Source organism: Hydrogenophaga sp. (genome assembly GCF_048549895.1).
GTDB lineage: Bacteria > Pseudomonadota > Gammaproteobacteria > Burkholderiales > Burkholderiaceae_C > Hydrogenophaga.
The window spans coordinates 1-57671 of sequence record NZ_JBLYYB010000078.1; the positions used below are offsets into that span (position 1 = coordinate 1).

The 57671-nt window shown below is 67.1% G+C and carries 51 protein-coding genes (1 of these 51 running past the window's edge); 17 read left to right on the forward strand and 34 right to left on the reverse strand.

Going from position 1 to position 57671, the window contains the following annotated elements; genetic code table 11:
* From ACN4F8_RS08055 to ACN4F8_RS08175, 25 genes are all read right to left on the reverse strand, one after another.
* Window positions 1-450: hypothetical protein (locus tag ACN4F8_RS08055; RefSeq protein WP_419473087.1), on the reverse strand; the 450-nt coding region annotated here is incomplete at its 3' end.
* Between the two features lie 42 nt (window positions 451-492).
* Entirely contained in the window at window positions 493-2712 is a 2220-nt protein-coding gene (locus tag ACN4F8_RS08060; protein ID WP_419473088.1) for a hypothetical protein, read from the reverse strand.
* Window positions 2713-2750: 38 nt separating this feature from the next.
* Entirely contained in the window at window positions 2751-3713 is a 963-nt protein-coding gene (locus tag ACN4F8_RS08065) for a hypothetical protein (RefSeq protein ID WP_419473089.1), read from the reverse strand.
* 3 nt (window positions 3714-3716) lie between these two features.
* A complete protein-coding gene (locus ACN4F8_RS08070; RefSeq protein ID WP_419473090.1) occupies window positions 3717-6404 on the reverse strand; it encodes a phage tail protein in 2688 nt (895 codons plus the stop codon).
* Window positions 6404-8689 (reverse strand): putative baseplate assembly protein, encoded by a 2286-nt coding sequence (locus ACN4F8_RS08075; protein WP_419473091.1) that lies wholly within the window; start codon window positions 8687-8689, stop codon window positions 6404-6406. Before ACN4F8_RS08075 ends, ACN4F8_RS08070 begins: the two co-directional genes overlap by 1 nt.
* Window positions 8690-9079, reverse strand: a complete 390-nt coding sequence (locus ACN4F8_RS08080) for a GPW/gp25 family protein (RefSeq protein ID WP_419473092.1) — start codon at window positions 9077-9079, stop codon at window positions 8690-8692.
* Window positions 9079-10722 carry a hypothetical protein gene (locus ACN4F8_RS08085; protein WP_419473093.1) on the reverse strand — a complete coding sequence of 548 codons (1644 nt, stop codon included), beginning with the start codon at window positions 10720-10722 and terminating at the stop codon, window positions 9079-9081. Before ACN4F8_RS08085 ends, ACN4F8_RS08080 begins: the two co-directional genes overlap by 1 nt.
* A gap of 4 nt (window positions 10723-10726) precedes the next feature.
* On the reverse strand, window positions 10727-11413 hold the full coding sequence (locus ACN4F8_RS08090; RefSeq protein WP_419473094.1) for a phage baseplate assembly protein V: 687 nt from the start codon (window positions 11411-11413) through the stop codon (window positions 10727-10729).
* Window positions 11410-12501 carry a phage late control D family protein gene (locus ACN4F8_RS08095; RefSeq protein WP_419473095.1) on the reverse strand — a complete coding sequence of 364 codons (1092 nt, stop codon included), beginning with the start codon at window positions 12499-12501 and terminating at the stop codon, window positions 11410-11412. Before ACN4F8_RS08095 ends, ACN4F8_RS08090 begins: the two co-directional genes overlap by 4 nt.
* A gap of 11 nt (window positions 12502-12512) precedes the next feature.
* A complete protein-coding gene (locus ACN4F8_RS08100; protein WP_419473096.1) occupies window positions 12513-12683 on the reverse strand; it encodes a hypothetical protein in 171 nt (56 codons plus the stop codon).
* Window positions 12684-12704: 21 nt separating this feature from the next.
* The gene (locus ACN4F8_RS08105) at window positions 12705-13676 is read right to left on the reverse strand and encodes a hypothetical protein (RefSeq protein WP_419473097.1); all 972 of its coding nucleotides are present in this window, start codon (window positions 13674-13676) and stop codon (window positions 12705-12707) included.
* 2 nt (window positions 13677-13678) lie between these two features.
* Entirely contained in the window at window positions 13679-14233 is a 555-nt protein-coding gene (locus ACN4F8_RS08110) for a phage tail protein (protein WP_419473098.1), read from the reverse strand.
* The gene (locus ACN4F8_RS08115) at window positions 14233-15858 is read right to left on the reverse strand and encodes a phage tail protein (RefSeq protein ID WP_419473099.1); all 1626 of its coding nucleotides are present in this window, start codon (window positions 15856-15858) and stop codon (window positions 14233-14235) included. Before ACN4F8_RS08115 ends, ACN4F8_RS08110 begins: the two co-directional genes overlap by 1 nt.
* A gap of 145 nt (window positions 15859-16003) precedes the next feature.
* On the reverse strand, window positions 16004-16447 hold the full coding sequence (locus ACN4F8_RS08120) for a phage tail protein (protein WP_419473100.1): 444 nt from the start codon (window positions 16445-16447) through the stop codon (window positions 16004-16006).
* A 35-nt stretch (window positions 16448-16482) separates the two neighbouring features.
* The gene (locus ACN4F8_RS08125; protein WP_419473101.1) at window positions 16483-18246 is read right to left on the reverse strand and encodes a phage tail sheath family protein; all 1764 of its coding nucleotides are present in this window, start codon (window positions 18244-18246) and stop codon (window positions 16483-16485) included.
* Between the two features lie 45 nt (window positions 18247-18291).
* Window positions 18292-19110, reverse strand: coding sequence for a hypothetical protein (locus ACN4F8_RS08130; protein ID WP_419473102.1), 819 nt, complete (start codon window positions 19108-19110; stop codon window positions 18292-18294).
* Window positions 19107-19694: a DUF4255 domain-containing protein gene (locus tag ACN4F8_RS08135; protein WP_419473103.1), complete on the reverse strand. Its 588-nt coding sequence runs from the start codon at window positions 19692-19694 to the stop codon at window positions 19107-19109. Before ACN4F8_RS08135 ends, ACN4F8_RS08130 begins: the two co-directional genes overlap by 4 nt.
* 271 nt (window positions 19695-19965) lie before the next feature.
* The gene (locus ACN4F8_RS08140; RefSeq protein ID WP_419473104.1) at window positions 19966-20949 is read right to left on the reverse strand and encodes a Bug family tripartite tricarboxylate transporter substrate binding protein; all 984 of its coding nucleotides are present in this window, start codon (window positions 20947-20949) and stop codon (window positions 19966-19968) included.
* Complete coding sequence (locus ACN4F8_RS08145) at window positions 20946-22202, reverse strand: FAD-dependent monooxygenase (RefSeq protein WP_419473105.1); 1257 nt, start codon at window positions 22200-22202, stop codon at window positions 20946-20948. The genes ACN4F8_RS08140 and ACN4F8_RS08145 overlap by 4 nt, the downstream gene beginning before the upstream one ends.
* A 34-nt stretch (window positions 22203-22236) precedes the next feature.
* Entirely contained in the window at window positions 22237-23289 is a 1053-nt protein-coding gene (locus tag ACN4F8_RS08150) for a VWA domain-containing protein (RefSeq protein ID WP_419473216.1), read from the reverse strand.
* Window positions 23290-23297: 8 nt separating this feature from the next.
* Window positions 23298-24383, reverse strand: coding sequence for a DUF58 domain-containing protein (locus ACN4F8_RS08155; protein WP_419473106.1), 1086 nt, complete (start codon window positions 24381-24383; stop codon window positions 23298-23300).
* 16 nt (window positions 24384-24399) lie between these two features.
* Window positions 24400-25401 (reverse strand): AAA family ATPase, encoded by a 1002-nt coding sequence (locus ACN4F8_RS08160; RefSeq protein ID WP_419473107.1) that lies wholly within the window; start codon window positions 25399-25401, stop codon window positions 24400-24402.
* A 27-nt stretch (window positions 25402-25428) separates the two neighbouring features.
* The gene (locus ACN4F8_RS08165; protein ID WP_419473108.1) at window positions 25429-26352 is read right to left on the reverse strand and encodes a S1C family serine protease; all 924 of its coding nucleotides are present in this window, start codon (window positions 26350-26352) and stop codon (window positions 25429-25431) included.
* A gap of 52 nt (window positions 26353-26404) precedes the next feature.
* Entirely contained in the window at window positions 26405-29305 is a 2901-nt protein-coding gene (locus ACN4F8_RS08170; protein WP_419473109.1) for an aconitate hydratase, read from the reverse strand.
* Window positions 29306-29409: 104 nt separating this feature from the next.
* Window positions 29410-29913, reverse strand: coding sequence for a hypothetical protein (locus ACN4F8_RS08175; RefSeq protein WP_419473110.1), 504 nt, complete (start codon window positions 29911-29913; stop codon window positions 29410-29412).
* Between the two features lie 26 nt (window positions 29914-29939).
* Here ACN4F8_RS08175 and ACN4F8_RS08180 point away from each other — a divergent pair, with 26 nt between their 5' ends.
* Window positions 29940-30779 (forward strand): helix-turn-helix domain-containing protein, encoded by an 840-nt coding sequence (locus ACN4F8_RS08180; protein ID WP_419473111.1) that lies wholly within the window; start codon window positions 29940-29942, stop codon window positions 30777-30779.
* Here ACN4F8_RS08180 and ACN4F8_RS08185 read toward each other — a convergent pair whose 3' ends face one another.
* The 9 genes from ACN4F8_RS08185 to ACN4F8_RS08225 all read right to left on the reverse strand — a co-directional run bounded on the left by ACN4F8_RS08185 (window position 30780) and on the right by ACN4F8_RS08225 (window position 41821).
* On the reverse strand, window positions 30780-31166 hold the full coding sequence (locus ACN4F8_RS08185; protein WP_419473112.1) for a Na+/H+ antiporter subunit G: 387 nt from the start codon (window positions 31164-31166) through the stop codon (window positions 30780-30782).
* Window positions 31163-31441: a K+/H+ antiporter subunit F gene (locus tag ACN4F8_RS08190; RefSeq protein WP_322316294.1), complete on the reverse strand. Its 279-nt coding sequence runs from the start codon at window positions 31439-31441 to the stop codon at window positions 31163-31165. Before ACN4F8_RS08190 ends, ACN4F8_RS08185 begins: the two co-directional genes overlap by 4 nt.
* A complete protein-coding gene (locus ACN4F8_RS08195; protein WP_419473113.1) occupies window positions 31438-31929 on the reverse strand; it encodes a Na+/H+ antiporter subunit E in 492 nt (163 codons plus the stop codon). The genes ACN4F8_RS08190 and ACN4F8_RS08195 overlap by 4 nt, the downstream gene beginning before the upstream one ends.
* Complete coding sequence (locus ACN4F8_RS08200) at window positions 31926-33629, reverse strand: monovalent cation/H+ antiporter subunit D (protein WP_419473114.1); 1704 nt, start codon at window positions 33627-33629, stop codon at window positions 31926-31928. The genes ACN4F8_RS08195 and ACN4F8_RS08200 overlap by 4 nt, the downstream gene beginning before the upstream one ends.
* Window positions 33626-33982, reverse strand: coding sequence for a Na+/H+ antiporter subunit C (locus tag ACN4F8_RS08205; protein ID WP_419473115.1), 357 nt, complete (start codon window positions 33980-33982; stop codon window positions 33626-33628). Before ACN4F8_RS08205 ends, ACN4F8_RS08200 begins: the two co-directional genes overlap by 4 nt.
* Window positions 33982-36927, reverse strand: coding sequence for a monovalent cation/H+ antiporter subunit A (locus ACN4F8_RS08210; RefSeq protein ID WP_419473217.1), 2946 nt, complete (start codon window positions 36925-36927; stop codon window positions 33982-33984). The genes ACN4F8_RS08205 and ACN4F8_RS08210 overlap by 1 nt, the downstream gene beginning before the upstream one ends.
* Window positions 36928-37033: 106 nt before the next feature.
* On the reverse strand, window positions 37034-39637 hold the full coding sequence (acnB, locus tag ACN4F8_RS08215; protein ID WP_419473116.1) for a bifunctional aconitate hydratase 2/2-methylisocitrate dehydratase: 2604 nt from the start codon (window positions 39635-39637) through the stop codon (window positions 37034-37036).
* A gap of 65 nt (window positions 39638-39702) precedes the next feature.
* A complete protein-coding gene (locus tag ACN4F8_RS08220) occupies window positions 39703-40704 on the reverse strand; it encodes an HpcH/HpaI aldolase/citrate lyase family protein (RefSeq protein ID WP_419473117.1) in 1002 nt (333 codons plus the stop codon).
* Between the two features lie 130 nt (window positions 40705-40834).
* Window positions 40835-41821, reverse strand: coding sequence for a malate dehydrogenase (locus ACN4F8_RS08225; RefSeq protein WP_419473118.1), 987 nt, complete (start codon window positions 41819-41821; stop codon window positions 40835-40837).
* Between the two features lie 216 nt (window positions 41822-42037).
* On the opposite strand from ACN4F8_RS08225, the gene ACN4F8_RS08230 reads away from it, so the two are divergent.
* From ACN4F8_RS08230 to trpB, 16 genes are all read left to right on the forward strand, one after another.
* Window positions 42038-42847, forward strand: a complete 810-nt coding sequence (locus ACN4F8_RS08230) for a GntR family transcriptional regulator (RefSeq protein WP_419473119.1) — start codon at window positions 42038-42040, stop codon at window positions 42845-42847.
* A gap of 162 nt (window positions 42848-43009) precedes the next feature.
* Complete coding sequence (sdhC, locus tag ACN4F8_RS08235; RefSeq protein ID WP_419473120.1) at window positions 43010-43441, forward strand: succinate dehydrogenase, cytochrome b556 subunit; 432 nt, start codon at window positions 43010-43012, stop codon at window positions 43439-43441.
* A gap of 30 nt (window positions 43442-43471) precedes the next feature.
* Window positions 43472-43837, forward strand: a complete 366-nt coding sequence (gene sdhD, locus ACN4F8_RS08240; protein WP_069047114.1) for a succinate dehydrogenase, hydrophobic membrane anchor protein — start codon at window positions 43472-43474, stop codon at window positions 43835-43837.
* A 4-nt stretch (window positions 43838-43841) separates the two neighbouring features.
* Entirely contained in the window at window positions 43842-45647 is a 1806-nt protein-coding gene (gene sdhA, locus ACN4F8_RS08245) for a succinate dehydrogenase flavoprotein subunit (protein WP_419473121.1), read from the forward strand.
* A gap of 24 nt (window positions 45648-45671) precedes the next feature.
* Entirely contained in the window at window positions 45672-46376 is a 705-nt protein-coding gene (locus ACN4F8_RS08250; protein WP_419473122.1) for a succinate dehydrogenase iron-sulfur subunit, read from the forward strand.
* Between the two features lie 19 nt (window positions 46377-46395).
* Entirely contained in the window at window positions 46396-46704 is a 309-nt protein-coding gene (locus ACN4F8_RS08255; protein ID WP_419473123.1) for a succinate dehydrogenase assembly factor 2, read from the forward strand.
* Window positions 46701-48011, forward strand: coding sequence for a citrate synthase (locus tag ACN4F8_RS08260; protein ID WP_419473124.1), 1311 nt, complete (start codon window positions 46701-46703; stop codon window positions 48009-48011). Before ACN4F8_RS08255 ends, ACN4F8_RS08260 begins: the two co-directional genes overlap by 4 nt.
* 126 nt (window positions 48012-48137) lie before the next feature.
* Complete coding sequence (leuC, locus tag ACN4F8_RS08265; protein ID WP_419473125.1) at window positions 48138-49559, forward strand: 3-isopropylmalate dehydratase large subunit; 1422 nt, start codon at window positions 48138-48140, stop codon at window positions 49557-49559.
* 12 nt (window positions 49560-49571) lie between these two features.
* Window positions 49572-49703, forward strand: coding sequence for an entericidin A/B family lipoprotein (locus ACN4F8_RS08270; RefSeq protein WP_069047120.1), 132 nt, complete (start codon window positions 49572-49574; stop codon window positions 49701-49703).
* On the forward strand, window positions 49700-50350 hold the full coding sequence (gene leuD / locus ACN4F8_RS08275; RefSeq protein WP_419473126.1) for a 3-isopropylmalate dehydratase small subunit: 651 nt from the start codon (window positions 49700-49702) through the stop codon (window positions 50348-50350). The genes ACN4F8_RS08270 and leuD overlap by 4 nt, the downstream gene beginning before the upstream one ends.
* Before the next feature lie 53 nt (window positions 50351-50403).
* Complete coding sequence (leuB, locus tag ACN4F8_RS08280; RefSeq protein ID WP_419473127.1) at window positions 50404-51492, forward strand: 3-isopropylmalate dehydrogenase; 1089 nt, start codon at window positions 50404-50406, stop codon at window positions 51490-51492.
* A 77-nt stretch (window positions 51493-51569) separates the two neighbouring features.
* Window positions 51570-52697 carry an aspartate-semialdehyde dehydrogenase gene (gene asd, locus ACN4F8_RS08285; protein ID WP_419473128.1) on the forward strand — a complete coding sequence of 376 codons (1128 nt, stop codon included), beginning with the start codon at window positions 51570-51572 and terminating at the stop codon, window positions 52695-52697.
* Window positions 52698-53643: 946 nt separating this feature from the next.
* Entirely contained in the window at window positions 53644-55617 is a 1974-nt protein-coding gene (locus tag ACN4F8_RS08290) for a FimV/HubP family polar landmark protein (RefSeq protein WP_419473129.1), read from the forward strand.
* Window positions 55618-55676: 59 nt separating this feature from the next.
* A complete protein-coding gene (truA, locus tag ACN4F8_RS08295; protein ID WP_419473218.1) occupies window positions 55677-56474 on the forward strand; it encodes a tRNA pseudouridine(38-40) synthase TruA in 798 nt (265 codons plus the stop codon).
* Window positions 56471-57148 (forward strand): phosphoribosylanthranilate isomerase, encoded by a 678-nt coding sequence (locus ACN4F8_RS08300; RefSeq protein ID WP_419473130.1) that lies wholly within the window; start codon window positions 56471-56473, stop codon window positions 57146-57148. Before truA ends, ACN4F8_RS08300 begins: the two co-directional genes overlap by 4 nt.
* A 43-nt stretch (window positions 57149-57191) precedes the next feature.
* Window positions 57192-57671: the 5' portion of a tryptophan synthase subunit beta gene (gene trpB, locus ACN4F8_RS08305; protein ID WP_419473131.1), read on the forward strand. 804 nt of this gene lie beyond the right edge of the window; only the first 480 of its 1284 coding nucleotides appear in the window; the start codon lies at window positions 57192-57194; its stop codon lies off the right edge, out of view.

Here is a 57671-nt window from a genome sequence, read left to right on the forward strand (position 1 = left end):
GCCATCGGGCACCTTGCGCGCCTCGACCACACCGCGACCATCGGGCTCCAGCGCCTCGCCCACGCCACCGGCCTGCACCTGCAGCCAGGCGGCTGGCGCCACCACCGGCAGGTCATCGAGCCGGCATTCGGTGCGGCGCACCAGCACCACGTCTTCACCGTCCACCGCCAGTCCCTGGCCGGGCTCGATGAGCAGGCGCGCACCGCCCGAGCCGGGCAAGGCAAACACCTCCAGGCCGCGCACCACACCGGCGGTGAGCGCCCGCGCGCGGTGATGCAAATGCCCGGCCTGCCAGGTCTGGCGGCCTTGCAGCGTCGCGTCGGTGAGGGTGCGCCCGGCAAACAGGTTGGGCCGGCGGCGCCAGTCGGTCGCTGCTGTGCTGGCGTCTTCCGGCGACAGGGCCACCACGCGCTCGCCCTGCAGCGGTTGGTCAATGCGTTCGATGGTCACGTCGGGTCTCCCGGGTGAAGTTGGGACGGTTGGCCGGCTGGATCAGGCCTTCTTGCTGGAGGGCGTGGCTTTTTTCGTTGTGGTCTTGCGCGCAACGGCCTTGCCCGGCGCCACGGCGCGCGTCGGACGCGTGATGCGATCGGTCTTGGGCCGCCACTCGTCCACCGACTTCACCAGCGTGCGCAGCGCATCGGCATCCAGTGGTCGGCGCAGTTCGGTCTGCAGGTACTTGTTGAGCACGTCGCTGGCGATCGGCTCCAGCAGGCTGTTGGCCACGGCGGTCACCAACGCCGGGTCCTTGAGCGAGCCGTCGCGCTGCACGTGTTCGAGCAGCAGGCCCAGCGCGGCAGCGGTGAGCGCCGGCGAGGCCTCGTACCGTTTGCTCGCGAGCAAGGTCACAGCCACGTCCTTGGCCTTGGCCGAACTGTTCCTCTCGATCTCCATCCAGGGCTCGATGAGACCCAGGCTGTCCATGCGTTTCGTGACCCCCTCGCCCTGTGCGCCCGGGTCCACCGGCTGCACGTTCCACTCGGCATTGCTGGCGATGCGCAGCAGTTCGTCGGCCGGGATCGCGGTCTTGCTCTCGCGCTGGATCAGCGCCCACAGCGCCTCGTTTTTCTCGGGCTCACCCAGCACGGCGGCCACACCCAGCACCTGCGTCTTGTCCAGCGACGGTTTGCCGGTGAGTTGTTCGTTGGTGGCGATGGCGTCGGTGAGCAGGCCCAGGGCGGCGGCGGTGAGCACCGGCGACTCCAGGTAGCGCTTGCCCGCGAGCAGGCCGATGACGGTGCTGGCCGCCGCCGGTGTGGCCACTTTCAGCACCGCGTCGTAACGCGGCGTGAGCCCGAGTTTGGTGATGCGGGTGTTGAGGTTGAGTTCGATCACACGCTCGTCGTTGCCTGCGATCTCGCGGTAGCTGCCAGCCAGATCGTCGCGGTAGGCCAGGTGGCGCCGGCGCACGAACCACAGGTTGTTCAGGCGGGCCAGGCGCTGCCATTCGGCCTCAAGCGGACCCAGGGCCTTGCTTTGCAGCGCTTCGCGCGGCAGGCGCAGCTTCTGCAGGATCTCGAACGGTCGGCGCTGCGCGATCAAATTGGGCGCAGCCGGTTTGACCACACGCATCGACAGCAAGGCGCCCTGCCCCACCCGTGCGGCCACCGAGCGCCACTGCGCGCGCGGCACCGGCGCGAGAATCATCACGGCGGTGGAGTCCAGCGACTCGGCGGGCGCGGTGAGGTCGATGGGTTGCAGCGCCAGCGCTTCTTCGATCAGCGCAGGCAACTCGTCCTCGGGGATGATGGTGAAGTCCACATCGACCTCGGCCGGGAAGTAGTTTTGCGTGAAATCCTCCGGGTTGATCACTCCCGCCGGCAGGGGGCCGGCTGGCGGCAGCGCCGGGAAATGGGTGATGGCCGGAAAACCGCGCGTGCTGCCGGGCGGCGCCACATCGGCCAGGTGGGCCTGGTGCTGCATCAGGTGGGCCAGGCGCAGGCCGCGTGGTGCAAAACCCAGACCGGGCAAATCCCCCCGGTCGGCGCCGAGTTCTCGCCGCACCATGGCTTCGTCGATCCACACCACGGTGTTGTTCTGCAGCGCGATCATGGCCAGCGGCAGCACGTTGGCCGACACGCCGGCCGCACTGCCCTGGGTGAAGATCGCGCGCGCCGCGCGGCCACGCCGAGCGTCCAGCGCATCGGCGCCACCGTCGTCCTGCCAGGGCACCAGCACCACGGCGGTGGCCTCGATCACGTCACCGTCTTCCACCGTGCGCTGGCCGGTGATGGAGGTCGGGTAGGCGCCGATGGGGTTGGCGGTGAATTCCACCGGGCGCAGCGCCAGCACGAACAGACCGGTGCGGCTGCGCAGCGGGGGCTGCGGCAGGCGCGACAGACCGAAGCGGGCCGAGAGTTGCTCGGCCACCGGCAGGTTGGCCAGTTGCACGTCGATGTTGCGCGGCAAAAGCACGAGTTCGCCCGAGGGTGTGACGCCGTGCCCGCTGGAGACCACCAGCGTCTGGGGCTGGCCGCCTTCCTGCACAAACAAGCCCGTGGCCACCCCGCTGCCGGCGGCCTGGCCCAGGTCGGCCTCGCGCGTCAAAAAATACTGCTGGTCGCGGATCAGGTCGCGCGCGGCGAGAAAGCGGCCGTCGAAATAACGCGGCCGGCCGCGCCGGTGGTCTTCGATCAACACGCCCGCGTCGCGCAGGGTCTGCACCTGGCTGGAGGCGATCGTCTCGCGGGTGGTGCCGGTGTTGAGGTTCATGGCGTGCTCCAGTGAAGGGATGGGAAAACATGAATGGCTCAGAGTCCGGTCCAGCGCGCGAGCACGCCCAGGCCTGGCAGGAAGCGGCGGCTGTGGTTGTCCACCAGCACGGCGCTGCCCTGGCGCTGGGTGGGGTCCAGCGGATTGACCGGGATCAGCACGCGCGCAATGAACACCGCGCTGGCGTCCACCGTGGGCGGGTGTTCGGGGCCGCGCGGCAGCTCGCCGGCCGTGCGGTGGTAGCCGTGCAGCACGGCGTCTTGCAGCGCAGCGCGGCGCTCGTCGGCGTCGGCCGATGGGTTGTCCATGGCGGCCTCTCGCGCCAGCGCTTCGGCCGCCGTTTCCTGGTCCACCGGCAAGGTGAACGCGCCCGCGCGCAGAGGCAGGCCCAGGCCGGTGTCGGAGAGGTTCTGGCGCGGTACCAGGTGCAGCTCGTAGGCATCGCGCAAGCGCGACACGCTCACGGCGTTCAACGCATCAAACGGGCCGCTGGCGAACGCCGGCGTGAGGCCGCGCGGGCAGGCCACGAAACGCAGGAACACGTCGGCCACCACGGCGCGCACGGGCAACGCCACACCGGCCTGCGCGCGCGCCGAGATGAAGCGGCCCGGCGATGTGTAGTCGGCCTGCTGCAGGCTGGTCCGCGCGGCCTCGGCGTCCCACCAGGGTTGCAGGCGCAGGCAGGCCGGGCGCGGCAGTTCGATGAGGCGACCCAGCCGGTCCACCGCGAGGCCGGCGTTGACCTGGATTTCTTCCGGTGCCGCATCAAGGCCCGTCTCGACCGCAGGCCGGTGTTGCACCAGCAGCCCGGCCAGTGTGCCGCTGCCAGCCACGGCACCGAGCGCCCGCGCGAGCTGGCTGCGGTGGTAGGTCTGCTCGTCCAGAAAGTCCTGTGCGTCCAGCAGCATGCCGGTGGCGTACACCGGGCGCTCGCCCAGCGGCTGGCGCGTGAGCGGATCGGCGGTGCTGAAGGTGGTGGCCGTGTTGGCTGTGGAGGTCATGGGTCACTCCTTGCGGGATCGGGGCTTTCTGTTGCGGGGCACAGAGAGAGGCTCTGCAGGCACCACCGGCGGTGGCGCGGCTTCGCCACGCAGGCGCGGGTCCAGCGTGGTCGGGCCGAGCACGAAGTCGCTACCGCCCAGCACCGAGCGCTGCACACGCACCGGGCGCGGTGGCACGGCACGCGCCAGGTACGTATCCACCCCCACGAGGCTGGCCACACCCACCATGAAGGGCCAGCTCGCGGTGGCCACCCGCACCTGCACGTGCGCGGGCGACTCCAGCGCCACGATGCGGCGGATGAGCCCGATGTCCACCTCGTCCACCTCGCGGTGCACCAGCACGGTGGCGCGGTGCGCCAGGCGGCCATAAAAGTCGGCGATGTCCTGGTCTTCGCTGGCGCTGGTGGCTTCTTCGCGGTACAGCGCCATGAGCTCGGCGCGCGCCTGATCGCCCAGCACCAGCGTGTCGCCCACCACCGAGTTGCCGCTGACCTGCAGGCCCGGCAGCAGCGGATCGTCTTCATCGGCCAGGTCCACCCCGAGCAGCGTGGCGAGCAGGCGGCGCAGGCGGAAGTCTTCCAGCACCACCACCTCACCGCCGCTCACGCCACCGCCGGTGGCCACGTCCAGCGCCAGCGCCAGACCGCGGCGTGTGCCGTGCCAGCGCGCGAGTTCGGGTGCGGTCTGCAGCCAGGCGCGGCGCCGTTCTTCAGGCAGGGCCGCATCGAAGGCCAGCGCCACCCAGTTGGCCAGCCAGTCCAGGTGTTTGGCCGGTGTGCTGGCCGGGTCGGTGAGCAGGTGCGCGTGGGCCACGCGGTCTTCCAGTTGCGTGAGCACCCCTTCCACATTGGCCAGGCTGCGCGCCAAAAAGTCGGCGGGCGAGGCCTGCGGGCGGTACACGCCGATGGCGTGGCCGTCGAGCAAGAGGCGCCAGCAGCGCGCGCTGCCGCCGTCGCGCAAAAGCCAGCTGCGCCCGGGGTGCTCCACCACCACCTGCGCGCCGTCGCTCACATCGATACCGCCGGTGGCCAGGCGCAGCAGCAGCGCCACGTCGGGCTCACCCCCCAGATCCAGGCCTGCGGCGTGGCCTTCGTCCACACTGTCCAGGCGCTCGCCGGGCAGCTGCGCCGCATCGCCAAACCGGGTTTCGCGGTAGATGCGCGGCAGGTACTGCTCGGCGTAGTTGAAGCGGCTGGCCCAGGCGCGCAGCGCCACCACCTCGGGGCTTGCGCGGCCGTCGCCGTGCAGGCTCAGGCGCACCCACAAATAGCGGCCACTGAGCGAGCGCACCGCTGTCCGAGCGTTCTGCACCAGCACAGAGAACAGACCGCGCAAACCACGCTGCGGTACCCACGGCGCCAGACCGGGATGGGCGGGCAACTCCGAGGGTGCACGTTCCCACACCGCGTGCGGCACATGGGGGCCGGAGGCGGCGGGATCGATGCCGCGCACATCGCGGCCAAACGCATGCGGGTGCCAGGCATCCAGGCGCTCGGCTGCGGGCGGTTGCGGGTCGTTGGTGGCGGCGAGCCACACCACCACACCGCAGGCCGGCGGGATGCTGGCCTCCATGAACACGCGGTGCCAGGTGGTGGCCGGTGTGCCGCTGTCGATGAGCTGCGCGCGCAGCTGCCCAGCTTCGGCGGTGAAGCTGGCCGCCGTGCCGCTGCGCGCGAGGTTGGGCAGGGCCAGCGCAAACAGCGGCTCGGCCGCGTCTTCGCGCACGGGATAGTGCGCCACGCCCTCAGGCCGGTGCACGAACGGCGCCTCCACCTGGTCGCTCGCGAGCGGAAACACCTCGCCCAGCGCGGGCAGCTCGCCGGCCAAGGTGTGGTCGATGGCAAACGCAGGTGCGTCGACCCTGCCCGGCATTCGCACGGCGATGCGCGTGCCATCGAGCCAGGTGAGCGCATGCGCGTGCAGCGCACCGCGCAGCAAGCGCATGGGGCCGGGTGTGCGGGTGGCTTCATCCCAGCGCCGCACCCAGGCCTGGCCTGCGGTGTTCCAGCCCATGAGCAGCAGACCACCGGTGGCATGGCAGGCCAGCGCGAACGGCTCGGCCACCCCGCCCCAGCCGCCATGCACCACACTCATCGCAGGCACGTGGCAGTTCTCGGGATCGGGGCGGAACACGCCGGGCGCGTACGCATCGCTGGCCGGTGTCTGGCTGGGCAGCGGGTACCCCTTCAAACGCGCGAGCCGTCCGCTGCTGCGCTCCAGCGCCCACACACCGCCCTCGGGGTGCGCCGCCAGGCGCCACGGCGCAAAGCCCGGCTCGGTGATGTTCACCGCGTCCCAGCGACGCCGCAGGTCGTGCATGAGCACGCGATCCGGCAAGGCGACGTACAGCACCCCGTCACCACCCACGCACAGGTCGGTGGGCGCGGCGTCCAGCGGGAGTGCGATGGCGGCCTCGGGCAGATGCGCGCTGCGCACCACGATGGCCTGGCTGGGTGCGTGCCAGCTGCACACCACGCCCTGCGCATCGAGCGCGCGCGGCACCTCGTTCAGCGCCAGCAGCGCCGCACTGCGGCTGGCCGCCATGTCCGGCGGCGCTTCCAGTTCACGCTCCGAGGCCAGACACAACGCGCTGCAGTCCGCGTGCCATCGCACATGGCCCAGGCCCTGCCCCAGCGTCGGCCAGTGGGCTGGCGCCTGCAGCGACCAGAAGCGGGAGCCGTTGGCGTCCATCAGCAGAGCTCCGGCACCACGGGCACCGCGACGGCGTTCGCTTGTGCAAACGGGTTGGGCAAGGCGCGCAGATGCGTCGGCGCCTCCCCACCTTCCACCACCACGATGGACAACAGCTCGGGCAGTTGCCAGGGCTGCAGGCTCAGCGTCTGCTGGGCACCGGCCTGGTTGCGCGGCAGCAGCGCCCAGTCTTGCTGGCCGCCGACGCCCTGGCGCGCAAACAGCTGCAGGCCGGTGACCTCGGCCACACCGGCCACGCGCGAGACCTCCACCTCCAGTTCGCGTTCGCGCACCGAACGCCCGAGTGCCCAGCCTTCGCCGTCGAGCCCGCCGGGCGCCAGTGGCCAGAGCAGGCGGCGCAAGGCTTCGCGCACCTCGTACAACAGCTTGTCGCGCGCAAACCCTTCGCGCAGGCGCAGCGCCACCGACAAACCCAGCGGCACGTATTCGCAGCCGATCACATACAGCTCGGTGGCCAGCGGCACCCGCGCCGAAAGGTGGGCGTGCACGCGTTCGATGAAGGGCCGGTCGGGCCGCGGGTTGGGTGCGGGCGCCAACGCGGCGGACGGCAGCACCACCACGCTCACCACACCGGGCACGTTGAAACGCCGGTCGCGGGGCTTGAAGCGCGGCATCACCTCCACGCGGCCCACATCGGCCGCTGGTGTTTCCAGCGCGAGGCGCTTGAAATCGTCGGCGGTCACCGCGCGTTGCTGGTGGCGCAGCGAGGCGGGTATGCGCCGCTCGGCCTGGGGCAGGGTCTCGGCGTCTTCACCACCGTCCATGGCCAGCGGCTGGTGCACCTTCATGGCCGGGGCGCGCTGACCGCCCACGAGCGTGGCGGCGATCTCGCTCAGGCTGCCGGGTGCGAGGTTGCCTGCACGCCCACCGCCGAAGCGCCCACGCGCCAGCCGCACGCGCATGAGCCGCTCGGGGATGCGGCCTCGCACGCCGTCGCCAAAACGCAGGGTGCCGGCCTCGGCGTCGAGCTCAAACGCACCGGCTTCGCGCGCCACCAGCGCGTCGGCGCTGATCGCGGCCAGATCGTCCACACGCTGCCACGGCTGGTAGCCGCGCCCGCCGGGCTCTTCTACCTCGACCACCAGCGTCTGTGGGTCCACCGAACCGGCGGGCAAAGCAAACGCCTGGTCGGCCGCGCCCGTGCTGGTGCCCAGCACCTGGCCTTGCAGCGTCACGCGCTGGTCCACTTCGGCGGCGTTGATGCCCAGCCAGGTCAAAGGCAGACGTTGCACCTGGCTGCCGGGACGCGGGCGCACGCGCAGCCAGGCCACCAAGCGCGCGGCGCGCGCCGCGTCGTCGAGCCGGGGCGGCGCGTCGCCCACACCGGCCAGCGGGTTCACGCCCACCTGGTTCGAAGGCACCCAGATGTCGTCAACGCCGGGCAGCGGCAGGCGCAAGGTGCCGGGCCGCGTGAAGCCGCGCGAGCTGTCGCTGCCGGGCAGCGGCTCCAGCGTGAGGTAGTCCAGCGCCTGTGTGCCCGGCCGGCGCGTGACCATCTCCCAGATCACCGGCACCTCGGCCAGCGGGCCCACCTCTTCAAACAGCGCGGGCAAGGGCAGCGCAGGCACGATGCCCAGCGACAGCAGCGACGGCACGCCCGAGTCACCACCGCCGAGTGCGGCGCGCACGCTGTCGTTCACCCCCACCTGCTCCGACTGACCCGGTGCGGCGGGTGCGAGCAAGGCAATCCACAGGGCGCGGTCGGTCGAGCGCTCGAACACGTCAAAACCACCCGGCTCGGCGCGCCCTTCACCAAACACCGCCAGCGTCTCATACCCCTGCACTGCGCCGCTGATGCGGTGCACACGCGAGAGGCCACTGATCACATCGGCCATGCGCGCCGTCTCGGTGTCGGTGAGCTTGCGTTTGATGTAGACCTCGCCGGTGACCGGCAGCACGGTGGTCTCGCCCAGGGTCTCGAAGGGCTGCGCGCCTTTGAGGCGGGCACCGGGCAGCAGCGAACTGGCGCGCAGATCGGCCAGCGGCTGCGCATACGACAAACCCACGATGCCGCGCGCCGGCTGGGCCGCGCGCAAGCCCTGGCCGAGCAGCTTGAGAAACACAAGCCGTTGGCGCTCGGGGATGAGGTTGGCGCGGTAGAGCAGCGCATCACCCAGCCAGGCAAACAGCTCCAGCAGCGTGCGACCGGGGTCGCCCTGGCGCGGGTTGGTCCACTCGGGCGTGTGCGCGGGAATGCGCGCGATCAGGTCTTCAACGAGGTCGTCGAAGCGGCGGTCATCAAGGCTGGGCGGGATGATGGGCATCTAGGTCTCCAGCTGCACGTTCACATTCATGCGGCCCGGCGCACCCGTGCGCGCCAGCCGGTACTGGATCTCCACCCGCAGGTGGCTCGGGGCATCGGGCACGTCCCACACCTCCACCGCGTCGAGCAGGATGCGCGGCTCCCAGCGCGCCAGCGCGCTCTGCACCAGATCGCGGATGCGCCGGCGCGTCGCCAGCGTGTTGGGCTCGTGCAGCAGGCTCTCCAGCCCACCGCCGAATTCGGGGCGCATGAGTTGCTCGCCGGGGCGTGTGCTCAGCACGATGCGGATGCCGTCGCGCACGCTTTTCTCAAGCAGCGGCCAGCCGAGCTGGCCGTGTTCGTCGGGCACGCCGAGGAACGGAAATCCGATGGGAGCCGAGGTCGCGTTCATCAGTCGCCCTTCTTTGGAAACGGAATGCAGATCTTGATGAAGGCCAACCAGCCGAAGATCAGGTTGAGCAGGCCGAGAAAAATGCTCAGCACGATGAAGGCGCAGATCGTGATGGCAGGCAGGCTGAAGCTGCAGATCCAGCCGATGGTGATGCCACCGTCGGGCGGCTTCTTGCCCTCCATCAGGTCTTTCGGGTTGCCGCTCAGCAGGTTCTGCAGCGCGGGCGGCACCGCAAACGACACGTTGGGTTTGAGCGATGCGAGCAGGCCGGGCGCGGTGATGTCGGGCAGGTCGATGCGCACCGGCGGCGCGCCCGAGCCTTCGAACCACGGCGCGATCACAAAGGGTTCGGTGGCCTCGCTCCAGACGATGCGCGCCGGACAACCACACTCGGGCTTGAGGCGAACAAAAGCGCGCACCACGTACTGCGCGCCCGCGTCGTCAAAGCGCCCGGGCGCGGGGTTGAGTTGCACAAAACGCTCGGCCACGGCGCGCGAGAGCGCCAGCCGCAAGGCGCTCGCCTGGTGGCCGGGCAGCGCAGGCCAGCGCGTGGGCATCTCGGGCCGCGCGGCCTGCTCGTTGCGCTGCACCAGCACCAGCACCGCCTGGCGCAAAAAGGTCTCGGCGTTGACCGTGCGCGCCACCGATTCACCGCTGCGCAGCTTCAAAGGCAGGTGGATGGCCGCGAGTTGCTGACGCAGCGCCCGCGCCACGGGCGAGGTGCCGGCAAAGGCGTTGAACTCACCATCGAGCTGCCGCAACAAACGCAAGAAGCGCTGCATGCTGCTGCGCGAACCACCGCCGGGGTGCAGGCGGTTCCAGTGGTCGTTGCTCAGGCCGTTGGGCCGCACGGTGGTGGCGATCTCGGCGGCTTCGGTCCAGGTCGGGTTCAGGGTCTCGCCTTCGAGGGGGAAGTCCATGGCCTCGCCGCGCAGGGCCTGCACCAGGTGGTTGCGGAAATCGGCGCTCTCGGGTCCGAAGGTGTTGGCCTCGTCGAACACCGGCGCGGTCTCGGCCAGCTCGCCGCTCACCGTGGGCACCAGACCGTAGTAGACCGTCTTGCCCGCAGCCTTGCACACCTCGGGCGGCGCCACGAACATGGGCACCACGTGTTCGTTCAGCAGGGTGTCCTCGCGCTGCAGGGCCAGCTGCATGAGTTCGTGGTCGATGTCGGCCACGCCGGTCTGGCCGCTGTGCAGCCGCAACTGGCTCGCCGGGTCGTTGGATGCGCCACCGATGCGCTGCACCGGCAGCCAGCCGCGCAGGCGCCCGCGCGAGCGCATCCAGCCTTCTTCGGCGGCGTTGCCGGCGCGGCGCACCCGGCGCACCACCAGCCCGGCCGACTCGACGCGCGCCGGGTCCAGGCGCGGTGTGCCCGGTGTGTCGCACCAGGCTTCGAGCACGGCCAGGTGGTGCTGGCGCTGGATGGGCTGGAACAGCTTGAGCACCTGGCGCTGCGTGCGCGCCGCCGCGCGCGTGGCGAGCAGCTTGGCGCGGCCATCGGCGCTGGTGATCTCGTCCAGCACCGCGTCGATGAAGTCGCCGTCAGACCGCTGCAGCAGCAGAGGGGCGCCGCCCAGCGCCACACCGCGCGGCGCACCCAGGGCGACATCGTGTGGAGGTTGCATCAGGGTGCGGGCCATGGCATCACCACACGTTCCCGGCGCCCGGGGTGTAGCTGGTGGAAATGACGGCGTTGGTCTGCAGGGTGGCGCACTTCACGATGCCCGAGAAGTCGGCCATGGCCGCGTCCACCTTGACCATGCCCGCGGTCACTTCCACCTGCGAAGCGCTCACTTTCACCTTGGCCGACGCCGTGATGCTGATGCCCGCCGTTTCCATCACCACGCGGTTGCCGTTGGCGTCTTCCAGCGTGATGGTGCCCGGCCCGTCCTGCAGCGTCACGGTTTGCCCGCCGGGCGTCTCCAGCGTCAGCGTTTCCTGGCCGTCTTCGTCCAGGATGGTGATGGCCACACCGTTCTTCGACTTCAGGCGTTTGGTGCGGTGCTGGCCATTGGCCAGGTCGGCGGGTGATGGCGAGTTGCCGTTCCACAGGCCGCCGATGATCAGCGGGTGGCGCGCGTCGCCGTTCATGAAAATCACCAGCACCTCGTCGTCCACATCGGGCAGAAAAAAGAACCCCCGGTCGTTGCCGGCAAACGGTGCCACCACACGCGCCCACAGCGGCGCGTCCTGGTCGGTCACGCCGTCGTGCGCCAGCAGGCGCACCTGCACCCGGTTGCGGCCGGCGGGATCGTCGAGCGACACCACCTGCGCCAGCGCACCGGCCTGCAGCCAGGCGGCGGGGCGGTCGAACAGGCCGTCGCGTTTCATGCGCCTTCCCCAAGAAACGCGCACTCGCCGCTGAACTCGGTGCGGTAGCCCGCCGTCTGGTCGTACATATGCGAGACGGCGCACACGAAGTAGCGGTTGTCGAACTGCGGAGACAGGCCGCTCACCGACACCGTGGTGCCCACGCGGATGGCGGGGTTGCCTTCGCTCAAACCTTCGATGCGCACGAAGCGGCGGGCACGCTGGTCCAGCGCCGCGGTGGCCACGGCCTGGGCCTCCGCGTCGCTGCTCACCGCGAGGTGGCCGATGTGTTCCTGGCGCGCGCCAAACGCTTCATCGAGCCACGACAAGCCGCTGCGCCCGCTGCCCGGCCCGCTGTGCGTGATCTGCGTGGCCTCATGGCTCACCGCGCTGCCGTCCACCGGGTTCCAGCCGGTTGCGCTGGTGGCGGTGACTTGCTGCGACAGGTCGGCGATCACACGGGCGCGCATGAGCTGGCCGAACAGGGCCAGCTCCACCTCGCCGCGCGCCACGTCGCCGCGTGGTGACACCTGCAACTCATCGCCCACGATCTGCAGGTCCGCGTCGAAGCGCGCGAGCAGGCGGCGCAAAAAAGCCAGATCACTCTCGTTGATCTGCGCCCAGGTGTCCACCGGGCTGGCAAGGCCGGTGACGGTCGGGCGCAGGTTGAGCGCACCGGCCACCTCACGCACCACATCGGCCGGCGACAGGTCGGTGTAGGTCTTGCTGCGCCGGGCCAGGCGCGCGGCCTGCAGCGCGTCTTCGGCCAGCACCGTGATTTCGGGCGCGCCGCCCATGCTGAACAGCAATTCGATGGCACTGACCTTGCCGCGAAACACCTCCACCGGTGCCTGCACATCACCGGCGTACACCGCCAGCTCGGCGCCCAGCTTCAGATCGGACTGCGCACCAAAGGCCTGCTCGGTGCCGCCCGCCGTGGTGCCCACCCAGTTCGAGAGGCGCAGCTCCAGCCGGCTCATGCCGCCTTCGCTTTCGTCCATGCGCATGGCAATCAACAGGTTGGACAGCCGCACATCGGCCTGCCCGGCCAGCCGCAGCGTGGGGCGCGCGCTGTAGAGGGCTTGTCGGCTGAGGGCGGTTTCGGTCATGGCGAGTGGACTCAATCGGTGTGCAGGCGCCAGGTGCGCTCGGCGCGCAGGTCCAGCGCCTGCTGCATCGCCTCCAACGCCTGCGGGTCGTCGGGTGACGCCGCCGCGCTGGCCTGCGCGGCCGGTGGTGTGGGCCGATCGGCCGGCACTTCGGCAGTGACTTCTTCAAACGTGATGGGCATGTGTGTCTCCCCGGGGTTCGTTCAGTCAAAAGCGATGCGGGCCTGCAGGTCGGCGGCCGCGCCCACGTCGGTGCCCAGGCTGCCGGCCCCCGATCCGCGCGCCATGCCGCCCGGCGCGAACCCGGTGGCCCCCACGCTCACCTGGGTCGAGGGCAACAGGGCTTGCGCGTTGGGCAGCGATGCGCCACCAGCCGCACCGGTGCGCAAGCCGGCAAACGCGGCACCGGCGGTGGCACCGATGCCCACGCCCCCGCCGATACCGACTCCGACTCCGACGCCCAGCCCGGCGCCAGCCCCCACCGACAGCGAGCCCGACGCAAACGCCGCCGGCGCGCCCAGCGACACCTTGGCATCCACCAGCAGCGACGCGCTGCCGCCAAAACGCAGGCTGGCCGAGGCGTTGGCACTCGCCACCGCTCGAGCCGCGCGCGGGTCCCCGCCAGCAGCGGCCACACCCGACGGCCCGGCACCGCCAGGCACCTCCATCGGTGAGGCCCCCGCACGGTCTGCGGACGAGGCCGGCGCGCTCGCGCTTTCAAAGTTGGGTGCATCGCTGGAGAGCGTGAGGTTGATGCCCGCGCGCAGCGGCACACCGTCGTGCGAAAACAGGTCCAGCGTTTCCTTGTACTGCTCCACCGTGCCCACGAAGCGGTAAGCGCCCCAGCTGAACTCCACACGCGGCGGGGTCTTTTCGTTCTCGCCGCCAAAGGGCTTGAGCATTTGCGCCATCTTGTCGGTGAAGCTGCGCACGTCTTCACCGCCTTTGACCTTGTCGTCGAGATTTCCAGCCGTGGTGTCGAACACCAGGTCCATGGTGAGCTTGGCCACAGTGGCGCTCACGTACTGGCGGCTGCCCGCGCCCTGGCCGGCGGGGCCGAGCGTGTTGGACACGGTGTACTGCAGGGAGGCCGGGTTGAAGTGCACCTTCACCACCTGCTCGGGCGCCGGACTCAGCGTCTTGAACTCGGCCACGGCGATGGTGCGCTCGGTCATGGTCAGGCCTTGGGAAACGCCAGGGTGAGGCCCTCGTGGGCCAGGTGCAGCTCTTCCACCGCCACCTCGGTGGCGCGGGCGTTGAGGTCGGCCGCCTTGAACTTCACCGGCATGCAGCGCGCGAGCGACCAGGTCATGACCTTGGTGCCCGCGCCGTCGAGCATGTCGATGTCCACGTCCATGCGCGCGGCGTAGTCGCCGCCCGAGACCATGGCAAACCACTTCCAGAGGTGGCGGTTGTCGGTCATGCCGCGCTTGAGGATCACGGTGGCATGGGTCACCTGCCCCGCGCGCTGGAAGGCGTGGTGGTTCACGCCACCGCTGCGGATCACCTTGGGCTCCATGGTGGCTTCAAGACCGGTGCATTCGGCGAACGCGCCCCTGCACATGTCGACCTCGTTGCCCTGCGCCGCGCCTGCGCCCGACTGGCGAAATCGCAGCTGGAAGCGAAAGGGGATCAGCGGGGCGGAGACCTTGGCGCCCGCAGCCGAACCGGTGCCCGCCCCGAGACCGATCGATACCGAGGCACTGGCGGAAAACTCGGCACCGATGGCCATCACGCCACCTCCCGCACGCTGGCCTGGCCCACACCGGCCGCTGCAAGCGCCAGCACCACGGTGATGCGCTCGATGCTGTGCGCCGGCAGCACGGTGATCTCGGTCACGAGGCGGCCGTTGTCGATGTCGTTCTGCGTCATGGTGCTGCGGTCGCAGCGCACGCTGAACGCATCCGCTGGTGTGGCACCGGCCAGCGCGCCCACGCGCCAGAAGCCCTTGAGCAATTCTTCAAAGCTGCGCTCCAGCCGTGCCCAGGTCTCGGGGCCGTTGCCGTCGAACAGCACGCTCTGGCCGCGCAGCCGTGCTGCGCGCAGCAACGTGGCCATGAGGCGGCTCACACCGCCGCTGCGCCAGGCCGCATCCACCGTGGTGGTCACATCCGACTGCAGTGCCCAGCCACCGGCTTGCTGCGTGAAGAGGCACACGCGTTCGGCCAGTTGCGCGCTCGGCGACTGCGGGCCTGCGCCCCAGCCCGGCAGCGGCACAGCCGTTTGCAGATCGCGCAGCGCCGGCATGGACGTGTCGCCGGCCACGCTGGCGTGGGTGCCGCGCGCCAGCGCACTGCCCGCGATCAGGCCGGCCAGTGCGCCATCGGGCGGCTCCAGGCCTTCGGGCAAATCCAACGCAGCGCTTGTGGCCAGCCACGGGTAACCGAGTTGCACGAAGGCGCTGGCGATGGACAGGCCACTGGCATCCACGCGGCCTTCGGCCTCCAGCACACCGCTGCGCCGCAGAAACGCCAGCATGTCGCTGTGCGCGTGCACGCCGCCGTCGCTCACCGGCCGGCGCGCGTCTTCGCGCGGCAGGGGCAGCGCGCCCACGAACAGCATCTCGCGCTGGTGTTGCGCCAGAAAGGTGCGCACGCTGGCCACCGCCACGCGCCAGGGGCCGTAGCCCGGGCCGTCCAGGCGCGGTGCGTGCAAGGCGCGCAAGCCGGCGTCTCTGGGCAGCGGGGGTTCGTCGGGGCTGCATTCCACAAAGCCTTCAACAAGGGGCTGCAGCGGCACGGCCACCGAGGGTGCGAGCGGTTCGGTGGAGCACGCGTCGGGCAGATCGGGCAGGCACAACAGGCTGGCTTCGGACAGGCCCACCACGTGCCCGATGCCGCGCCAGGTGCGTGGGTCCATGGGCTCGAACACCTCGCCCACCGAATCGCGGTCGCTGAAGCCGGGGATGAGGCGGGCCAGGCGCGCGCGCCGCTTGGCCGCGCGGTTGGCCGCAGACTCCAGAAACGCCCACGGGTCGCCCACACGCACCACCACCGCGCGCTGACCACCGCGCGCAAAAAAGCTGCGCACAGCCGCACCGAGGTAGGTAGCGCACAGCGAAGGCGCGCCGCTCACCACGTCGGACGCACGACCCACCAGGCGCTCGTCCCACGCAAAGAGGCGGTCAAAGAGGGCCCAGCTGTCGACCACCACCGGCACGTTCTGCAGCGCCTCCAGCGCATCGGCTCCCTTGCGCCATGGCCCGTGCACCCAGCCCGCGTCCGTGAGCTGGCGGCGCACCGACATGGGCAATGGTTGATCGCGCCGGCGCGCCACGAAGCCCACGAAACACGCCACGTCGGTGCGCTCCGGCGCGGTGCGCAAAGCAGGTGCGGCGGTTTCGAAAACGAGGCTCATGGTCTGGCGTCCAACACGATGTCGGGAAATTGACACGAACGAAGCAACGCAACCCAAGAACACCACCGAACCGGCTTTGCCGGGCGGTAGGTGTTGCCCCCTTGAGGGGGTCGCGCGCAGCGCGGCGGGGGTGTTTTCATGGTATCTAGGCGGTGATTTCCATCGCTTCTGCGGAGAGCGCAATCTCTTCCATCGCCACATCGCCCCCACCCTTGCCCGCCAGCGTGGGCCCGGTGTATTTCATCGGGATCACGCCGCGCAACACCCAGGTCTGCACGGGCGTGTGGGCTTCGTCGAGCAGGGTGATGGTCACGTTGCGCTGCGCGGCCGGGCCCTGCGTGCGCGTCTGGCTGATCCAGTCGAACAGCGTCTTGCTGTTGAGGATGCCGCGCTTCAAGGTCACGTCGGCCACCTTGTGGATGCCGGCGACCTTGCGCACGTGGTTCTCCTTGTCGTTGCCGTTGCGGTACTCGGCCACGGTGACTTCGGTGCCGATGCCGCTGACATCGGAGAAGCCGCCGAAGACCTCGCCGCCGTCGAAGTTGACGAGGTAGTTGAAGGCGCCGTAGGGCGTGGTGCGGTTGGCCATGGTTCAGCTCCTGATGGATCGTGTGGGACGGGAGGTCACTCGCGGGCGTCGGCCGTTTTCTGGCCGATGCGGAAGATCACGAACTCGGCCGGCTTGATGATGGCCACGCCGATCAGGCAGATGAGGCGACCGTTGTCCAGGTCGTTCTGCGTCATGGTGCTGCGGTCGCAGCGCACGAAAAAGGCCTCGTCGGGTGAGGTGCCGAGCAGCGCGCCGCTGCGCCACTCGTTGTAGAGAAAGTCGGCGATGGTCTGGCGGATGTTGGCCCACAGGCGCTCGCCGTTGGGCTCGAACACGGCCCACTGCGTGCTGCGGTCGATGGAGGCTTCGAGGTAGTTGAAGTAGCGCCGGTCGCTCACGTATTTCCACTCCGGGTCGCTGGAGATCAGGCGCGCACCCCACACGCGGTTGCCGCGTCCGCTGAAGAAACGCAGGCAGTTCACACCGGCCGGGTTGAGCAGTTCCTGCTGCGCAAAATTCACGTCGATCTCGAAGCGCAATGCACCGCGCACCACCTCGTTGGCCGGCGCTTTGTGCACGCCGCGCTGCACGTCGTTGCGCGCGTAGATGCCGCTCACAAAACCCGAGGGCGGCAGCGCGATTTCTTTGGGAATGTCTTCGCGGCCCGGGCGCGCCAGCGGGTTGGACACCACCACCCACGGGAAGTACATGGCGCCGTACTTGGAGTCGAACAAACCGCGGTAGGTGCGCGCGGTGGTGGGCAGCAGTTCGGGCGGTGTGTCGAGCACGGCGATGCGGTAAGCGCGGCGGCCTTCGGCGTGTGCAATGAGCGCGCTGGCAATGGCCTGCGGGTTGTCGTCGTCGTCCACGCCGTAGGCCGAGCTGCCGGGCGCGGCGACGATGGACACGTCTTCAAGCGATGCAATTTCGGACAGGGCGAGCGCGTAGTTGGTGGACGTGGGCTCGGCGCCGTCGGCACCGCCGGTGAGCGTCCACACGCGTTCGGGCTGGCCGGCGGCGTTGTTGACAGCGCCATTGAACAGGCCTGCATGCAGCTCGGAAGGCGTCACACCGGCGCCCACGCTGATGGCATACAGGTTTTGCAGGTGGTCGCTGCGCCGCGACGGCGTGGCCGACATCACGTGGCCGATCCAGCGCGGGTGCGTGTTGGTCAACCCCATGTCTTCAAAGCCCAGGCTGTTGCCGTCGCCGTCGATGGTGAGCACCGAGAGCGTGAGCAACTGCGGCGTGCCGGCCAGCACATTGGCCTGCGTGACCGCCTCGCCCGCGAGGTTGGCCGCCGGGCGCCAGCTGTTGCCCACGCGCACCAGCAGGACCGCGCTGCCACCCACCGTGGCGCGCACCAGGCTGCCGGGTGGCGCGTTGTTGAGCGTGGTCTCCGACGCGGGTGTGGCGGCCTCGCGCACCACGATCCGGCCGTTGCCCACGGCGCCGGGAAAACGCGCGGCAAAGCCCACGCCTTCGTCTGTTCCGGCCACCACCTGCACCGCCGCCGCTGCCGGGCTGGCCCCCACCACACGGGAGACGTAGAGCCGCGAGCCGCCCTCGTTGAAGAACGCACGCACCGCATGCGCGAGGTAGTTGGTGCCCGGCACATCGGTCCCCAGGGAGAGGTCGGCAAAGCCGCCGTAGATGCGTTCGAAGTCGCCGTAGCTGGTGAGCAGTTCGGGCGATTCGGGGGTTTCGTCGTCCACCCGGTACGGCCCCTTGCGGGTGGGGCCGACAAACGCGGTGGTGCTGGTGCCCACCCCTTCGATGCTCTTGGCGCGGAAGCTGGTTTCCTCGACGTATACGCCCGGCGCGAGGTATTCAGGCATGGTGGTTCTCCTTGTGAAGTGCGGGTGGGAACATCGCGTTGGTCCTCAAGGCAGGTCCACCCCGAGGGAAACATGCAGCGGTCGACCGGCCGCCAGGTTGACCAGCACGCTGGCCTGCGGGAGGCCGGCGCGCGCTGTTTCGATGGCCGCCGGGTCCACCAGCGGCACGGCGTGGGGCGTGCGGCCCGCCTGCAGCACGGACTGCGGCGTGCGGGTGACGCTGGCGGGATCGGCCACGGCCTGCAGCTCGGCCGAAATCTGTGTGACGACCACGTCGCCCGGCTCGCTGGACCAGGTGGTCACGGGGATGCCCGCCACCGGCACCAGCGCTTCGCCGCGCCAGTCAGACAAACCCAGTGCGCGCACCGCGCCCGCCGCCACCACGCGCAACAGCACGCCGCCCAGCGCATCGCCACTGCCGGGTTCGAACACGCTCACGCTCACGCAGGCCCAGTTGGAGCCGACCCGGCCTGTGGCCGAGGGGTACATGGGCACGGTCAGTGGGCGAAACAGCGAACCCGGCTGCGCGGCGTTGGCCGGGTCGGCGTCGCGCGGGAGCGCAACGCGCACCAGCCGTGGCAGGTAGTGGCCCAGCGGATCGGACACGGTGAGCATCAGCGTGAGCGACCCCACCGGGACATCACCCGGCGGGCTGGCAAACGCGGCCGTGTGGTGCACCAGCGCCGGCCAGCCGTGAATCACCAGCAGGCCACTGCGGTTGCGCAGGATGCGCGCGCCGGCAGGCGCCTCCACGCGAAGGGTTTGCTCCAGCGGCGCGCCGGTGGTGGCGTCCACACAGCGCAGGGCACCGAGCACGCGGCGCTCCACACGTTCGACCTCGGTGGCGTTGAGCAGCAGGCTCATGAGGCCACCCCCGCGCCGTAGGTGTACCGGCTGGCCACCACCGGCACGGCCTCGGGCAAGGCGTCGGGGTCCAGGCGCACGGTGCGCGCGATGTAGGAAGCCGAGAGACGGTACGAGGGCTCCAGCGCATCCCAGATGCGCATGATGTCTTCGGTGGACAGCTCGGCCGGCACGATCTGGATCACTTCGTCCGCATCCCAGGCGGGCTCGGGCGAGAGGGACGAGGCGTCGAGCAAGGGGTGCAGGTGCAACTGCCGCATGGCCCAGGCCATGGTGATGTGTTCGTCCAGAGCGGTCGCACCCCAGGCCGACAGGAGGATGTGCAGGTCCAGGTGCAGGGGTGCGGGCAGTGCGTTGGGCGCCCGCGAAGGCCGCTGCTGGCGGCTGTGTTCGTTGACGGTGGCCCGGTAGAGAAAGAGGCTCACACGGTTGCCGTCGGGGGGCGTGTTGGTCATTTCCTGGGACGACAACACCTCGAAATCGCAGGCCGGCATGGTCATGCCGTTGGTGGCCGCCGGGTAGGTGTTGTTCAGGAAGGTCGCAATGGAGCTGCAGACCGAATGCATCGCCAGCACGTTGGCCATGGATTCACCCCCGAGATGCGTGAGACCACGCGCGCAGGAAACCCCGTGAACGATGCATGTCACCCCCTCCCGAAGTCGTCAAACCGTTATGGCAATGAACCTTTATGGATCACTTGATCGTCAGTTTTTTACAACTAACGTGTGATTTATTTGACGTTTTTATACCGCTTGTTCGCTCAGGACGCGCAAACAACTACGTTTTCAAAGATGGATTTACAACTGCACACATTCGGCGCGGATCGGCCGAGTCGGTCGCCCCGGGGCAGGCCGCTCAGGGCCTGATGTTGTTGCGCCGGATCACCTCGGTCATGGCGGTGGTGTCGGTTTCGATGCGACGGCGCAGACCCTCGGGCGAGGCGCCCACCACCTGCCAACCTTGCGCAAACATCTTCTGGCGGATGTCGTCGCGCCGCACGATCCCGGCCAGCAGCGTGGCCAGGCGGTTCGCGTGTGCCCTGGGCAGGCCGTTGGGCGCAGCCACGGCGTTCCAGATCTCCAGCTGAAGGTTCGGCACCCCCACCTCGCCCAGGCTGGGCAGCTCGGGCACCAGGCTGCTGCGCCCCGCCGACGTGACGCCGATGGCATTGAGCTTGCCCGCGCGCACCTGTGCCATGGCAAGGCCCGGCGGCAGCAACGCCATCTGGATCTGGTTGGCCAACAGGGCCGCGATCACCTGCGGGTTGCCGGAGTACGGCACGTGCACGGGTGCGATGCCGGCGCGCTGCCTGAGCAGTTCCATGCCGAGGTGCGCCACGGTGCCCACACCCGGCGTGCCGTGGTTCCAGCGGGCACCCGACTCCCGGGCTTGCGCGAAGAACGCAGCGCCAGCAGGGCTGCCCGCCGGCGCACACAGCACGAGCGGCGCGACCGCGAGCAAGGACACCGGTGCGAGGTCTTTCAGCGGGTCGTAGGGCGTGTCGGGGTTGAGGATCTTCGCGATCGTGAGGTTGCCGTTGATCATCAGCCCGATGGTGTGGTCGTCGGTGGCGCGGGCCACATGGGCCGCAGCGATGTTGCCGCCCGCACCGGGCCTGTTTTCAACGACCACCGGTTGACCCAGCGCCTGCGACAGGGGCTCGGCCAGCAGGCGCGCCATGAGGTCGGGCGAAGACCCTCCGGGGAAACCCACGACGATCCTGAGCGGGCGGCGGGGCCAACCGGTCTGAGCCCGCGCCTGTGCAGTCGGCAGCACGCTGGTGGCCGCCAGCGCCACCGCAGCAGCCAGGGCCGAGCGGCGGCCGGTGTGCGTGTTCATGCTGCCCTCCTGGAGCGGGGCGAGGGGTCCGGTGGTTGTTCGGGCTCGGGTGGGCCGTTGTAGAGCCACGGGTTGTCCAGCAGGCGCTCGCCCAGCAGGCGCATGGCGGTGTCGCGCCCCCAGCGCACCAGCCCGGTGGCGTGAAAGATGCGGCCGTTGCGCTGCGAATGCTGTTGCACTTGCGCATTGCGTTGCCAGCGCGTGTCGGCAAACGCCGCGAGCAGCAACGGCCAGTCGTTTTTTTGGTTCGCGTATTGATGCACGCGGCCCAGCGTCCACGCGTCTTCCATCGCCATCGCCGCGCCCTGCGCGAGGTAGGGGCGCAGCGGATGTGCCGCATCACCCAGCAGCGCCACCCGGTCCTGCGCGTGCTCGTGGGCGCCGGCCATGGCCGGGCGGTCGTTCAGTGCCCACAAGGTCCAGCCCTGCACGGCTTCGATCATCGCCAGCAGTTCGGTGCAAGCCGGGCCGATGGCCCGCTGAAGATCGGCAGCACGGGCTTCGTGCGACCAGGCCTGCGGGTCCGAGCCCGGCTCGCCACCATGGCCCTGGCCCAACACACCGTGCACCACCGCCACCACGTTGATCCACTCGCCACTCCGCACCGGGTAGTGCACCACGTGCATGCGCGGCCCGAGCCAGGCGGTGATGTCGTTGGCACGCAGCGCAGGCGGCAGATCGCCCGTGCGCACCATGCCTCGGTAAGCCAGATGACCGCTGGCACGCACGCCCTGCGCACCCAGCAACTGCGAGCGCACCCGGCTCCACAGCCCGTCGCAGCCCAGCAGCGCGCCACCGCTCAGCGTGCTGCCATCGTCCAGCGAGGCGCTCACGCCATCGGATGTTTCTGCAAACGACGCCAGCCGTGTGTTCAAGCGCCATTCGGTGAGCTCCTGCCGTTGCACCGCACCGAACAGCAGCGCATGCAGATCGGCCCGGTGCAGCGTGGCGTAAGGCTGGCCGTAACGCGCCAGCGCCATGGCCCCCAGGCGCAACTGCCCAAGACCGGTGCCCCGGTGGGCATCGCGCACCCGCAGCACCTCGGGGAACGCGGCACAGGCCTCCAATGCATCGCCCAACCCCCAATCGGCCAGCACCCGCGTGGCGTTGGGCCCCAGCTGCAGCCCCGCCCCCACCTCGCCAAACGCCGCCGCCTGCTCCAGCAGCACGGTCGGCACACCCTGCCTGGCCAGAGCCAGGGCGCTGGCCAGGCCGCCGATGCCCCCACCGGCGACGATCACTTGTTGGTTCATGCGGGGATTGTGCCGGTGCAGGCCGGCGGCGCCCTCACAAAATCCGGTTGAACCACCACACCGACAACCCCGCCGCGAACAGCGCGAGGATGGACGCCACCAGCGCGAGCAAGCCGGCGATTTCGGTTTCTTTTTTCTCCACCGTCAGGCGCGAGCTCAGGGTCTCGTAGACCTTCTTCAGGTTGTCGGCCGTGCCGGCGTAGAAGTACTCGGCCTGGGTGGTGCGGGCCACTTCTTTCAGGCTGTCCTCGTCCAGCCGCACGCGCATGGACCAGCCCTCAAACCCGATCACCTCGCCATCCACCGTGCCCACGCCCACGGTGTACACGCGCACACCTCGGTCGGCGGCCATCTTGGCGGCCTCGGCGGTGTCCACGCCGGTGGTGCGCTGGCCGTCGGTGAGCAGGATGATGGCGGCCGAGCCGTAGGAGCCCGGGGCCACCGGCACAAAGGCCTTGGGCTCGGTCTTGGGCTGGTCGATGGCGCGCCCTTGCGGGGCAAACGGATCGCTGTTGCGGTTGTAGGTCATGGCGCCGATGTCGAAGCCCTGGCCGGGGAACAGCTCGGAGAGGGAGACCACGATGGCGCTGCCGATGGCGGTGGCGCGCTGCAACTGGAACTTGTCAATCGCGGTCACCAGGTCTTCGCGGCTGAGCGTGACGGGCTGCACCACCTGGGCCGAACCGGCAAAGGCCACGATGCCCACCTTCACATGGCGCGGCAGCTCGGCGAGAAACGCCTTGGCGGCGTTTTGTGATGCGACCAGCCGGTTGGGCTGCACGTCTTCGGCGCGCATGCTGCCCGACACGTCCATGGCCAGGATGATGGTCTGCTCCTGCGAGGGCAGTACGATGCTCGCCATGGGCCGCGCCGAGGCCAGCAGCATGGTGGCAATGGCCAGCAGCAGCAACACCGGCGGCACGTGGCGCCGCCAGCCCGGGCCTTTGCCCATGGCTTCGCGCACGATGGCCAGGCTGGCAAACCGCACCGCCGCCTGCTTGCGCCGGCGCAACAACCACACGTACAGCAGCACCAGCAGCGGCAGGGCCAGCAGCAGCCAGAGCAACTGCGGCCACAGGAAGGTCACAGGGATGTTCATGGTCGTGTTCCTTCACGGGGAGTGCCGAAGCTGCTGCGGTCGCGGCTGGGCATCTGGGACGGCATGCTGCGACCGGCCTGCGCGTGCTTGCCGGCGCGCAGGCGGCGCTTGCGCAGGTCGATGAAGCGCACCACGGCTTCGGCCAGGTCGTCGTCGGTGGAGAGCTCCAGCGTGTCGACCCCGGCGCGCGCCAGGCTCTCGCGCAGCTGCGCCTCGCGTTGCGCGGCGATGCGCGCAAAGCGCTGCCGAAAGCCCGCGTCGTGCGTGTCCACCATCAGCTGCTCGCCGGTCTCGGCATCGCGAATGGGGATCAGGCCGAGGTCGGGCAACTCCAGCTCCAGCGGGTCGAGCAGGCGCACGGCCACCACATCGTGGCGGCGCGCGAGTTCACCGAGCGGCTTTTCCCAACCGGGTTCGCTGATGAAGTCGGACACCACGAACACGGTGGCGCGCTGGCGCACCGTGTGCACGGCGGCCTTGAGCAGGTCGGAGAGTTGGGTCACGCCGTCCTTGACGCTCGCGTCTTTCTTCGGCGGCTGCAACACCATCTGCATCAGGCGCAGCACCTGCGTGCGGCCGCCGCGCGCGGGCAGCACCGCGTCCACCACCGGTTGCCCGCGTGAGCCGTAGAGCACCGCGCCCACGCGGTTGCCGTGGCGCCCGATCAGGCGCGCGAGCACGGCGGTGAAGTCGAGCAACACCTGGCTCTTGCGCTGGTTGCCCGAGCCAAAGTCCACCGAGGGGCTGAGGTCGAGCAGGAACCAGGCGGCCATCTCGCGGTCTTCGGTGAACACGCGCACATGCGGCTGCTGCAGCCGCGCGGTGACGTTCCAGTCGATGTGGCGCACGTCGTCGTGCAGCTGGTATTCGCGCAGGTCGGCCAGATCGAGGCCCGAGCCGCGCATGAGCGTTTTGTAGTCGCCTTGCAGCAGGCCGTCGAGCTTGCGCAGCACGGTCCACTCCAACCGGCGCAGCAGGGCGTCGGCCCGCAGCGTCACCGGTGTGGCCAGCGCGATGCCTGCGGCCTTGGCCGGCGCATCGGCAGCGCCGCGATCGGATCCGAACAGGCGTTTGAAGAACATGCTGTGACCCGTGTGTTCAGGCGGCGCGCTTTTCGTGTTCGAGCGGGCGGGCTGGTGGCGCGATCTGTTTCATGATCTTGGCGATCAGCGACTCGGACGTGAGGCCTTCGGACAAACCTTCGTACGACAGCACCACGCGGTGGCGCAACACGTCGGGCACGAGATCGGTCATGTCTTCGGGCAACGCATAACTGCGCCCACGCAGCATGGCCAGCGCGCGGGCGCCTTCCACCAGGCCGATGGTGGCGCGCGGGCTGGCGCCAAAGGTGATGAAGCGCGCGAGGTCCTTGAGGCCGTGCTTCTCGGGCGTGCGCGTGGCCGACACCAGCTTCACCGCGTACTGCACCAGCGAGGGGTCCACATACACCTGGCGGCACTGCGCCTGCAGCACCGCGAGCTGGTCCGTGGTGGCCACGGCATTGACCTGCACGGCCGGGCCGGTGACGCGCTCGACGATCACGTACTCCTCTTCGTCGCTGGGGTAGTCCACCAGCACCTTCATCATGAAACGGTCGACCTGCGCCTCGGGCAACGGGTAGGTGCCTTCGGTCTCGATCGGGTTCTGCGTGGCCATCACCAGAAACGGGCTGGGCACCTTGTGCGACTCGCCGGCAATCGTGACCTGGCGCTCCTGCATCACTTCCAGCAGCGCGCTCTGCACCTTGGCCGGCGCGCGGTTGATCTCGTCGGCCAGCAGCAGGTTGGCAAACACCGGGCCCAGCGAGGTGCTGAAGTCGCCGGTCTTCTGGTTGTAGATGCGCGTTCCCACCAGATCGGCGGGCACCAGATCGGGCGTGAACTGGATGCGCTTGAACTGCCCTTGCACCACATTGGCCAGGGTCTTCACCGTGAGCGTCTTGGCCAGACCCGGCACACCCTCCACCAGCAGGTGGCCCTGGGCCAGCATGGCCACCATCACACGCTCCAGAAAACGGTCCTGGCCGACCACCACGCGTTTCACTTCGTACAGGATCTGCTCCATGAGCTGGGCGGTCTCGGGGGCGGCGTTCTGGTCCATGGAAGCTCCTGTGACGGTGAAAAAAATTCAGAAGGGTGGCAAGCCGGCGGCGGATGCAGCGCTCTCGATGGGCACTGCAAAACCGATGCCGACAAAGGTGCGGTGGCTGGTGGGGTTGAGGATGCCGGTGACGATGCCGATGACCTCACCGTCCATGGTGACCAGCGGGCCGCCCGAATTGCCGGGGTTGGCCGCCGCGTCGAACTGGATCAGGTTGCCGATTTCCTGCACGCCTTCGGGCGACTTGAAGGCACGGTCGAAGCCCGAGATGACGCCCGAGGACACCGAGGGACCGATGCCGAAAGGAAAGCCCACCGCCACCACGTCTTCACCGGGCACGAGGTCGTTGGTGGAGCGCATGGTGGCGGCGATGAGGTCGTCGGGAATGATCTGCGCCTGCAGCACGGCCAGGTCGTTTTGTGGCTGCGCGCCGGTCACGGTGGCCGGCGACTCGGCGCCGTCGGCGTACACCACCTTGATGCTCAGCGCGGTCTGCACCACGTGCAGGTTGGTCAGGATGATGCCCTTGTCGGTGATCACGACACCGGTGCCCACGCCCTGCTCCACCTCCTTGCCTTCGCCATTTTTGCCATAGGACACGACGCGCACCACCGCAGGCCGGATCTTCTCGGCGGCGCGGGCCGCGCGCGAGGGCAGGTTCTGGGTGGTGAGGGTGCGCAGCACGGCCGCGTCGATGTCTTTCTGCGTGAGCGCCTTGGCTCCACCCACGCCGCCTTGCCACACACTGGCCGCCAGCAGCGCAGCGATCAGCACCATCGCCGACCACATCACGCGCGGGCTGGAGGCGGCCCGTGCGCTGGCCTGGCGCAAGCGGCGAAAGCGGCCTGCAGGCGCGGGAACCGCTGATGCCTCAACCGCCGGGAGGGCACGCGCGTCTGCCTGTGGCGGCCCGGCTCGGTGAGAGGGGCTGTACAAGGCAGGCTTTCGCATGGCGGCTCCTGGTGCGGCGGAAAACACATCATGCCGTTTTGCGGCATCCGGCTCAAGCGCTCAACAATTGCCTGAGCACATAGGGGAGGATTCCACCCTCGCGGTAATAGTTCACCTCCACCGGTGTGTCGATGCGCAGGGTCACGGTAACGGTCTTGACGGACCCATCGGCGCGGGTGATCACCAGTTGCGCATCACTTTGGGGCGTGAGGTCCGGATGCGGCAACACGTCGATGGTTTCGTCACCACGCAAGCCCAGGCTCTCCCACGACTCACCCGCCTTGAACTGCAGCGGCAGCACACCCATGCCCACCAGGTTGGAGCGGTGGATGCGCTCGAAGCTGCGCGCCACCACCGCCTTGATGCCCAGCAGCTGCGTGCCCTTGGCGGCCCAGTCGCGGCTGGAGCCGGTGCCGTATTCCTCACCGGCAAAGACCACCGTGGGAATGTTCGCGGCCTGGTAGCGCATGGCGGCGTCGAAGATGCTCATCTTCTGGCCATGGCCCACGCCTTCCCGCTGGTACACCGTCCAGCCGCCCTCCTCGCGCGAGCCGTCGGCACCGGCGGCGAGCATGAGGTTCTTGATGCGCACGTTGGCAAACGTCCCGCGCATCATCACCTCGTGGTGGCCGCGGCGCGCGCCGTAGCTGTTGAAGTCGGCCTTGAGCACGCCACGCGCCAGCAGCCACTGGCCGGCCGGCGAGTTCTCGGCGATGTTGCCGGCGGGCGAAATGTGGTCGGTGGTGATGGAGTCGCCAAACAGCGCCATGACGCGCGCACCGCGCACCGCAGGCGGCTCGGTGGCAGCGGGCAAGGCGAGTTCGAACGATTCAAAAAACGGCGGCTCGGCGATGTAGGAGCTCTCGGGCCAGGTGTAGGCGTTGCCGCTCACACCCTTGATGCGCTCCCACAGCTTGCCGGGCTCGGCCTTCACGCGCGCGTAGTTCTCGCGGTAGGCGCGTCCGTTCATGGCGAACTTCATCAGGTCGTAGATCTCGTCGCTGGTGGGCCAGATGTCGCCCAGGTACACCGGTTTGCCGCCCTTGCCTTTGCCCAGCGGCTCGGTCATGAGGTCGATCATCACGTTGCCGGCGATCGCATACGCCACCACCAGCGGCGGGCTCGCCAGAAAGTTGGCCTTGAGGTTGGGGTGGATGCGCGCCTCGAAGTTGCGGTTGCCCGAAAGCACAGCGGCGCAGATCAGGTCGTTGCTGGTGATGACCTCGTTGAGCTCGGGCGTGAGATCGCCCGCGTTGCCGATGCAGGTGGTGCAGCCGTAACCCGCGAGCGAGAAACCGAGCTTCTCCAGGTAGGGCATCAGGCCGGTCTGGGTGAGGTACTCGGTGACGATGCGCGAGCCGGGGGCCAGAGACGTCTTGATGTGCGGCTTGACCTTCAGACCCGCCTCCACCGCCTTCTTGGCCAGCAGGCCGGCGGCCAGCAGCACGCCGGGGTTGGAGGTGTTGGTGCAGCTGGTGATGGCGGCGATCAGCACATCACCGTTGCCGATGCTCAGCTTGCTGCCTTTGCTCAGAGCCGCAGGGGCAGCTTCGGCGGTGAGCATCGCGGGTTTGTTGGACTCCATCTCGGCCACAAAACGCGGTGCACCCGGCACAGTGGCTTGGGGTTTGGCGGGGGGCGCCGCGTCGATCTCGTCGGCCGAGTGCGGCTGGTGGCGCGTGTGCAGCAAGGCGGCCGGGCGGTTGAAGCCGTTCTGCGCATTGGGCTTGCTGAACAGCGCGGCAAACTGGCTGGCCACGTTGCCCAGCTCGATGCGGTCTTGGGGGCGCTTGGGGCCGGCCAGGCTGGGCGTCACTTTGCCCAGATCCAGCGTGACCACCTGTGAATAGTCGATCTCGCCGGCCTTGATGGACGCACCTGGCGCGCCCGGCACACCGAAGATGCCCTGCGCGCGGAAGTAAGCCTCGAAGGCCTCGATCTCCGCCTTGCTGCGGCCGGTGCCGCGAAAGTAATCCAGCGTCTTTCCATCGACCGGAAAGAAGCCCATGGTGGCGCCGTACTCGGGCGCCATGTTGGCGATGGTGGCGCGGTCGGGCAAGGCGAGCGAGGCGGTGCCCTCGCCGAAAAATTCAACGAACTTGCCCACCACCTTGTGGCTCCGCAGGATCTCGGTGACGGTGAGCACCAGGTCGGTCGCGGTCACACCTTCGCGCAGGCGCCCGGTGAGCTCGAAGCCCACCACGTCGGGCATGAGGAAATACACCGGCTGGCCCAGCATCGCGGCCTCGGCCTCGATGCCGCCCACACCCCAGCCCACCACACCGATGCCGTTGATCATGGTGGTGTGGCTGTCGGTGCCCACCAGCGTGTCGGGGTAGTACAGGCCACCGTTCATGTGCACGCCGCGCGCCAGGTACTCCAGGTTCACCTGGTGCACGATGCCGAAGCCAGGGGGCACCACGCCAAAGGTGTCAAACGCCTGCATGCCCCACTTCATGAACTGGTAGCGCTCGTTGTTGCGCTGGAATTCGAGTTTCATGTTGAGGTCGAGCGCGCTCCTGGTGCCGTAGTGGTCCACCATCACCGAGTGGTCCACCACCAGGTCCACCGGCACCAGCGGTTCGATTTTTTTCGGGTCTTTGCCCAGGCGCTCGGCCACGCTGCGCATGGCCGCCAGATCGGCCAGCAGCGGCACACCGGTGAAGTCTTGCAAGACCACACGCGCCACGGTGAACGGGATCTCCTGCGTGCGCTCGCCATTGGGGTTCCATTGCGCGAGCTGGGCCACGTGTTCGGGCATCACGCGTTCGCCGTCGCAGTGACGCAGCACGCTCTCCAGCACGATGCGCAGCGACACCGGCAGGCGTTGGATCGCGGGGAATTGTCTGGCGAGCGCCGGCAGCGAATAGAAACGCCCACTCTTGCCCGAAGCGGTCTTGAAGGTCTTGACGGTGTTGGCGAAGGGGTGCGCGTAGCGAGCGGTGGCGGACATGGCGACTCCAGAGGGCGATTGAATGACCAAACCATTCTGTCAGCAGGTGGGGTGTCCGTGCTGACAGCAGTGATTCTTCACAACGCCCAAGTCGCCGGCCCATCTCAAGCCGCGAACCGAACCTTGTCGCTGCTGGCGAGCCCGCGCCACCCGATCCACTCCAGTTCGGCCAGAGCGAACACCACGACCGTCTGCACCAACAGATAGGTCAGACCCAGCGGCGTGGGGCTGACCGCACCACCGAACGCCAGCCACAGGCAGGCGAGCGCCCAGGCGGCGTTGAGCAACACGATCGTCATCAGCGGAACGCGTGGCGGCGAAGACTGCAGCGCCAGCCAGCCGGCCAGCAACACGAACGCGAAGATCGCCACACCCGAGGCCTGCAACAGCGCCTCGGGCAGGCCAAGCCAGGTGGACAGCAGCGGTGCCAGCAACAGGTGCAGCGCGCCGGTGCCGGCGCCCGACACAGCGTCGAACGCGAGCACGCGGCGCAGCACGGTGGTGGATGAAAGTTGGGCGGTGAGGGACATGGAAGCACTCCTGGCGGTGTTGATGAGGCCTTGATCGTGGGCCGCGGCGTGCAGACCGTCGATGACCTCGGAGGTCATGGAAGCCTTGCCCCGCTCGCCCTAACATGCGGTCCATGGACACCCCCGCCCTCCCACACCGCAGCGCCCCACCCACCTCGTTTGGTGAACACCTGCGCCACTGGCGCCAGCGGCGGCGCTTCAGCCAGATGGACCTGGCCCACGTGGCCGAGGTGTCCACGCGCCACCTGAGCTGCGTGGAGACCGGGCGAGCCAGCCCGAGCCGCGAAATGGTGCTGCGCCTGGTGGAGCGGCTCGATGTGCCACTGCGCGAGCGCAACGCCTGGCTGGTGGCCGCCGGCTTTGCACCCATGTACCGCGCGCGGCCGCTGGACGACCCCGGCATGGCTTCAGCGCGCGCCGCCGTGCAGCGCATCCTCGAATGCCACGAGCCCTGGCCCGCGCTGGCCATGGACCGCCACTGGAACCTGGTGATGTACAACCGCCTGGTGCCCTTGCTCACGGCGGGTGCTGCGCCCGAGCTGCTGCAAGGCGCCGTGAACGTGTTGCGCCTGAGCCTGCACCCGCAAGGCCTGGCGCCGCGCATCGCCAACCTGCGGCAGTGGCGCGAGCACCTGTTCGAGCGGCTGCGCCAGCAGATCCGCGCCACCGGCGACGCGGTGCTGGTCGCGCTGCTGGAAGAGCTCAAGGGCTACCCCGATGCGTCGGGGTCTGGTGCCGTGGAATTGCCGGGCGAACACCCCGGTGTGCTGATGCCGTTCCAGTTCCACACACCCCACGGTGTGCTGCAGCTCGTGAGCACCACCACCGTGTTCGGCTCGCCGGTGGACATCACGCTGCAGGAGCTGGCGATGGAAACGTTTTTTCCAGCGGATGAGGCCACGGCGACCGCGCTGCGCGGGCTGCTGGCCTCCACAACCGACTGATCAGCGCTTGTCGTCGGTGGACACCGGCGCAGCCGAGTCGTGGTTCAAGCCGGGTGGGATGTCACCCCGGTCACCGCTGGCCGTGCGGCGGCGAAACAGCTCGGTGCGCGCCAGCAGGATGGTGGTGACCGGCACCGTGAGCGCCAGAAAAATGATGATGAGCCAGCTGCGCAGCGCGAGCTTGTCGTCCTGCGCCGAGAAGTACACGATGCTGGCCAGCGTGACGCACCAGGCGGCGAAGCTGTAGGCCAGCGCGGGCGGGTGCATGCGTTGAAAAAAAGTCTTGAAGCGCACCACGCCCACGCCCGCGGCCAGCGCAAACAGACCGCTGAGCACCAGCAGCAGCGCCACCGGAATCTCGATCCACCAGGCCAGGTTGCCGCTCATTCGATCACCTCGCCACGCAGCAAAAACTTGGCCATGGCGGCCGAGCCGATGAAGCCGAACACGGCGATCAGCAGCGCGGCCTCGAAGTACATGGAGCTGCGGTAGCGGATGGCCAGCACCATCATCATGAGCATGGCCAGGGTGCAGATCAGGTCCATGGCGAGCACCCGGTCTTGCGCCGAGGGGCCACGCAGCAGGCGCACCAGCGCCAGGCCCATGGCCAGGGCAAAACAGGCCTGAGCAAACACGATGGCGCCGAACAGCAGCGGGGTCATTCGAATATCTCCATCAACGGCCGCTCGTAGCGGTGTTTGATCAGGTCGATCTCGGCCTGCGCGTCGTCCATGTCGAACATGTGGACCAGCAGGGCACTGCGGTCCAGCGCGAGCTCGGACCAGATGGTGCCGGGAATCACACACATGATGGCGGCCAGCACGGCCAGACCATTGGGGTCGCGCAGGTCCAGCGGCACCACCACAAAACCGCCTTGCGGCACCTTGCCCGCAGGTGCCACCGTGCCCAGCAGCACGCGCCAGTTCCACACCAGCACGTCGCGCCCGACCTGAAAGAACAAGCGCAGCGCCACCAGCGGGTGGCTGAAGCGCACCGGCGTGGGCCGCAGCGAATGCGTGAGCCAGGGCACCAGCCAGCCCAGCAGCAGCGCCATCAACCACTGGCCCAGGCCGAGCGAGTTGTTGAGCAGCAGCCACAAGGCCACCAGCGCCAGCGAAAGCAAGGGCGAGGGGAACAGGCGGCGCATCACTTCACACCTCCCGGCACGGGCACGCCCAGCCGATCGGCGTTGGTGGGCGTGGGCAAGGGTCGGGCGCTCATCACCGCGTCGATGTAGAGGCGGGGTTGGTAGAGCGCGGCGGCCGTGGCGCTGGTGTAGCGCATCACCGCTTCGGCGCGCACGGTGAAGAGCACACACAGCGCGATCAGCAAGGCAATGGGCAGGTACTCCACCACGCGCAGCACCGGCGCTGGGCGGTCCACCGGCGCCCAGAAGAAACGCATGCCGGTGCGCGTCAACGCCAGCAGGGCCAGCAGGCCCGAGCTGATGATGGCGCCCAGGAGCAACCAGCTCACCGGCGCCACGGTGCCACCGGGCGCGTCCAGCAGCGTGGAGAGCATGGCGAACTTGCCGATGAAGCCGGAGAACGGCGGCAGGCCCGCGAGCAGCAGCGTGCAGCAGATGAAGGCCAGGCCCAGCAACGCGGTGGCGGCGGGAATGGCGCGCCCCACCAGCGGCACTTCGTCCTCGTCGAGGTTGGTGCCCTGCGCCAGTTCCAGCTCGGCCATGGAAAACGGCAGGTGGTCTTCTTCGTCTTCGGGTGCTTGCTCGCGCATGCCCTCCGATTGCCGTGAGCGGTCCATGAGCTCGGTGAGCAGGAAAAACGCCGCCACCGCGAAGGTGGACACCGGCAGGTAGTACAGCGCGCCTGCGGTGACCTCGGGCCGCGCCAGCCCGAACACCGCCATGAGCGTGCCCGACGAAACGATGACCGCGAACCCGGCCAAACGCGCCGGGCGCTGCGCAGACATCATGCCGATGGCACCCAAGGTCAGCGTGGCCAGGCCGCCCCACAACAACCACTGGCTGCCGAAGCCGGCCGAGTCGCCCGCGTCGTCGGAAAACAGCAGCGTCGACAAGCGCAGCAACACATACACACCCACCTTGGTGAGCAAGGCGAACACCGCCGCCGACGGCGCGCTCGCGCTCGCATACGCCGGCACCAGCCAGAAGTTCAGTGGCCACATGGCCGCCTTGGCCAGAAAAGCCACACCCAGGATGGCGCAGCCCGCGTGCAGCAAGGCGCGGTCGGCGTCCGCCACCTCGGCCATGCGCGCGGCCAGGTCGGCCATGTTGAGCGTGCCGGAGATGCCGTAGATGAGCGCCGCACCCACGAGGAACAACGACGATGCGGCGAGGTTGATGGCGATGTAGTGCAGGCCGGCTTTCACCCGCGCCGGCCCGGAGCCGTGCAAGAGCAAACCGTAAGACGCGGCGAGCATGACCTCGAAGAACACGAACAGGTTGAACAGGTCGCCGGTGAGGAAGGCGCCGTTCAAACCCATGATCTGGATCTGGAACAGCGGGTGGAAATGCGCCCCCGCCTTGTGCCAGCGCGCCAGCGCAAACAACAAGGCCATCAAGGCCACCAGCGCGGTCATCACCAGCATCAGGGCCGAGAGCCGGTCGAGCACGAGCGCGATGCCGTAGGGCACGTCCCAGTTGGACGGCAGGTAAATGCCGAAGGCGCTCGGTCCGTCTTCAGCCTTGACCCAGAACACCAGCAGCACGGCCACCACCAGGTTGGCGGCGGTGGCCAGCAGACCGAGCGTGGCCTTGGTGCGGTGGCGGCGCTCGCTCACCAGCATGAGCAGGCACGCTGCCAGCAGCGGCAGCAGCACGGGTGCGACCATCAGGTGTGGCATCAGGGCCTGGGCCAGCTCCCTCATTCGCCAACCTCCCGAGCTTTCTCCTCGCCGTCCACATGGTCGTTGCCGGAGAAGCCCCGCTGCGCCAGCATGACCACCAGGAACAGCGCGGTCATGGCGAAGCCGATCACGATGGCGGTGAGCACCAGGGCTTGTGGCATCGGGTCGTCGTAAAACTCGAAGGTGGGCGGAAATCCCGCCACCATGATGGGTTCGCTGTCCACCGAGAGCCGGCCCATGCTGAAGATGAACAGGTTCACACCGTAGCCCAGCAGCGCCAGACCCATGATCACCTGGAAGGTGCGCGGGCGCAGCATGAGCCACACGCCGCAGGTGGTGAGCACACCGATGGCCAGGGCCAGCACGATTTCCATCAGAGGTCTCCCTTGTGTTGTCCGCCGGCATCGCGGGCGTCGGTGCTCACGCGGCGGTGGCCGCGCACCGACTGGTGGCCCAGCGCCGTGAGGATGAGCAGCGTGGCGCCCACCACCAGGGTGAAGACGCCGATGTCGTAGAACAGCGCGCTGGCCACGTGGATCTCGCCGAGCAGCGGGAGGGAGAGGTGGGCGGTGTGCGTGGTGAGGAAGGGGTAGCCGAAGAAGAGTGCGCCCAGACCGGTGAAGGTCGCCATCAGCAGGCCCGCGGCGATCCAGCGCACGGGGCGCAGGCTGATGTTGGCCTCGACCCACTGCGTGCCCGAGACGATGTACTGCAGGATGAAGGCGGTGGAGAGCACCAGCCCGGCCACGAAGCCGCCGCCCGGCTCGTTGTGCCCGCGCATGAAAAGGTAAACCCCGATCACGGCCGCGATCGGCAGCAGCAGGCGCACCAGCACCGCGGGCACCAGCAGGTAGCCGTGGGCGGTGTCGGCGGCGGTTTGTGCGTTCACAAGATCGGTCGCGAGGTCGGTGGGCAGGGCGCGCTGTTGCGGCGGCAGGTCCATGCTCTCGGGCGCGGGCCTGAAACGGCGCAGCAGCGCGTACACCGTGAGCGCCACGATGCCCAGCACGGCGATCTCGCCCAACGTGTCGAAGCCGCGAAAGTCCACCAGCATCACGTTGACCACGTTGGTGCCGCCACCCTCGGGCACGGCGCGCTCCAGGAAAAAGGTGGAGATGCTCTGCGGGAAGTCGCGCGTCATGACCGCGTACGACAGCGCGGCCATGCCACCACCGGCCGCCAGCGCCACGGTCAGGTCGCGCCCGCGCCGGGTGCTGGTGCGCAGGCGGACGCGCAACGGCAAACGCCGGTCCACCGCCTCGGAGCGTTTGGGCAACCAGCGCAGGCCGAGCAGGATCAGCACCGTGGTCACCGCCTCCACCGAGAGCTGGGTCAAGGCCAGGTCGGGCGCGGAGAACCAGGCAAAGGTGACCACTGTGACCAAACCCGCCACGCTCATGAGCGCCAGCGCGGTGAGTCGGTGGTACTTGGCCTGCCAGGTGGCGCCGATGGCGCTGCCGATGCCCACCAGCCAGAGCAGCGCAAACATGGGCGAGAACGGCAGCACCTTGCGCTCGCCCGCGAGCCAGGTGCCCGCACCGGCCCCGCGCAGCGAAACGAACGCGGCGAACACCGTGACCAACACCAACAGCAGCAACTGGGCCTGCAGGCGCCGCGTGCCCAGCCTGCGCTGCAGCTGTCGACTGGCTGCGGTGATGAACGCCAAGGTGCCTTCAAACACCCGTTTGCCACTCACCCAGCCGAGCACCGGCGTGCGCCGGATGCGGCCGGTCTGCATCGGTTGGCGCAGCAGCGCAAACAGCACGATGCCACCGGCCAGCGCCACAAAGCTCATCACCAGCGGCAGGTTGAAGCCGTGCCACACCGCCAGATCAAACGCCGGCAGTTGCCCACCCACCACCGGTGTGGCCGCGGTGGACAGGATGGCCTGAATGGACCACTGCGGCAGCACGCCCACCAGCAAACAGGCCAGCACCAGCAGCTCGACCGGCACCCGCATCCAGTGCGGCGGCTCGTGGGGCGTGCGCGGCAGCGCGTGGCAGGTGTCGGGGCCGAAGAACACGTTGACGGTGAAGCGCAGCGAATACGCCACGCTGAAGGCACCCGCCACCACCGCGGCCAGCGGCAGGAGGGTGTCGAACCAGGGCGCGGCGTTCACGAACACCGCCTCGGTGAAAAACATCTCCTTGGAGATGAAGCCGTTGAGCAGCGGCACACCCGCCATGGCCGCGCCCGCCACCAGGGTGAGCGTGGCGGTGATGGGCATGTAGCGCCAGAGGCCACTCAAGCGGCGCATGTCGCGCGTGCCGGTCTCGTGGTCGATGATGCCCACGGCCATGAACAGCGAGGCCTTGAAGGTCGCGTGGTTGATGATGTGGAACACCGCCGCCACCGCGGCCAGCGGGCTGTTCAGACCGAGCAGCGTGGTGATGAGGCCCAGGTGCGAAATGGTCGAGTAGGCCAGCAGGCTCTTGAGGTCTTTCTGGAAGATGGCCGCGAAGCCGCCGATCAGCAAGGTGATGAGGCCGGAGCCGGTGACGAGCCAGAACCACTCGTCGGTGCCGGCCAGCACTGGCCACAGCCGCGCCAGCAGAAACACCCCGGCCTTGACCATGGTGGCCGAGTGCAGGTAGGCCGACACCGGGGTGGGCGCGGCCATGGCGTGTGGCAGCCAGAAATGTAACGGAAACTGCGCGCTCTTGGTCAATGCACCGAGCAGGATCAGCACCAGCGCCGTGCTGTAGAGCGGGTGGGCACGGATCACGTCGCCCGCGCGCAGCACCACGTCGAGGTCGTAGCTGCCCACGATGTGGCCGAGCACCAGCATGCCGGCGAGCAGGCACAGGCCGCCGGTGCCGGTGACGGTGAGCGCCATGCGCGCGCCGCGCCGCGCGTCGCTGCGGTGGTGCCAGTAACCGATGAGCAGAAACGAGAACAGGCTGGTGAGTTCCCAGAACAGCACCAGCTGGATCAGGTTGCCCGAGAGCACCACACCGCTCATGGAGCCCATGAAGGCCAGCAGCAGCGAGAAGAAGCGCGGCACCGGATCGGTGGGCGACATGTAGTAACGCGCGTACAGCACCACCAGCGCGCCAATGCCCAGCACCAGCAGGGAGAACATCCAGGCAAACCCGTCCATGCGGAACACCAGGTTCAAACCGAGCGACGGCAACCACACGATCTCTTCGCGCACCACACCGCCGGCGGCCATCTCGGGAAACAGCATCGCGGCCTGCACGGCGCAGAACAAAGCGATCGCACCGGCCAGTGTGGACTCGGTGTTTCGGGCGTTCGACGGCAGCAGGGCGGCAACGAGGCTGCCCACGAATGGCAAGAGGACGAGGCTGTAGAGCGGCAGGGTCATGTGGCTTTGAGTCTATCGGCTGCGCATGGCAGGGCACCGAGCAAGGCGGAGGCCAAAAAAAAGCGGCCCGCAGGCCGCTTCTTCAAGGAGGGGCTGCGGCTCAGGCGGTGACGCCTTTGGCCGCGTCGGCGTATTCCGAAATCTGGTCAAAGTTCAGGTACTTGTAGATCTGGCTGCCGTCCTTGTTGATCACGCCCATGTCGGCCTGGTACTCGGCCACGGTCGGGATGCGACCCAGCTTGGACGCAATGGCCGCCAGCTCGGCCGAGGCCAGGTAGACGTTGGTGTTCTTGCCCAGGCGGTTGGGGAAGTTGCGCGTGGAGGTGGAGACCACGGTGGCGCCTTCGCGCACCTGCGCCTGGTTGCCCATGCACAGCGAGCAGCCCGGCATTTCGGTGCGCGCACCGGCGGTGCCGAACACGCCGTAGTGGCCTTCCTTGGTCAGCTCGGCCGCGTCCATCTTGGTGGGCGGCGCGATCCACAGCTTCACCGGGATGTCGCGCTTGCCTTCGAGCAGCTTGGAAGCCGCGCGGAAGTGACCGATGTTGGTCATGCACGAACCGATGAACACCTCGTCGATCTTGGCACCGGCCACATCGCTGAGCAGCTTGGCGTCGTCCGGATCGTTGGGGCAGCACAGCACGGGCTCGGTGAGGTCGGCCAGGTCGATCTCGATCACGGCGGCGTACTCGGCGTCCTTGTCGGCTTCCAGCAGGCTCGGGTTGGCCAGCCAGGCTTCGACCTTCTCGATGCGGCGCGCCAGCGTGCGGGCGTCGGCATAACCGTCGGCGATCATGTTCTTCATCAGCACCACGTTGCTGGTGAGGTACTCCTTGATCGGCTCGGGGTTGAGCTTCACGGTGCAACCGGCGGCCGAGCGTTCGGCCGAGGCGTCGGAGAGTTCAAACGCCTGCTCCACCTTCAAATCCGGCAGGCCTTCGATTTCCAGGATGCGGCCGGAGAACACGTTCTTCTTGCCGGCCTTGGCCACGGTCAACAGACCGGCGCGAATCGCGTACAGCGGGATCGCGTGCACGAGATCGCGCAGCGTGATGCCGGGCTGCATCTGGCCCTTGAAACGCACCAACACCGACTCGGGCATGTCCAACGGCATCACGCCGGTGGCCGCGCCAAACGCCACCAGGCCGGAGCCGGCGGGGAAGCTGATGCCGATGGGGAAACGGGTGTGCGAGTCGCCGCCGGTGCCCACGGTGTCGGGCAGCAACAGGCGGTTGAGCCAGCTGTGGATCACGCCGTCACCCGGGCGCAGGGCCACGCCGCCGCGGTTGCTGATGAAAGCTGGCAGCTCGCGGTGGGTCTTCACGTCCACGGGTTTCGGGTAGGCGGCGGTGTGGCAGAAGGACTGCATCACCAGGTCGGCGCTGAAGCCGAGGCAGGCCAGGTCTTTCAGTTCGTCGCGCGTCATGGGGCCGGTGGTGTCCTGGCTGCCCACGGTGGTCATCTTGGGCTCGCAGTAGGTGCCCGGGCGAACGCCCTGGCCTTCCGGCATGCCGACCGCGCGGCCCACCATTTTTTGCGCCAGCGTGAAGCCGGCCTTGGTGGCCACGGGCGTGGTCGGCAAGCGGAACAGCGTGCTTGCTGCCAGGCCCAGGAACTCGCGCGCCTTGGCGGTGAGCGAGCGGCCAATGATCAGGTTGATGCGGCCACCGGCGCGCACTTCGTCGAACAACACATCGCTCTTGAGCTTGAACTCGACCACCGTCTCGCCATTGCGAACGATCTTGCCGTCGTAGGGCATCACGTCGACGACATCGCCCATCTCGAGTTTGGACACGTCCACTTCGATCGGCAGCGAGCCCGAGTCTTCCTGCGTGTTGAAGAAGATGGGCGCGATCTTGCCGCCCAGCGTCACACCGCCGAAGCGCTTGTTCGGCACGAACGGGATGTCCTGGCCCGTGGCCCAGATCACCGAGTTGGTGGCCGACTTGCGGCTGGAGCCGGTGCCCACCACGTCGCCCACGTAGGCCACGAGGTGACCCTTTTTCTTCAGGTCTTCAATGAACTGCATCGGGCCGCGCTTGCCGTCTTCTTCGGGCTTGAAGGCCGCGCCTTCGCGCGTGTTCTTCAGCATGGCCAGGTAGTGCAGCGGAATGTCGGGGCGGCTCCAGGCGTCGGGCGCGGGCGACAGGTCGTCGGTGTTGGTCTCGCCGGGCACCTTGAACACGGTCACGGTGATCGACTTCGGCACTTCGGGGCGGGTGGTGAACCACTCGGCGTTGGCCCAGCTCTCGATCACTTCCTTCGCCTTGGCGTTGCCGGCTTTGGCCTTGGCGGCCACGTCGTTGAAGAAGTCGAACATCAAGAGCGTTTTCTTCAGGCCTTCGGCCGCCACCGCCGCCACATCGGCCTGGTCGAGCAGGTCGATCAGCGGGTGCACGTTGTAGCCACCCACCATGGTGCCCAGCAGCTCGGTGGCCTTGGCCTTGGAGACCAGCGCCACGGCGATGTCGCCGTGCGCCACGGCCGCCAGGAAGCTGGCCTTGACCTTGGCGGCATCGTCCACGCCCGGTGGCACGCGGTGCGTGAGCAGATCCATCAGGAACGCGTCTTCCCCGGCCGGTGGCGCCTTGATCAACTCAATCAGGTCGGCGACCTGCTTCGCATCCAGCGGCAGCGGCGGAATGCCCAGGGCCGCGCGCTCGGCGGTGTGGGCGCGGTAGTCGGTGAGGAAGGTGTTGGACATGGCGTTCTCCAGTGGGAAGGGTATTCGTGAGGATCAGAAAACAGATGGGGTGGGGGCAAGCAAGCTCAATGCCGCGCTTTGAGAGGCTCGTTGAAAAACGGCCGCATGGCGTCGGGCAGCGGCAGGCCGGTGTGGTGCGCGCGCTCCAGCACCTGCCAGAAATAGCGGTAGCTCGCGCGGTCGTGCAGTCGGCCTTCAAACTGCACCGGCGCCCAGTTGGCGGCCATGGCGCATTCAATGAGCGCGGCAGCGGTGTCGACCTCGCGCTCTGATGGTGCAAACGCCGCCAGGATGGGGCGAATCTGGTCGGGGTGGATGCTCCACATGCGGGTGTAGCCCAGTTCGCGGGCGGCCTTGTGCGCGGCGTTCTGCAGCGCGACCAAGTCCTTGAACTCGGTGACCACGCAGTGCGACGGCACCTTGCCGTGTGCGTGGCAGGCGGACGCAATGGCCAGCTTGGCGCGCAGCACGAGCGGGTGGCTGAACTGGCCTGCCACGCTCATGCCGTCGGCAGGGATGGCCCCACCGTGCGCCGAGACAAAGTCCATCAGGCCAAAGCTCAGGCTCTGCACACGCGGATGGGCGGCGATGTCGAAGGCACGGTGCACGGCGGCGGGTGACTCGATGAGCACGTGCAGCGGCAGTGCCGATGCGCCCGCGGCGTCGAGCGCAGCCACGGCGCGCTGCACGTCGGCCACCGACTCGACCTTGGGCACCATCAGGTGCGCGAGGCGCTGCCCTGCACGGCCGGCGATGGTGGCCACGTCGGCCTCAAACGCCGGGTGGTCCACCGGGTGCACACGCACGGCCACACGCGCTTGCGGCGCAGCGGCCAGGGCCAGTTCGGTGACGAGCAAGGCGTGATCCGCCTCGCCGCCCACGGGCGCACCGTCTTCGCAGTCGAGCGTCACGTCGAACACGCAGGTGCCGAACTCCTCGGCCATCTCGGCCTGCAGCGCCAGGCTCTTCTTCATCCGCGCCTCCACCCCGCTGTAGTGGTCACAGACCGGCAGCGCGAACGCGCCGGCCTGAGCGCCCAGCAGGATGGAACGAGGGTGGATTTTCACGGGTGCGCTACGAGGTGACGACGAAAACGAATCCGCACCGCCTGCGTCCAGCACACACCACGGAACTGGCTTTGCCAGGCCGTAAGTGTGGTCCCCCCGGGGGGACGACGCGAAGCGGCGCAGGGGGGCATCACAGCAAATGCTTCACGCCGTCTTGTTCACCCTGCAGCTCGGCCAGGGTCTTGTTGATGCATTCCTGCGAGAAGGCGTCGATCTCCAGGCCTTCAACGACCTTGTATTCACCGTTTTCACAGGTGACGGGGAAGCCGAACATCATGTCCTTCGGAATGCCGTACCAGCCTTGCGAAGGAATGCCCATGGTGACCCACTCGCCTTGGGTGCCCAGCGCCCAGTCGCGCATGTGGTCGATGGCGGCGTTGGCGGCCGAGGCAGCGGAAGACAAACCGCGTGCTTCGATGATGGCCGCGCCACGCTTGCCCACGGTGGGCAGGAACACGTCCTTGTTCCACACCTGGTCGTTGATCATGTCCTTGACCGACGCGCCGTCGATGGTGGCGAAGCGGTAGTCGGCGTACATGGTGGGCGAGTGGTTGCCCCACACGGCCAGTTTCTTGATGCTGGCCACGGCCTTGCCGGTCTTGGCTGCGATCTGGCTCAGGGCACGGTTGTGGTCCAGGCGCAGCATGGCGGTGAAGTTGCGCGGGTTGAGATCGGGCGCGCTCTTCATGGCAATGTAGGCGTTGGTGTTGGCGGGGTTGCCGACCACCAGCACCTTGACGTTGCGCGAAGCCACGGCGTTGAGCGCCTTGCCCTGGGCGGTGAAGATGGCGCCGTTGATGGCGAGCAGCTCGGCGCGCTCCATGCCGGGGCCACGCGGACGCGAACCGACCAGCAGTGCGTAGTCGGTGTCCTTGAACGCCGTCATCGGGTCGCTGTGGGCCTCCATGCCGACCAGCAACGGGAACGCGCAGTCTTCCAGTTCCATCATCACACCCTTGAGCGCTTTTTGCGGCCCATCCACCGGCACTTCCAGCAACTGCAGGATCACGGGCTGGTCTTTGCCGAGCATTTCGCCCGAAGCGATGCGAAACAGCAGGGCGTAACCGATCTGGCCAGCGGCGCCGGTGACGGCGACACGAACGGGCTTCTTTTGCATGGTGAGAACTCCAGAATGAGACGAGGGGATGGGGATGGGGTTGGGGAGCGAACACCCCGAGACGCAGATGGCAAAAGCGGGCAAAAAACGCGCCGCTGGTGGGTCCAGGTCAGCCACAGAGTGTACCCTCGCAAACCCTGATACGTCAATTTGTCTTATGTCTTATATAAGATATGATTCATCGTTCGTGCGCCGCCTGCGGACGCATCAAACATCATGGCCACGACTCCACTCAGCACCCCCGACGCACCAGCGAACGACGGTCGCCCCACGCCCGATGCTGGCGCGTTTGAACACAGCGCACCGGCCTTCAGCCCGTTGTATCAACAGATCAAGACGCTGATCCTGCGCAGCCTGCAGGCCAGCGAATGGAAGCCCGGCGACATGATCCCGAGCGAATTCGACCTGGCCGCCCGCTTCAAGGTGAGCCAGGGCACGGTGCGCAAGGCCATCGACGAACTCGCCACCGACAACCTGCTGGTGCGCCGCCAGGGCAAGGGCACCTTTGTGGCCACGCACTCCGAGCAGCACATCCAGTACCGCTTCCTGCGCCTGCTGCCCGACACCGGTTCGCTGGAAGACCAGGGCACGGCGGAGCGCCGCATCATCGAATGCCGCCGCCTGCGTGCGCCCGCCGAGGTGGCGCGCCAGCTGGCCTTGCGCACCGGCGACCCGGTGCTGCAGGTCAAACGTGTGCTCACCTTCGCGCAGGTGCCCGCCATCCTCGAAGAACTCTGGCTGCCTGGCGTGCCGTTCAAAGGCCTGACCCTGGAAACGCTGGCCGACGACAAGGGGCCGATGTATGCCTTGTTTGAAGCGCAGTTCGGCGTGCGCATGGTGCGCGCGGTCGAGAAGATCAAGGCCGTGGCCGCCGACAGCGAGGCCGCCACGTTGCTGGGCGTGGCCGAGGGTTCGCCGCTGCTCAGCGTCGAACGCCTGGCCTTCACCTACAACGACACCCCGATGGAACTGCGGCGCGGCCTCTACCGCACCGACGCCCGTCACTACCGCAACGAACTGAGTTGAGCCGCCGCTGCTATGTCCTTGATAGCCCCGCGCCTGCATCCGGTGTCAGTCTCACGATTGGTGCGTTGCAATAGAATTTGACACCCGGTGGTTCCGGTTACCAACGCGTTACACCACCGACATCCCTTCCCCGCATCCCCTCTGCGCAAGAAAGTCCCCACCATGACCGAGTTGACCAAGAAGCGGCCCGAGTTCCGCAACATCAACGCATTCAAGGATCTGACCACCTACCGCCTGCCACCCGCAGGCTGGGTCTCGATCCTGCACCGCGCCAGCGGTGGCCTGATGTTCATCCTGCTGCCCCTGATCGTCTGGCTGTTCGACACCTCGGTGTCTTCCGAAATCTCTTTCGAGCGTTTCAGCGCCGCTTTCTCGGCGGGCCTGGGCTTTGTGCCGGGCTGGTTCTTCAAGCTCGTGGTGCTGGCCCTGATCTGGGCCTACCTGCATCACCTGATTGCCGGCGTGCGCCACCTCTACATGGACGCGTGCCACGCGGTGAGCAAGGAATTCGGCAAGTCTTCCGCCATCGTCACGCTGGTGCTGAGCATTGGCCTCACCGTGCTGCTCGGCGCCAAGCTTTTCGGCCTGTACTGATCCCGCGAACCCACACAAGGACCCCACAAGATGTCTGTCAACTACGGTTCCAAACGCGTCGTCACCGGCGCCCACTACGGCCTGCGCGACTGGCTCGCCCAGCGCATCACCGCTGCCATCATGGCGCTGTTCACCCTGATCCTGCTGGTGCAGGTGTTGTTCTCCAAAGGCCCCATCGGCTACGACAGCTGGGCCGGCATCTTCTCGGCCCAGTGGATGAAAGCCCTCACCTTCGCCGTCTTCCTCGCCCTGACCTACCACGTGTGGGTCGGCATGCGCGACATCTGGATGGACTACGTCAAGCCCGCGGGCATCCGCCTGGTGCTGCACGTGTTCACCATGGTTTGGCTCCTGTCCTGCCTGGGCTGGGCCGTTCAAGTTCTCTGGAGGCTCTGAAGCAATGACCGCAACCGCAAATCTTCCCAAGCGTCAGTTCGACGTTGTCATCGTCGGTGCCGGCGGCTCCGGCATGCGCGCCTCGCTGCAGTTGGCGCGCGCCGGCCTCAAGGTGGCCGTGCTGTCCAAAGTGTTCCCGACCCGCTCGCACACGGTGGCTGCGCAAGGCGGCATCGGCGCCTCGCTGGGCAACATGAACGAGGACAACTGGCACTACCACTTCTACGACACCATCAAGGGCTCCGACTGGCTCGGCGACCAGGATGCGATCGAGTTCATGTGCCGTGAAGCGCCCAAGGTCGTGTACGAGCTGGAGCACTTCGGCATGCCGTTCGACCGCAACCCCGACGGCACGATTTACCAGCGTCCGTTCGGCGGCCACACGGCCAACTATGGTGAGAAGCCGGTGCAACGTGCCTGTGCTGCGGCCGACCGCACCGGCCACGCCATGCTGCACACGCTGTACCAGCAAAACGTGCAGGCGCGCACCACCTTCTTCGTCGAATGGATGGCGCTTGATCTGATCCGCGACGCCAGCGGCGACGTGCTCGGCGTGACCGCGCTGGAAATGGAGACCGGCGAGACCTACGTGCTGGAAGCCAAGACCACGCTGCTGGCCACCGGTGGCGCAGGCCGCATCTTCGCGGCTTCCACCAACGCCTTCATCAACACCGGTGACGGCCTGGGCATGGCGGCACGCGCCGGCATCCCGCTGGAAGACATGGAGTTCTGGCAGTTCCACCCCACCGGCGTGGCCGGAGCCGGTGTGTTGCTGACCGAAGGCTGCCGTGGCGAAGGCGCGATTTTGCTCAACAGCGAAGGCGAGCGCTTCATGGAGCGCTACGCGCCCACCTTGAAAGACCTGGCACCGCGCGACTTCGTTTCTCGCTGCATGGACCAGGAAATCAAGGAAGGCCGTGGCTGTGGTCCGAACAAGGACTACGTGCTGCTCAAGCTCGACCACCTGGGCGCGGAAACGATTCACAAGCGCCTGCCCTCGGTCTATGAGATCGGCGTGAACTTCGCCAACGTGGACATCACGCGCGAGCCGATCCCTGTGGTGCCCACCATCCACTACCAGATGGGGGGCATCCCGACCAACATCAACGGCCAGGTCGTCACCCCCGATGGCAACGGCGGCCAGGCCGTGGTCAACGGCCTCTATGCCGTGGGCGAATGCTCCTGCGTGAGCGTGCACGGCGCCAACCGCCTGGGCACCAACTCGCTGCTCGATCTGCTGGTGTTCGGCCGTGCGGCCGGCAACCACATCGTGCAGTTCAACGACAAGAACAAGACCCACAAACCCCTGCCGGCCGACGCCGCCGACAAAACCCTGGCGCGCCTGGCCCGCCTGGACAACACCACTGGCGGCGAGTACGCGCAAGACGTGGCCAACGACCTGCGCGCCGCGATGCAGCAACACGCCGGCGTGTTCCGCACCCAGGCCAGCATGGACGAGGGCGTGAAGAAGATCAACGCCATGCGCGCGCGGGTCAACAACATCGCGCTGAAAGACAAGTCCAAGGTGTTCAACACCGCGCGCATCGAAGCGCTGGAAGTGGAAAACCTGATCGAGTGCGCCCAGGCCACCATGACCTCGGCCGCGGCCCGCCACGAATGCCGCGGCGCGCACACGGTCAACGACTACGAGCGCCCCGCCGACGACGCGCAGTTCCCGCTGGGCCGCAACGACGCCGAGTGGATGAAGCACACGCTCTGGCACAGCGCCGACAACAGCCTGACCTACAAGGCCGTGAACTTGAAGCCACTGACGGTCGAGTCCGTCCCGCCCAAGGTCCGCACCTTCTAAGCACCCACGCACCGGAGCAAACACATGGCCAAACGCACCTTCAAGATCTACCGCTACGACCCCGAAAAAGACGCCAAGCCCTACATGCAGACCATCGAGGTGGAACTCGACGGCCACGAGCGCATGCTGCTCGACGCGCTGATGAAGTTGAAGGCGGTCGATCCCTCCATCTCGTTCCGCCGCTCGTGCCGCGAAGGCGTGTGTGGTTCGGACGCGATGAACATCAACGGCAAGAACGGTCTGGCCTGCCTGACCAACATGAACACGCTGCCCGGCGTGATCACGCTCAAGCCCTTGCCCGGTCTGCCCGTGGTGCGCGACCTGATCGTGGACATGACGCTGTTCTTCAAGCAGTACAACAGCATCAAGCCTTACCTGATCAATGACTCCGTGCCGCCCGAAAAGGAACGTCTGCAGAGTCCCGAAGAGCGCGACGAGCTCAACGGCCTGTACGAGTGCATTCTGTGCGCCAGCTGCTCCACCAGCTGCCCGAGCTTCTGGTGGAACCCGGACAAATTCGTCGGCCCCGCCGGCCTGCTGCAGGCCTACCGCTTCATCGCCGACAGCCGCGACCTGGGCACGGCCGAGCGACTCGACAACCTCGAAGACCCGTACCGCCTGTTCCGCTGCCACACCATCATGAACTGCGTGGACGTCTGCCCCAAGGGTCTGAACCCCACCAAGGCCATCGGCAAGATCAAGGAAATGATGGTGATGCGCTCCGTGTGAGCGCACATCTCCCAACACCATGGCCGACACCTCACCAGATGCCTTGCTGGACGAACGCGCGCTGAGCAAGCTGCGCTGGCGGTGTCGCCGTGGTCTGCTCGAGAACGACCTGTTCATCGAGCGATTTTTCGCCAGTCATGAAACTGGCTTGACCGTGCGACAAGCAGATGCACTCGGGATCTTGATGGACTTGTCCGACAACGATCTGCTGGATCTGCTGCTCGGCCGAAAGCCCCTTAAGGGCGATCTCGAACGCGCGGACGTGACGCAAGTGCTTGCACTGCTGCGCGCCCAGCGACCTCTCACATCATCCGAGGAACCTGCATGAAACTCGTAGACAACAAAGCCACCCTGTCGTTCTCCAACGGCAGCCCCAGCGTCGACTTGCCGGTCTACGCCGGCAGCGTCGGGCCAGACGTGATCGACATCCGCAAGCTGTACGCACAGACCGGCATGTTCACCTACGACCCGGGCTTTTTGTCCACAGCGTCCTGCCAGTCGGCCATCACCTACATCGATGGTGACAAAGGTGAGTTGCTCTACCGCGGTTACCCGATCGAGCAACTTGCCACGCAATGCGACTACCTCGACACCTGCCACCTACTGCTCAACGGGGAACTCCCCAACGCCAGCGAGCGCGTCGAATTCCACAAACTCGTGACCAACCACACCATGGTCAACGAGCAGATGCAGTTTTTCCTGCGGGGTTTCCGTCGCGATGCCCACCCCATGGCCATCCTCACTGGCCTGGTGGGCGCCATGTCGGCCTTCTATCACGACAGCACAGACATCAACAATCCGCAACACCGTGAAATCGCAGCCATCCGCTTGATCGCCAAGATGCCCACGCTGGTGGCCATGGCCTACAAATACAAGATTGGTCAGCCCTACATTTATCCGAAGAACAGCCTGAGCTACTCCGGCAACTTCCTGCGCATGATGTTCGGCACGCCTTGCGAGGAATACGTGGTCAATCCGGTGCTGGAGCGTGCGTTGGACCGCATCTTCATCCTGCACGCAGACCACGAACAAAACGCCTCCACCTCGACCGTGCGGCTGTGCGCCTCATCGGGCACCAACCCGTTTGCAGCCATCTCTGCCGGCGTGGCCTGCCTGTGGGGCCCCGCCCACGGCGGCGCCAACGAGGCCTGCCTGAACATGCTGGAAGACATCCAGCGCCAGGGCGGCGTGTCCAAGGTCGGCGAATTCATGGAGAAGGTCAAGGACAAGAACTCCGGCGTCAAACTCATGGGCTTCGGTCATCGCGTGTACAAAAACTACGACCCGCGCGCCAAACTCATGCAGGAAACCTGCAACGAGGTGCTGCAAGAGCTGGGTCTGGAAAACGACCCGCTGTTCAAGCTGGCCAAGGAGCTGGAGAAGATCGCGCTGGAAGACGAGTACTTCGTGTCGCGCAAGCTCTACCCCAACGTGGACTTCTACTCCGGCATCGTGCAGCGCGCCATCGGCATCCCGGTGAATCTGTTCACCGGCATCTTTGCGCTGGCCCGCACGGTGGGCTGGATCGCGCAGCTCAACGAAATGATCGGCGACCCCGAGTACAAGATCGGTCGTCCTCGTCAGCTGTTCACCGGCTCACCGCGCCGCGACATCAAACCGCTGGAAGCGCGCTGACCCCGTCAGCCTGATGGCATTGCCCGCAGCGCCCGAGGTGCTGCGGGCATTTCTCATTCACAGCCCGTAAAATCGGCAGCCCACCCATTCACAGAATCGCCGCCAGCGATCACCAACGGAACCGCCATGGGACGCACGCTCTACGACAAGATCTGGGACGAACACGTCGTCCACACCGAAGACGACGGCACTTCCGTGCTCTACATCGACCGGCATCTGGTGCACGAAGTCACCAGTCCGCAGGCCTTTGAGGGCCTGCGCCAAGCGGGCCGCAAGGTCTGGCGCGTGAGCTCGGTGGTGGCCACCGCCGACCACAACACGCCCACCACCGGCTGGGAACTGGGCTACGACGGCATCACCGACCCGATCAGCAAAGAACAGATCACCACGCTCAACAGCAACATCGCCGAATTCGGCGCGGCGGCGTTCTTTCCCTTCATGTCCAAGCGCCAGGGCATCGTGCACGTGATCGGCCCGGAAAACGGCGCCACCCTGCCCGGCATGACGGTGGTCTGCGGCGACAGCCACACCTCCACCCACGGCGCGTTCGGCGCACTGGCCCACGGCATCGGCACCAGCGAAGTGGAGCATGTGCTGGCCACGCAGACGCTGCTGGCCAAGAAGGCCAAAAACATGCTGGTGCGCGTGGACGGACAGCTCACCAAAGGCTGCACAGCGAAAGACATCGTGCTGGCCATCATCGGCAAGATCGGAACTGCCGGTGGCACCGGCTACACCATCGAATTTGGTGGCTCGGCCATCCGCGCGCTCAGCATCGAAGGCCGCATGACGGTGTGCAACATGGCCATTGAAGGCGGCGCACGCGCCGGGTTGGTGGCCGTGGACGAGAAGACCATCGAGTACGTCAAGGGCCGCCCCCTCTCGCCCATCGGCGTGGAATGGGACCATGCCGTGGCCTACTGGAAGACGCTGCAGTCCGACGCCGACGCAACATTCGACGCCGTGGTCGAACTCGATGCCTCGCAGATCGTGCCGCAGGTCACGTGGGGAACCTCGCCCGAAATGGTGCTGGGCATCGACGGCAACGTGCCCGACCCCGACCGCGAAAAAGACGCGAACAAGCGCGGCGCCATCGAACGCGCCCTGACCTACATGGGCCTGCAACCCGGCAAGGCGCTCAACGACATTTTTGTCGACAAGGTCTTCATTGGCTCCTGCACCAACAGCCGCATCGAAGACATGCGCGAAGCGGCTGCCGTGGTGAAGAAGCTCGGTCAGAAAGTGGCCAAGAACGTGAAGCTGGCGATGGTCGTGCCCGGCTCGGGTCTGGTCAAAGCCCAGGCCGAGCGCGAGGGCCTGCACGAGATCTTCAAGGCCGCCGGCTTTGAATGGCGCGAGCCCGGCTGCTCGATGTGCCTGGCCATGAACGCCGACCGGCTGGAGCCGGGCGAGCGCTGCGCCTCCACCAGCAACCGCAACTTTGAAGGCCGCCAGGGCGCTGGTGGCCGCACGCACCTGGTCTCCCCCGCCATGGCAGCCGCTGCGGCTGTGCATGGTCACTTCGTTGATGTCCGTCAATTTGCCTGAAAGGAAAACTTCATGAAATCGATCGCTACCCTCCTCGCTGCTGCCTTCGTGCTGGCCCTGGCTGGCTGCAACACCGTTCAGGGCGTTGGCCAGGACATCCAGAAGGGCGGACAGGTGCTTGAAGACGCTGCCAAGAAAAAATGAACAAGTTCACCGTGCACAAGGGCCTGGTGGCCCCGATGGACCGGGAGAACGTCGACACCGACGCGATCATTCCCAAACAATTCCTGAAGTCGATCCGCAAGACCGGCTTTGGCGAAAACCTGTTTGACGAATGGCGCTACCTCGACAAAGGCGAGCCCGGCCAGGACCCCGCCAGCCGCAAACCCAACCCGGATTTCGTGCTCAACCAGCCGCGTTATGCGGGTGCGTCGGTGCTGCTGGCGCGCAAGAACTTCGGTTGCGGCTCCAGCCGCGAGCACGCGCCCTGGGCCATCGAACAGTACGGTTTCCGTGCACTCATCGCGCCCAGCTACGCCGACATCTTCTTCAACAACTGCTTCAAGAACGGCTTGCTGCCGATCCAGTTGCCCGAAGCACAGGTGGCGCAGTTGTTTGACGAGGTGGCGGCGTTCCCTGGCTACGAGCTCACCATCGACCTGGAGCGCCAGGTGATCGTGAAGCCACAAGGCGACGAGTTGCCGTTCGAGGTGCAGGCGTTTCGCAAGTTCTGCCTGATCAATGGCCTGGACGACATTGGCCTGACCCTGCGCTACAAGGACAAGATCGCCGCCTTCGAGGCCGAGCGCCTGGCCACCAAGCCGTGGCTTGCGCACACGATGCCGGTCTGACCCAACGAGAGACAACACCCTGGCCAAAGGTCGGGGTGAACCATTCACAACCCATGAAAATCGCAGTTCTCCCCGGTGATGGCATCGGCACCGAAATCGTCGCCGAAGCCGTCAAGGTCCTTGGCGTGCTCGACCTCCCCTTCGAGATGGAATCGGCCCTGGTCGGCGGTGCCGCCTACGAGGCGCATGGCCACCCGCTGCCCGAGTCCACCTTGAAGCTGGCCATGGACTCGGACGCCGTGCTGTTCGGCGCCGTGGGCGACTGGAAGTACGACAAGCTCGACCGCCCGCTGCGCCCCGAGCAAGCCATCCTGGGCCTGCGCAAACACATGGGCCTGTTTGCCAACTTCCGCCCCGCCATTTGTTATCCCCAACTCGTGGGCGCTTCCAGCCTCAAGCCGGAAATCATCTCGGGCCTGGACATCCTCATCATCCGCGAGCTCACCGGCGACATCTACTTTGGTCAACCGCGCGGACGCCGCGTGGCCACCGACGGCCACTTCCCCGGTGCCGAAGAAGCCTTCGACACCATGCGCTACAGCAAGCCGGAAATCGTGCGCATCGCACACGTGGCTTTCCAGGCGGCTCGCAAGCGCAGCAAAAAAGTGACCAGTGTCGACAAGGCCAACGTGCTGGAAACCTTCCAGTTCTGGAAAGACGTGGTGACCGAAGTGCACGCCGAGTATCCCGATGTGGAACTGGAGCACATGTACGTGGACAACGCGGCCATGCAACTGGTGCGCGCGCCCAAGAAGTTCGACGTGGTGGTCACCGGCAACATGTTTGGCGACATCCTGTCGGATGAGGCGTCCATGCTCACCGGCTCCATCGGCATGCTGCCATCGGCCTCGCTGAACACGAAAAACCAGGGCCTGTACGAACCCAGCCACGGCAGTGCACCCGACATCGCCGGCCAGGGCATTGCCAATCCGCTGGCTACAATACTGTCCGCTGCCATGATGCTCCGCTTCTCACTCAACCAGCCCGACGCTGCCGCCCGCATTGAAAGTGCGGTCAGCAGCGTGCTTGCGTCTGGCTTGCGCACGACCGACATCTGGTCGGAAGGCACTTTGAAGGTCGGCACCCGCGAAATGGGTGATGCGGTCGTGGCGGCCATCACCAAAACGATGACCAAGGGCTGATCCAGCTCCGGTTCGTCACGCCCCTCCCCGGCACGACGAGCCGGAGGAAACCGGTTTATTAACTGAAGGGCGTTGACATGAAACTCGTAGGACTCGTAGGCTGGCGCGGCATGGTGGGCTCGGTGCTCATGGACCGCATGGTCGCGGAAAGCGACTTTGACCTGATCGAACCGCTGTTTTTCTCCACGTCGAATGCGGGCGGCAAGGCTCCCGCCATGGCGAAGAACGAAACCACGCTGCAGGACGCGCACGACATCACCGCCCTCAAGCGCTGCGACATCATCATCACCGCCCAAGGCGGCGACTACACCAGTGAGGTGTTTCCCAAACTGCGCGCCGCCGGCTGGAACGGCCACTGGATCGATGCGGCCTCCACCCTTCGCATGGACAAGGACGCCGTCATCATCCTGGATCCGGTCAACCTGCCCGTGATCAAGACCGCCTTGGGCAATGGTGGCAAGAACTGGGTGGGTGGCAACTGCACCGTGAGTTGCATGCTGATGGGCGTGGGCGCGCTGTACAAGGCCGGGCTGGTCGAATGGATGAGCACGCAGACCTATCAGGCCGCCTCCGGCGGCGGCGCTCAGCACATGCGCGAACTGCTCACGCAGTACGGCACGCTCAATGCTGAAGTCAAGGCGCTGCTGGACGACCCCAAGAGCGCCATTCTCGAAATCGATCGCAAGGTGATCGCCAAGCAGCGTTCACTGACCGGGTCCGAGACCGCCAATTTCGGCGTGCCGCTGGGTGGCTCGCTGATCCCCTGGATCGACAAGGACCTGGGCAATGGCATGTCCAAGGAAGAGTGGAAGGGCATGGCCGAGACCAACAAGATCCTGGGCATGGGCGAGGGATTCGGTACATCGGCCATCCCTGTGGATGGTTTTTGCGTGCGCGTGGGCGCCATGCGCTGCCACAGCCAGGCGCTCACCTTCAAGCTGCGCAAGGACGTGCCGGTGGCCGACATCGAAGCCATGATCGCGGCCGACAACCCTTGGGTCAAAGTGGTGCCCAACACCCGCGAAGCGACCATCAAGGACCTGACGCCCGTGGCCGTCACCGGCACGATGACGATCCCGGTGGGGCGCATCCGCAAGCTGGCCATGGGTCCGGAATACCTGGGCGCCTTCACCATCGGCGATCAACTGCTGTGGGGCGCGGCCGAACCGCTGCGTCGCATGTTGCGCATCCTGCTCGACGCTTGAGTGCAGTGGCGTCGGGTGCGAGGGCCGAGCGACCGGGAAACCGCTGAAATGGTTCGTTGCAAGTCAGCAACGTAATTTCGAGGACCAAACACGACAAACGGTGGGCTGGGAAACTCAAGCGGATTCTCAGCTTGTCACTGTAATCCGTTGATGTTAAGGTCAAAATCAGGTTTTTTCCTTCGAGGTCCAAGTGCCATTCAAACCCCGCCCTACCCCATTTCAATCGGCGCGCCAGGTGCGACAAATCACCGGGTTTGGCGGCTTGCAAACCATTGCGGCGGCCGCCTTGCTGTGTGCCACGCTCACACACCATGGCGCCGCACAAGCGTTGGCACTGGGTCGGGTGGTGGTCCAATCCGCGCTGGGGGAACCCCTCCGAGCGGAGATTGAAGTACCCGACATCAACGCCGAAGAAGCCGCCAGTCTTCGGGTCGGGCTGGCCTCCGCAGAGGCTTTTCGCAGCTCCGGGATGGAGATGAACGCAGCACTCGCAGGGCTGCAGATTTCCTTGCAAAAACGGGCAGACGGTCGATCGTTTCTCCGCCTGACAAGTCCCCGCCCGGTCAACGAGCCCTTCGTGGACCTGATCGTCGAGGCCAACTGGGCGTCGGGTCGGATCGTTCGCGACTACACGCTGCTTTTTGATCCACCCAACCTGCGCCCGGTGCCGCAACCGGCCCCGGTTGCCCCGGGTGTGAGTACACCACCAGCCGCTGCACGCGCCCAGCCGGTGTTGCCCAGCAGGCCACTGCCGCCTGTGGCGCAAACTGCACCCGCGCCATCGGTCAACCGTCCTGCAGCCGCAACACCCGCACCTGCACCCACCCCTCAGCCCCCGCGTGCGAATCCAGCACCGACACCCACCGGTTCTGCCGACGGCGGACAAGTGCGCGTTCAGGCGGGCGACACCGCCGGCCGCATTGCAGCAGCCAACAAGCCCGCCAATGTGTCGCTGGACCAGATGCTGGTGGCGATGCTTCGCTCCAGCCCGAACGCCTTCATTGGCGGCAACGTCAACCGGATCAAAGCCGGCGCCGTCGTCGAACTCCCAACGGCCGAGCAAGCAGGCTCCGTCACCCCGGATGAGGCGCGCCAGACCATCGCGGCGCAAAGCCGCGATTTCAATGATTTCCGCCGACGCCTGGCCGGTGCTGCGCCCCAAGCCGAAGTTGGTGCTGCCGACCGTCAAGCTGCGGGGCGCGTACAGACCGAAGTCAAGGACGCGACGCCTGCGGCACCTGCTGCAGACAAGCTCACGCTGTCCAAGGGCGCCACTCCTGCACAAACCGCTGGCGAAGAACAGATTGCCAAGGACCGTCAGGCCAAAGAAGCATCCACGCGTGTTGCTGAGCTTTCTCGCAATATCGAAGAGTTGTCCAAACTCGGCACGCCCTCACCTGGCGCTGCAGCGCCCGTAGCGAGCGCGCCATCTGCCACGCCGGCTGCACCGGCAACACCCGCAGCACCAGCGGGTAGCCCATCAGCAACGACGGCAACCGGCCCCGACGCGGCGCCCGCCACAGCTCCAGCTCCGGCGGCCGCCGAAGCACCCGCCGCAGTCGCAGTACCTGCACCCGTGGTAACGCCACCGACCGCCCAGCCAGCCCCTCCCCCACCGCCTGCGCCATTGCCTGACGAGCCCTCGTTCTTCGACCAACTGCGAGACAACCCGTTGGTCCTTCCGCTGGCCGGCGGCCTGCTGGCCTTGTTGGCAGGATTTGGCATCTACCGCATGCGTCAGCGCAAAGGTGGTGCGAGTGTTGACAGCTCTTTTCTTGAAAGTCGCCTGCAACCCGATTCGTTCTTCGGGTCCAGCGGTGGGCAGCGAATCGACACGGCAGAGTCCGTCGCCTCCGGCTCCTCAATGGTGTATTCGCCCAGCCAGCTTGATGCCGCTGGCGACGTCGATCCCGTTGCCGAAGCGGACGTGTATCTGGCCTACGGCCGTGATCTTCAGGCCGAGGAAATCCTCAAGGAGGCGATGCGCAGCACGCCCACCCGAGTGGCCATCCACAACAAGCTGCTGGAGATCTATGCCAAGCGGCGCGATGCCCGGGCCTTTGAGGTCGTGGCAACCGAGGTATTCAGCCTGACACAGGGCCAAGGTGCCGAGTGGGATCGGGCCTGCGAGTTGGGCAAGGAGCTCGACCCGACCAACCCGCTGTACCAGCCCGGAGGCAGGCCGGTCACCAAATCCGGGGCCGTGGAAAGCTTCGTGGGCGCTGGCGCCAACACCATGCCGTTTGCGAGCAGCACGATGTCGGACGCATCGGGCGCTCCCGCGTCGAACACGGGTGATCTTGACCTCGATCTGGATTTTTCGCTCGACGATCACGAAGCCGACGCTCCCCCTGCCGCAGCACCGAGCAGCAGCCCCAACGACGTGGTCATGTCGGACATGGGAGACCTGCAATCCACAGAAGCGCTCACCAGCAAAACCACCGAGGCATCAGGACCGTCGTCCATGTCGATGGACTTCGACCTTGACTTCCCGTCGCAGCCCGATCATCTGCAGACCGCGACGTTCGAAGCACCTGCTGCACCGGCACCCGCTCAAGACGCGCCCACCTTCGACATGAGTGAAGAGGCAATGGATTTTGATCTTGACATGGATCTGCCCGATCAAACAACGGCGGCGACACCTGCCGAATCACCAACAGCGGTGGCCAGCTCACCAGAATTGATGAAGTTTGACCTGAACGATCTCAATCTCGATCTGGATTCCCCCGTTGAGGACACCCCGACACAAGACGATGCTTCAGGGCAGGAGAACCCCCTGGAAACCAAGCTCTCGCTGGCCGAGGAGTTCCGTGCGATCGGCGACTTCGAAGGTGCGCGCTCATTGGCTGAAGAGGTGCTGGCCGAGGCATCCGGCTCGCTCAAGACCAAAGCAGGTACCTTCCTGGCCGATCTGGCTTGAACCCCTCCATCCAGCAACAACCGGACACCCTGGAGCAGCGACCAACCTCGCCGAGTCCGGTGCCCGAGTCGACCCGTATTGCTCTGGGTGTGAGCTACAACGGTCGGGCCTATGAGGGCTGGCAGAGCCAGCTGGGTGGTCAGACGGTGCAGGACAAGCTGGAGCATGCCCTCACCCGCTTTGGCGCCGTCGACCCCATCAAAACCCTATGTGCAGGCCGCACAGATTCCGGCGTGCACGGGCTCATGCAGGTGGTGCACTTCGACACCCGGCTTGATCGCGACGAAAACGCCTGGGTGCGTGGCACCAACAGGTATTTGCCGCCCGACATCGCCATCCAGTGGGCGCGCCAGGTGGACAGCCGCTTTCACGCACGCGGCAGCGCACGCTCACGCCGCTACGCCTACGTGCTGCTCGAATCGCCCGTGCGCCCCAGCGTGGACGCTGGTCAGGTGGGCTGGGTGTTCCGCCCTCTGGCGCTGGAGCCCATGGCTCAAGCCGCACAGATGCTGGTGGGCGAGCACGACTTCTCATCGTTCCGCGCTGCCCAGTGCCAGGCGCATTCACCGGTCAAACACCTGTTGCGCGCGGAGGTCGCGCGCCGCGGCGCCTACTGGCGTTTCGAGTTCGAAGCCTCGGCCTTCCTGCACCACATGATCCGCAACATCATGGGCTGCCTGATCACCATCGGCACCGGCAGCCAACCACCCGAGTGGATGGCCGAGGTGCTGCAGGCCCGCAGCCGCGACGTGGCGGCCCCCACCTTTTCCCCCGACGGGCTGTATTTCCTCGGTCCGGTCTACGATCCGGTCTGGGGACTGCCAGAACGCACCCCCGCCTTCGACTGGCTGCCATGACCCCCCACCGCACCCGCATCAAGATCTGCGGCCTCACCCGCGAGGCCGATGTGGACGCGGCCGCCCGCGCCGGCACCGACGCCGTGGGATTCGTGCTGTACGACAAAAGCCCGCGCCACGTCACGCCCGAGCGTGCTGGTGAGCTGGCGCGCCGCCTGCCGGCTTTCGTTACGCCGGTGCTGCTGTTCGTCAACGCCAGCCCGGCATACATCCAGCGGGCCTGCGAAGCGGTTCCCAACGCCCTGCTCCAGTTCCACGGCGACGAATCGCCCGCCGACTGCCTGGCCGCAGGCCGCCCCTTCATGCGCGCCGCGCGCATACCCACCGGTCCCGCCGGGCATGGCTTCGATCTTCTAAAATACGCGTCTGACTTTTCGGCAGCCCAAGCCATCCTGCTCGACGCACACGTCGAAGGCTTCGGCGGTGGGGGTCAATCCTTTGACTGGACAGCATTCCCTTGGTCACATCCGCTTCTAAACGCCAGCTCTCGCCTCGTTTTGTCTGGTGGACTCACGCCTGCAAACGTGACCGATGGCATCACGTGCGTGCGGCCCTGGGCCGTTGATGTGAGTTCCGGCGTCGAGGTGTCCAAGGGCATCAAGAGCCCGGACCTCATGAACGCTTTCGTCGCTGCCGTTCGAGCAGCCGACGAACACCTTTCCCGCCTGCCCTGATCGCCCCCGATCCGGGCTTGGGCAACCGAGACGAGATCACCCCATGCAGACCTACCAGCAACCCGACGCCCGTGGCCACTTTGGCATTTACGGCGGCAGTTTCGTGAGCGAAACGCTCACCCACGCCATCAACGAACTCAAGGCTGCGTACGCGAAGTACCAGCACGACCCGGAGTTCCTCGCCGAGTTCAGGAGCGAGCTCGCCCACTTCGTGGGCCGACCCAGCCCGGTCTACCACGCCGCGCGCATGAGTCGCGAGACCGGTGGCGCGCAGATTTTCCTGAAACGCGAAGACCTCAACCACACGGGCGCGCACAAGATCAACAACACCATCGGCCAGGCCATGCTCGCCAAACGCATGGGCAAGCCGCGCATCATTGCCGAGACCGGCGCGGGCCAGCACGGCGTGGCCACCGCCACCATCTGCGCGCGCTACGGGCTGGAATGTGTGGTCTACATGGGCAGCGAAGACGTCAAGCGCCAGAGCCCCAACGTCTACCGCATGAAGCTGCTGGGCGCCACC

Bases quoted from the DNA above. Each gene is read 5' to 3' on its own strand.
- ACN4F8_RS08100 (WP_419473096.1), bottom strand. From the start codon at position 12,683: ATGCCCATCACGTTTGAAGAAGTCACTGCCGAAGTGCCGGCCGATCGG.
- ACN4F8_RS08270 (WP_069047120.1), top strand. From the start codon at position 49,572: ATGAAATCGATCGCTACCCTCCTCGCTGCTGCCTTCGTGCTGGCCCTG.
- ACN4F8_RS08095 (WP_419473095.1), bottom strand. From the start codon at position 12,501: ATGACCGAAACCGCCCTCAGCCGACAAGCCCTCTACAGCGCGCGCCCC.
- ACN4F8_RS08165 (WP_419473108.1), bottom strand. From the start codon at position 26,352: ATGCGAAAGCCTGCCTTGTACAGCCCCTCTCACCGAGCCGGGCCGCCA.
- ACN4F8_RS08120 (WP_419473100.1), bottom strand. From the start codon at position 16,447: ATGGCCAACCGCACCACGCCCTACGGCGCCTTCAACTACCTCGTCAAC.
- ACN4F8_RS08080 (WP_419473092.1), bottom strand. From the start codon at position 9,079: ATGAACGCGACCTCGGCTCCCATCGGATTTCCGTTCCTCGGCGTGCCC.
- ACN4F8_RS08260 (WP_419473124.1), top strand. From the start codon at position 46,701: ATGAAACTCGTAGACAACAAAGCCACCCTGTCGTTCTCCAACGGCAGC.
- sdhC (WP_419473120.1), top strand. From the start codon at position 43,010: ATGACCGAGTTGACCAAGAAGCGGCCCGAGTTCCGCAACATCAACGCA.
- ACN4F8_RS08145 (WP_419473105.1), bottom strand. From the start codon at position 22,202: ATGAACCAACAAGTGATCGTCGCCGGTGGGGGCATCGGCGGCCTGGCC.
- ACN4F8_RS08200 (WP_419473114.1), bottom strand. From the start codon at position 33,629: ATGAGGGAGCTGGCCCAGGCCCTGATGCCACACCTGATGGTCGCACCC.
- acnB (WP_419473116.1), bottom strand. From the start codon at position 39,637: ATGTCCAACACCTTCCTCACCGACTACCGCGCCCACACCGCCGAGCGC.
- ACN4F8_RS08140 (WP_419473104.1), bottom strand. From the start codon at position 20,949: ATGAACACGCACACCGGCCGCCGCTCGGCCCTGGCTGCTGCGGTGGCG.
- leuC (WP_419473125.1), top strand. From the start codon at position 48,138: ATGGGACGCACGCTCTACGACAAGATCTGGGACGAACACGTCGTCCAC.
- ACN4F8_RS08190 (WP_322316294.1), bottom strand. From the start codon at position 31,441: ATGACCCCGCTGCTGTTCGGCGCCATCGTGTTTGCTCAGGCCTGTTTT.
- sdhA (WP_419473121.1), top strand. From the start codon at position 43,842: ATGACCGCAACCGCAAATCTTCCCAAGCGTCAGTTCGACGTTGTCATC.
- ACN4F8_RS08130 (WP_419473102.1), bottom strand. From the start codon at position 19,110: ATGAGCCTGCTGCTCAACGCCACCGAGGTCGAACGTGTGGAGCGCCGC.
- ACN4F8_RS08135 (WP_419473103.1), bottom strand. From the start codon at position 19,694: ATGGCCAACGTGCTGGCGATGCATTCGGTCTGCAGCTCCATTGCGACC.
- ACN4F8_RS08255 (WP_419473123.1), top strand. From the start codon at position 46,396: ATGGCCGACACCTCACCAGATGCCTTGCTGGACGAACGCGCGCTGAGC.
- ACN4F8_RS08085 (WP_419473093.1), bottom strand. From the start codon at position 10,722: ATGGCCCGCACCCTGATGCAACCTCCACACGATGTCGCCCTGGGTGCG.
- sdhD (WP_069047114.1), top strand. From the start codon at position 43,472: ATGTCTGTCAACTACGGTTCCAAACGCGTCGTCACCGGCGCCCACTAC.
- ACN4F8_RS08205 (WP_419473115.1), bottom strand. From the start codon at position 33,982: ATGGAAATCGTGCTGGCCCTGGCCATCGGTGTGCTCACCACCTGCGGC.
- ACN4F8_RS08110 (WP_419473098.1), bottom strand. From the start codon at position 14,233: ATGGCCATCGGTGCCGAGTTTTCCGCCAGTGCCTCGGTATCGATCGGT.
- leuB (WP_419473127.1), top strand. From the start codon at position 50,404: ATGAAAATCGCAGTTCTCCCCGGTGATGGCATCGGCACCGAAATCGTC.
- ACN4F8_RS08170 (WP_419473109.1), bottom strand. From the start codon at position 29,305: ATGTCCGCCACCGCTCGCTACGCGCACCCCTTCGCCAACACCGTCAAG.
- ACN4F8_RS08105 (WP_419473097.1), bottom strand. From the start codon at position 13,676: ATGACCGAGCGCACCATCGCCGTGGCCGAGTTCAAGACGCTGAGTCCG.
- ACN4F8_RS08155 (WP_419473106.1), bottom strand. From the start codon at position 24,383: ATGTTCTTCAAACGCCTGTTCGGATCCGATCGCGGCGCTGCCGATGCG.
- ACN4F8_RS08065 (WP_419473089.1), bottom strand. From the start codon at position 3,713: ATGACCTCCACAGCCAACACGGCCACCACCTTCAGCACCGCCGATCCG.
- ACN4F8_RS08300 (WP_419473130.1), top strand. From the start codon at position 56,471: ATGACCCCCCACCGCACCCGCATCAAGATCTGCGGCCTCACCCGCGAG.
- ACN4F8_RS08090 (WP_419473094.1), bottom strand. From the start codon at position 11,413: ATGAAACGCGACGGCCTGTTCGACCGCCCCGCCGCCTGGCTGCAGGCC.
- ACN4F8_RS08115 (WP_419473099.1), bottom strand. From the start codon at position 15,858: ATGAGCCTCGTTTTCGAAACCGCCGCACCTGCTTTGCGCACCGCGCCG.
- ACN4F8_RS08070 (WP_419473090.1), bottom strand. From the start codon at position 6,404: ATGGACGCCAACGGCTCCCGCTTCTGGTCGCTGCAGGCGCCAGCCCAC.
- ACN4F8_RS08125 (WP_419473101.1), bottom strand. From the start codon at position 18,246: ATGCCTGAATACCTCGCGCCGGGCGTATACGTCGAGGAAACCAGCTTC.
- ACN4F8_RS08185 (WP_419473112.1), bottom strand. From the start codon at position 31,166: ATGAGCGGCAACCTGGCCTGGTGGATCGAGATTCCGGTGGCGCTGCTG.
- leuD (WP_419473126.1), top strand. From the start codon at position 49,700: ATGAACAAGTTCACCGTGCACAAGGGCCTGGTGGCCCCGATGGACCGG.
- ACN4F8_RS08060 (WP_419473088.1), bottom strand. From the start codon at position 2,712: ATGAACCTCAACACCGGCACCACCCGCGAGACGATCGCCTCCAGCCAG.
- ACN4F8_RS08180 (WP_419473111.1), top strand. From the start codon at position 29,940: ATGCGGTCCATGGACACCCCCGCCCTCCCACACCGCAGCGCCCCACCC.
- ACN4F8_RS08160 (WP_419473107.1), bottom strand. From the start codon at position 25,401: ATGGACCAGAACGCCGCCCCCGAGACCGCCCAGCTCATGGAGCAGATC.
- ACN4F8_RS08250 (WP_419473122.1), top strand. From the start codon at position 45,672: ATGGCCAAACGCACCTTCAAGATCTACCGCTACGACCCCGAAAAAGAC.
- ACN4F8_RS08075 (WP_419473091.1), bottom strand. From the start codon at position 8,689: ATGCCCATCATCCCGCCCAGCCTTGATGACCGCCGCTTCGACGACCTC.
- asd (WP_419473128.1), top strand. From the start codon at position 51,570: ATGAAACTCGTAGGACTCGTAGGCTGGCGCGGCATGGTGGGCTCGGTG.
- ACN4F8_RS08230 (WP_419473119.1), top strand. From the start codon at position 42,038: ATGGCCACGACTCCACTCAGCACCCCCGACGCACCAGCGAACGACGGT.
- ACN4F8_RS08225 (WP_419473118.1), bottom strand. From the start codon at position 41,821: ATGCAAAAGAAGCCCGTTCGTGTCGCCGTCACCGGCGCCGCTGGCCAG.
- ACN4F8_RS08175 (WP_419473110.1), bottom strand. From the start codon at position 29,913: ATGACCTCCGAGGTCATCGACGGTCTGCACGCCGCGGCCCACGATCAA.